Source organism: Bacteroidota bacterium, from assembly GCA_035506275.1.
GTDB lineage: Bacteria > Bacteroidota > Ignavibacteria > UBA10030 > UBA8401 > JAGVPT01.
Genome location: DATJPT010000004.1, coordinates 1 through 57,671 on the forward strand (window position 1 = coordinate 1; position 57,671 = coordinate 57,671).

The window sequence follows — 57,671 nt, forward strand, 5'->3', positions numbered from 1 at the left end:
AAGGATCCCTTCGGGGAAAATCGTAACGCGCGGATTCAATCCCAGCCGCACCCCCGCCAATTTCGGTGCGAACAAGTTTTTCGAACATCATCATATGGAATTTTTGCACCGAAATTGGAACCCTTCGATTGAATCCTTCCCCCCGCGCGCACCCGACGATTTCGAAACGCAATCAAAAAGCTGGTGAAATTTCAAGCGAGGAATCGGCGGGTATGTGCGTTGGGCGCGATGCGCGCGTTAAGAAAACGGCAAGCTGTGAGTTGGCATGAGGGGCCGTTTTCTTGGGCATGTGCGAAGGAAAGCATCGCGAGGGTTCCGATTCCGAGAGGCTCTTCCCGCTTTCCAAAATTATGAAAGGCGGGATCCCGTAAAGTGGGACTTTGCTTCTTTCTCTGGCTACAGAGAAAGAAGACGGGTCTGGCAAAATTCAAACTGAGACACTACAGAGTCCTGAGCGCTGATACGGTTCCACATTTGAAGCGTTTGGGTAAGGGTTCTCTCGTTCCAAATCTCCGATTGGGAGCGAAGTGAAAATCTTCCCGAAAGACAAGTTACCGAAGCCGCTCCCAAACTGAGTTTGGGAGCGAGAGGCAAACCGCAACACTGCCCGGTCCTGCAAAAACCTCATACCCGGAGAAACCATTTCCGTTTCCACAGGATCCACGCGAGGGAAAAAATGAACAGCAGGTAACAGATCGCGAACAGCAGCGATGCGTTCACCGGACTTGCCAGCGGAACGAAAATGGAGTTGAAAATAAATTCCTGAAGCGAAATTTCCGACCCGTCGGGCCGCTTCCAGACGATGACCGAATCGTACAGTTTTCCGAACCACTCCGAAAAAACGTACACCGCGATCGCATTCATTCCGAATACGATGAACGGCTTCGCCCACCGCGAATATCCTTTGACGTCGATGAGCCAGTAAAATGTCGCAAAGCAACTCAGCGCCATCCCCGCCATAAAGATACTGTATGAGGAGGTCCAGATGCTCTTGTTGATGGGAAGCCACATGTCGAGGATCGCGCCGGCAAGAAGAAGAAAATTTCCCGCGACAAACATCCATGCCGCTTTCTCTTCTTTGGAATGTTCCGAGCGGAGCAATCGTCCGGTCAGCACTCCGAAGACCGCCGTTGCGATCGCGGGGAGTGTGCTCACGATGCCCTCAGGGTCCCATGATTTTGTCTGCCCCCACATGTGCCCCGAAAGGACCAGAGAATCAACATAGGCCGATAGGTTTCGCCCCCGCTCTAAAACGCCGGCGCCGATTCCCGGAACAGGAATAAGCTTCATCATCAGCCAGTACGAGACAAGCAATCCGATCAACCAGTAGAGCTGGACGCGGACGCTTTTTGCATAGAGGACAAGGAGCGAGGCTGCGAAATAACAGATGGCTATGCGCGGAAGGACGCCTAAAATTCTGATCGTGGAAAGATCAAAATAAGGAAAACCGGCGAGGAACAAGCCGAGGCCCCAGATGATGAGCGCGCGGCGCGTGACCTGGAGGAGGAGCGATTTTTTCGAATCTCCCCTTTCCTGCCGGCGGCCGAGCGATAGCGTTATTGCAACGCCAACGATCCATAAAAAGAAGGGGAAGATCATATCGGTGAACGTCCATCCGTTCCACGCCGAATGTTCGAGCTGCGGATAGATGGCGCCCCACGTTCCGGGGTTGTTGACGAGGATCATTCCGGCGATCGTTGCCCCGCGAAAAGCGTCGAGAGAGACAAGCCGGTTCTGCTGTGGTACGGTTGTCGTCATAGCGATAGAGGAAAATTCTTATTCGATGCGAAAAACGCGAAAACCCGTTGCGGGAATTTTGACAGGAATTTCTTTGGATGAAGGGACGGCAGACGTTGTCGCCTGTTTGGTGAAGATGTCGGTCAAGGTGATGCTGCTGCCCGAAACCGGAACGACCGAAGAAAGATCGAGCGTGCCGGTAAATTCGCTTGCGCCGGCGTTGAAAGCAACGAGCAATCTGCTCGCTCCGGCGATGCGCGTGAATGCATAGACGCGCTTTGTCTCGGAAGAAGGAATTCTTGCCATTGCTCCCTCCGTCAACGCAGGTTCTTTCTTCCTGAGGTCGAAAAGCGTCGTGTAAAGTTCCCTGAACTCTTCGCCGTCCTTCCAGTCGATCGGGATTTTTTCAAACAGCTTCAGCCGCGTCGGGCTGCCGACCTCCTGGCCGTTATACAAAAGCGGAATTCCCGGGAGCGTGTTGACGAGCACCGCCGCCAGCTTGGCTCCGCTGACCCCGTATTTGACGACATCGGGAGCGTCCCATGCGTTCTCATCATGGTTCGAGCTGAATCGCATGCGGAGGGAGCCTCGCGGAAAGCACCGCCGCTCTGTATTGAGCACCGTGTCGAGGGAGAGCACCGATATTTTTCCGCTGATGAGAGGGCCGAGCAGGCCGTGCGTATTCCATCCGTACGAAGCGTCGAATGCCTTCAGATGATGTTTGGGATACGTTCCCTCGGCGAGCATCATGATCGGTTTGATGCTGTCGAGTGCGGCGCGCGCGGATTCCCAAAAATCCGTCGGGACCATTTCGGCGACGTCGCAACGGAACCCATCGACGCCGATATCGCGTACCCAATACTTCATCATGTCGGTCATGTATGTGCGGAGGCCCGGCTGCGAATAGTCGAGGTCGGCAACGTCCGTCCAGTCGGGATTCGGCGGCACGATCTTCCCGGCGCTGTCTTTTGTGAACCATTCAGGATGTTGTTTGATGAGCTTGCTGTCCCACGCGGTGTGGTTTGCAACCAGGTCGATGATAAGATGGAAACCAAGCTTGTGTGCGGCGGCGACGAGGCTTTTAAAATCGTCCAGCGTCCCGAATTCCGGGTTGATGCCGTAATAATCCTGCACCGAATACTGGCTGCCGAGAGGTCCCTTGCGGTTCAGCACGCCGACCGGATGGATCGGCATGATCCACAAAATTGTTACGCCGAGTCTTTTTAGCCCGGGGAGCCCCTTTTCGATGCCGGCGAAAGTTCCTTCCGGAGAGAACGAGCGGGTATTGATCTCATAAATGATCCCGCTGCGCACCCAGTCTTCGGAGTGCCGGGCTTGCTCGTCGCCGAGCACCTGGCTTCGCGCCGGGTCGGATGTCTGCGAGTAGGTCAATGAAGGAATTCCAAAAAGAATCAGGAGGATGAAGAAACGTTTATTCATAGTGCCGAAACGGAAGATGGTTGCAGTTGCCCTACGCCGTGCGGGAGGCAAAGTAGTGAAACTCAAAGTAGGATGCAAACAAAATGAAGCGCCGTTCGGGAGCATCCGAACTTGAGAGGGAGAGTTCTAAATGACTTCGGCGGCCATGTTGGGCAAGCCCTTTTTTCTCTCATTCCCATCGGAGATCCGGAACGAGAGTGGAAATTCTCGGACCGTAACACCGCCGACCGATTCAATTCCTTGAAACTCTGTCGCGAAATTTTTATTTTGGCATAGACAAACAATAACGCACGAACTTCGCCGCATCTTGTGACCCGGTTTTCATCTTTAGTCCGTTTGATCCTCCTTTGTCTAATGACGTTTTCCTGCAGCTCGCGCCGGGGCTCCCAGGACAGACCGATCGAGCCAAAGCTCTCTTCCATCCAAAAAGAAATATTTGATGAGAGCTGCAACGCTCCGTCGTGTCACGGCAGCGGAAAAAAGGGAAACCTGAGCCTGGTCAAAGGGAATTCATTTACGCAGCTCGTCGGCGTTGGAAGCACGATGGATAAGAAAAATCTCCCGCAATTTCTCAGGGTGAAACCGGGAAATCCCGATTCAAGCTTCCTGGTTGTAAAGCTCATCGCCCCGGATAGCAGTCAGGGGGAGATCATGCCGAAGGGAGCCGACAAGCTGACGCAGAACGAAATAGATGCCATCCGCCGATGGATTCTCAGCGGCGCTCCGGATAATTGAGGGGAATTTTCTGAGTTTGGGAGCGGGAGGTGAAATTCTCAAACAGCAATGCTCCCCGCCGCCTTGGATTCAAGGAAAATTTTCGCTATATTAATCAAGAATTAAACGCTTCGAACACTTGCAGGGGCGACACATTGTCGCCCCTACGGTTTTTAATCAGGGCTTGACCCTATGGCGCAACGAGAAGACATACGCAACATCGCGATCATCGCCCACGTGGACCATGGAAAAACCACGCTCGTTGACCAGCTGCTTCGCCAGACCGGAACGTTCCGCGAGAACCAGGTCGTGGCGACGCGCGTTATGGATTCGAACGACCTTGAGAAAGAGCGGGGCATCACCATCCTGGCGAAGAATACGTCGGTCTTCTACAAGCCGAAAACTTCCAAGTCGAAGGTAAAGATCAACATCGTCGATACGCCGGGACACTCCGACTTCAGCGGCGAGGTTGAACGCACCTTGAAAATGGTGGACGGCGTACTGCTCCTCGTCGACGCCGCAGAGGGACCGCTTCCCGGTACAAAATTCGTCCTGAAAAAATCACTCGACCTACACCTTCAACCGATCGTCGTTATTAATAAGATCGACCGGAAGGACGCGCGGCCGCATGAAGTGCTGGACGAGGTCTTCGAACTTTTCCTTTCGCTCGGCGCCACCGACAAGCAATTGGATTTCCCGACGATCTATTCCATATCGAAACAAGGGATCGCGAAAACGGAGCTCGATCAGGAGAGCAACAGCCTCGAGCCGTTGTTCGAAGCGATCATCCAGAAAGTCCCGGCGCCGGAGGGGGACACCGGCGGCCCATTCCAGATGCTCGTCACCACCATCGACTACAATGATTATCTCGGCCGGCTCGGCATCGGAAAAATTTCGCGGGGAACCATCAGTTTCGGTTCGCCGATGAAGATCATCCATCGCGACGGCGCGGCGGAAAATGCGCGCGTCACGAAGATCTATACGTTCGAAGGGTTGAAGCGCGTTGAAACGCAGCAGGCAAGCGCCGGCGACATCATCGCGATCGCGGGGATGGAGGATGTCGACATCGGTGAAACGATCGCCGATGCGGCCGACCCGACGCCGCTTCCGTTCGTCGCGATTGAAGAACCGACGATCTCCATGAATTTTGTCGTGAACAATTCCCCCTTTGCCGGACAGGAAGGGAAGTACGTCACGACGAGAAATCTGGGCGAGCGTCTGGCGCGCGAGCTCCGCTCGAACGTGAGTCTTCGCGTTGAGCTGACCGATTCTCCCGATGTCTTCCGCGTCAGCGGCCGGGGAGAGCTCCATCTTTCCGTATTGATCGAGAATATGAGGCGCGAGGGATACGAGATGCAGGTCTCACGTCCCGAGGTCATCTACAAGAATATCGCCGACGTTCTCTGCGAGCCGATGGAACATGTGATCATCGACGTGCCGGACGAATTCGTCGGCACGGTGATCGAGAATCTCGGCCGCCGCAAGGGAGAGATGAAGAATATGATCTCCTCGAACGGCAACACGAGGCTGGAATTCTTCGTCCCCTCGCGCGGGCTGATCGGTTTCCGGAACGAGTTCATGACGCAGACGAAAGGCACGGGAATTCTTCACCATCTCTTCCACGGCTACGAGCCGTTCAAGGGGGAATTAGAACACCGGACCAAAGGAGCGCTCATCGCGATGGAATCGGGCGAAGCGGTCGCGTACGGAATGTGGAAACTGCAGGAGCGTTCGACCTTCTTCATCGAGCCGGGGACCCGCGTCTATACCGGAATGGTCGTCGGCGAAAATTCGCGGGAGCACGACATGACGGTCAATGTCTGCAAATCGAAACAGCTGACCAATATGCGCGCCTCCGGTTCCGACGAAGCTGTCCGGCTCGAGCCGCCGCACATCATGACGCTGGAGCAGGCGATCGAATGGATCGGCGACGACGAGTATGTTGAAGTAACGCCGAAGTCTATTCGCCTCCGAAAAAAGATCCTCGATGCCAACGAGCGCAACCGCGCCTCGAAGAAGAAGGTTGAAACGGAGGAGTAGGCAAACCGATTTCCCGGTGTCACCCCCTGAGCGGAGACAATTCCGGGGGTTAAAAATCACGAAATACCTCCCAGCTGTTTGCGATTCGTTCCCCATTCCCCTATATTGCCGCAACAGAATGAGCTCTTCTTCCGTATCTCAACAACGTTAAACGGGTGAAGCCATGCCGCACAGACCGTCTCCCAGAAATTTTTGGAAAACAATGGAACAAAAAGACCTCCGGCGTCTCGCCATCGCCGTCTTCTTTTTGTTCGGTACGATCGGCCCCCTCAGCATGCTGATGGACCCCGGGGTTCTACCGGGATCGTGGTTCATGCTTGCCTACCTTACCGTGATGTCGGGGGCCCTCTCCGCGTGCATCATTTTATTTATCAGGAAGCCCGTGCTCTTTGTCATCACCCTTGTTCTCATCACCGGGGCAATGAGCACCGAGCACCAAGTCGAGCAACTTCTTTTTGGGAGGCTCGAGGAAGCGAGGATCCTGACCGCAAACCATCTTTTCACGTTCACGCAGCAGGAGATCGACCGCATCGAATTTCGCCGCCCGGTGTACGGCATCATCGCGATCTTTCTCCTCTCGATTGGCTACAGCTTTTTTATAAGCGCGATCGGCGGGGAGATCATGAAACGGACTCGCCTGGAAACGGAAGTCTCCGTTGCGCGCTCCATCCAAAAATCTCTGCAGCCCGAAACGGCGTTCAAGACCGACTGGTGCGAGGCGGCGGGAGTGACGGTGCCGGCCACGGAGGTCGGCGGCGATTACTATGATATGATCAAGCTCTCCGACGACGCGGTCGTCATTGCGATCGCCGACGTCTCGGGGCACGGCGTTGGCGCGGGAATACTTTCTGCGATGACGAAGAGCGCATTCCATACCGAGCTCCGCCACACCACAGCGCCGGCGGAGTTGATGTTCAATTTGAACAACGCCGTGTATCAGGTGACCGACAAAAAGATGTTCGTTTCTTTCGCCCTTCTTGTACTCGACAGGCGGACGATGACGGCGCATGTCACGACGGCCGGACATCCGCCGGTCTTCCTCGTTCAAAAATCGGACGGCGCGATCAAAGAGCTTCGCACGCCGAATCTTGCGCTGGCGATACAGGCTTCAACGCAATTCACCGAACAAACCGTTCACTGCGGCAGCGGCGATATGTTCGTTCTCTATACCGACGGGATCACCGAAGCGGCAAACGATAAAGGGGAACAATTCGGCGCCGACAAGTTGAAAGAGTTGATCAGCAATACCGAACGCGGTTCGTCGGAGGCGCTGAGCAATTCGATCATCGCATCCGTTCGGACATTCACGGTAAAAAAAGAATTTGCAGATGACGCGACGATCGTCGTTGTCCGCGTCTGAACCGTAAGCGTTTTAACCCGCCGCTCTAGAAAAATTCTCCGGTTGTTACCCAAGTCGAGAGATTGTGCAATCATCTTCTTCTAAATCTCCTTGATTTTGCCTCCCAGTTTACAAATCTTTGAGAAGCTCTTTACTCTCGTCTATATTTTTTTCCAAGGATACTTGTATGAAACTTAAATTTACGTTTATAGGAGTCGTCGTTGCTGTCTTTGCAGTTTTCTTTTGGGGATGCAGTTCTGAATCGCAAGACCCGGTCTCAAGCGCCGGCGGCTATGGAGGAGGAAAAGAGAACGCAAAAGTTCTCTATAAAAGCATTCCTGCTCCTGCGAATGTCACCGCGGCCGTTAACGGTTCGACCGTGACAGTATCGTGGGACACTGTGACGACAGCGATGGACTATCATCTCATCGTCCTGTCGGGAACGAACACGTATGTTGATACGATCATTGCATCGCCGCAGTTTGTCTTGACGAATGTGCCATCCGGCACGTATACGGTGACCGTGGCAGCAATTCTTTCAGGGATCCCGGAGGGGACCGCATCGACGCCGATCTCGTTCACGCTGAGTTCAGTGGCTCCGCCCACCGTTACCGTCAAAGCGCTCCCCGTCCCGTTATGCACGCGAAACGGAGAATGGGTAATGGTGGTCTTTAGCGGCGTCGTCGTGAATTCACAGGGGGGCGCAAGCTACCAGCTGATCGATGAGTTCGGACAAGTTCATTACACGGGAACAGTTGCCGCCGGACCGTATGCGGTGAAGCTATCGTTGAAGGACAGAAATCCCTGGTTTGACCGCGATGTGCGGCAATATACTTTTATCATCACCGCCGCCAATTCTGCCGGAACGGCGCAGGCGTCAGTCACGGTGAAGATTCCCCTCGACAAAAATTTTCCCGACCGCCGGGATAAAGACGGCTGGGACGACCGCCGCTGATCCGCTTACGGAGTATTAAAGAAAGGCGGGATCGAAATCGGTCTCGCCTTTTTTCATCTCCCGCCTTGAATGTTAGAGCAAGAAAGCTGATATTCCCTGTCGCAATGCCGGCATACGCCGGCATTTGCTTCCCGCCGTTTGAAAAATTGTCATTGGAGGAAGGAATGAGGCGCGCAGTTGTTGCTTTTCTTACTGTTGTTTGCTTTGGCGTTGTCTTTTCTCAAACGGAGCGCGAGTGGGAGGAAAAATTCTGCGCGCTTCCGAAGCCCGAAAATATGCGGGAGTACATGAGAAAACTTTCAGCCCGCCCTCATCACGTCGGCTCCCCGTATGACAAAGAGAATGCTGAATGGATCCTCTCCAAGTTTACAGAGTGGGGGCTTGACGCACACATTGAAACGTTCGAAGTACTTTTCCCCACCCCGAAAGCGCGCGAGGTCGAGCTCGTTGCGCCGACGAAATTTTCTGCGTTACTTCGCGAACCGGCCGTCCCTGAAGATCCGACATCGAACCAAAGCGACGAACAGCTTCCGACCTACAACGCGTATTCCATAGACGGCGACGTTACGGCGCCGCTGGTGTATGTGAACTACGGCGTACCGGACGATTATGAGAAACTCGACCGGATGGGAATTTCCGTGAAGGGCTGCATTGTCATAACCCGTTACGGCGGATCGTGGAGGGGGATCAAGCCGAAGGTCGCCGCAGAGCACGGAGCGGTCGGCTGTCTTATCTACTCCGACCCCTCGGGCGACGGTTACAACAACGGCGACACATTTCCGAAAGGGGCATACCGTCCCCCCGACGGCGTTCAGCGGGGAAGCGTCATGGATATGCCGGTCTATCCCGGCGACCCGCTTACTCCCGGCATCGGCGCAACACCCGGTGCAAAACGTCTCGCGCTGAAGGATGTTCAGGTCTTGACAAAAATTCCCGTACTGCCGATTTCGTACGCCGACGCGCAGCCGCTGCTTGCAGCGCTGAACGGACCGGTGGCTCCTCCGGAATGGCGCGGCGCTCTTGCGATCACCTACCATGTCGGCCCGGGAGAGGCCAAGGTTCACCTTAAGGCGGAATTCAATTGGGATCAAAAAAAGATCTACGATGTCGTCGCAAAGATCCCGGGCGCTGAGTTTCCCGACCAGTGGATCATCAGAGGAAATCACCACGACGCCTGGGTCAACGGCGCCGACGACCCTCTCTCCGGACAAATATCGCTCCTTGAAGAAGCGCGGGCGTTGGGCGAGCTTTTGAAGGAGGGATGGAAGCCGAAACGGACCATCGTCTATTGCGCGTGGGACGGCGAGGAAGAAGGATTGCTCGGGTCGACCGAATGGGTCGAAACGCACGCCGACGAGCTTCAGCAGAAAGGGGTCGTCTACCTGAACTCCGATTCAAACGAGCGCGGCTACCTTTACGTCGGCGGATCGCATTCCCTTGAAAGATTCATCAACGGCGTCATGCGCGATATCACCGACCCGGAAAAAAATATTTCTGTCTGGAGGCGCCAGTACCTTGCGCAGATCGCTCACGCGTCTTCGCCGGACGAGCGCCGGGATATCCGTGGGCGCGCGGACCTGAAGATCAGCGCGCTCGGGTCCGGTTCCGACTACAGCGCGTTCATCGACCATATCGGCATCGCTTCGCTGAATCTTGGTTTCGGCGGGGAAGACGGCGGCGGAGTGTACCATTCGGTCTACGATGATTTCTATTATTACACGCATTTTTCCGATACGTCGTTCGTCTACGGACGAGCATTGGCACAGACGGTCGGAACGGCCGTCCTTCGATTGGCGGATACGGGCCTGCTCCCGTATGCGTTTACGAATTTTTCCGAGACAGTGAGAAAATATTTGGATGAATTGCAAAAACTCGCGAGAAGTAAACAGGAAGATATCCGCGAGCGTAACAGGGAAATTGATGAAGGAGTCTTTACGGCAACGGCGGACCCGAAGATCAAATCTGTCCCGCCCGCAAAAGAAGAACTTCCCCCGTACCTGAATTTCGCCCCCCTGCAAAACGCCGTTGACATCCTGTCGAGATCCGCGGAGCGTTACGATAAAGCGGCAGCCGGGATCAATAAAGAAAAATCGGCATCCTTCAAGACGATCAATGATAAACTGATCGTAACCGAGCGGAAGCTGACATCGGCCGACGGTCTCCCCGGACGCCCGTGGTTCAAGCACCAGATCTACGCCCCCGGACTTTACACCGGATACGGCGTAAAGACGATCCCCGCTGTACGCGAAGCCATCGAACAGCAGCAATGGAAGATGGCGGACGAGCAGATCTCAAAGGTCGCGCAGGTCATAGAAGCGGAAGCGTCGGTGATCGATTCGGCGGCGGCAGAACTTGAAAAACTTTCACAATGAAGAATATTCCTTCAAAGAGCCGCATCTGCGTTCATAAAGCGATTGCATCCATTGCGGTTCTCGCTTTTGTTTTCTCCGCGAAAACCCTCTCCCAACAGGTCACCGCCATTCGCTGCGGCAGGCTCATCGACGGCAAGTCCGATGCGCCAATTGATGGCGCAGTGATCCTTGTTGAGGGGAACAAAATCGCGAGGGTTGGGCAAAACATTTCCATCCCCGGCAATGCGGTCGTCATTGACCTTTCGGGCGCTACCGTCCTTCCCGGACTCATCGATGCGCACACACATGTGCTGTTGCAGGGGGATATTACGGAAGAAGACTATGCGGATCAGATCTTGAAGGAATCTGTTCCTTATCGGACGCTTCGGGCGACAGTTTCGTGCAGGACCGCGCTTATGCACGGATTCACGACGATCCGCGACCTTGAAAGCGAAGGAGCAATGTACGCCGACGTTGACCTAAAGAAAGCGATCAACAACGGTATTATCGACGGTCCGCGAATGTTTGTCGCCACGCGCGCTATCAACACCACCGGTCATTATCCGCTGCGCAACAGCGCGTACGCGTGGGAGCTCTCGATGCCCAAAGGAGTACAGGAGATCACCGGTGCCGATGAAGCGCGGCGTGCAGTGCGAGAACAAATTTCGTATGGCGCTGACTGGGTCAAGGTGTACGCCGACCGGGGCTATTATCGTTTGCCCGACGGAACATTTCGCGGTCTCCCCAATTTTTCTCAGGACGAGATCAACGCCATCGGCGATGAAGTGCGATTGGAACATAAAAAATTTGCGGCGCACGCCGTGACCCGCGACGGCATTATCTCTGCGGTGAATGCAGGAGCAAGCTCCATTGAGCACGGGTTTGGAATGGATGATGAATGCATAGCGCTGTTGGCGGCAAAAGGCGTGTACTGGTGTCCGACCATCTATGTCAACGTTTGGGTCGCCGAAGGAAGAGCTGCGGCTGGAAATCCGATCAACAGATCCTTCAATCAGGCGCTGCCCGTTGTTTTCGCCAAGGCATTGAAAGCCGGGGTAAAGATCGTGTTCGGCACCGATGTCGGCGGATTTGGGTGGACCGAGAACGAGGCGAAAGAATTCTCTTACATGGTAAAATTCGGGATGTCGCCGATGCAGGCCATTAAATCTGCGACAACCATGGCTGCCGACCTCCTGGACATGTCCGGCACGCTCGGCGAGATCTCTCCCGGCGCCTTCGCCGATATCGTCGCCGTGAACGGCGACCCGTTAAAGGATATTTCTCTCCTTGAAAAGGTCTCATTCGTGATGAAGGACGGAAAAGTGTACAAGAAAGGATCCTCACAATAGCGGCAAAAAAATCTCATGCGCAGTACACCCGCTGAATATTATCATGGAATTCCTTTATGACCACCCCACAGAAGAAATCATTCGTCGCCGTTGCGGGCAATATCGGCTCCGGCAAGTCGTCCCTCACCACCATGCTCGGGAAAGAGTTCGCGTGGAAGCCATACTTCGAATCTGTCGAAGATAATCCGTACCTGGCGGATTTTTACGGGGACATGAAACGGTGGTCGTTTCACCTCCAGATCTATTTTCTCTCGCACCGGTTCACCAACCACAAAGAGATCGTCGAATCGCCGGACTCGGTGATCCAGGATCGCTCGATCTACGAGGACGCCGAAATTTTCGCGCGCAATCTTCATGAGATCGGGAACATGGATAAACGCGATTACGAAAATTATGTCGCGCTCTACCATGTCATGACGGAATACCTGCGCCCCCCGGACCTGATGATCTACCTTCGTGCTTCCGTGGACACGCTGAAGCAGCAGATTCAGAAACGGGGGCGGACCTACGAGCAAAGCATCAAGCGGGAATATCTCGAACAGCTCAACCGCCATTACGAATCGTGGATCGGCAATTATAAGCTCGGCCCCCTGCTCGTCGTCGAGAGCGATGACCTTGATTTCGTTCACAATGAGAAAGACTTTCGCTACGTTAAGAAACTTGTCGGCGACAGGCTTGCAGGGTAGAATTTCCCGGCGCACACCGAATTCGAAGAGGATGGATATTCATTAAATGGAACCGATCACGGAACAGACTGCGCACATCCGTCAGGCCCTTGCGGAGGAGTTGAAAGCCCGGAGCGTGTTTCCGAAGAAGGCGGTCCTGGCGCACGGCGTTCGCATGCTGCGGCTGGAGGAGAGCGCTGTGTACCGATTCGAAGCGCCGGAAAATTTTCTCTTTGAACCGGCGCTCACCGCACAATGCACCCTCGGCACGAACCTTCAGCTCTCGTTTCCGGCGGTCATCGCGGAGGTCCATCATCAATTCGTATTTTTTCTCCTCCCTCTTGATGCGGGGGAATTGATTTCCGAAATGACGTGCGAATGGAATCCCTCCGAGGAGATCGAACTCCTTGCGAAACGGTACGAAACGATCCAGCCGAAGGAAATCGTCACGCGCCTAATTCACCGCGGGCTTGCGGACAATGTCCGGCCGACACCGAAAGAACCGATCTTCCCGTCCACCTTTTCCGAGTCCCAGCGAAACGCCGTAAAAAAATCGCTTGCCCGGAAAATCTCGTTCGTCATCGGCGAGCGGAAGCGGGGGAAAACCGGGGTTGCCTCTTCATTAATGCTCAACGCTCTCCGGGAAGGCAGAAGAGTTTTGTATCTCACCCCTTCATCGGGCGGGCTGCATGACTCCATGGAAGAACTTGTTGCGCTGAATGCAGCTGTGGCCGAAGAATCGGTCGTTGTGATCGATTCAGGCATCCGTCTCCTTTCGGCGCTGCCGATGCCGCTGTATTCGATGAAGGGGAGCGGCTCCGGTGTGAACGGCGAAGGAGTGAGAAAGCTCGTCACGATGATCGCCGCCGAGCATGAGTACGACCGGGTTGCCTCTTTGATAAAACGGCGGGATGAAAAACAACGGCAGATAGAGGATGCGACGGCGGAAGCAGAAGAGCTGAAAATACGGCTGCAGCAGCTCCAGGGGGCATCGATGCTCGAGCGGATGAAGCAGGGGATTTCGAAGGCCGATATCGATGCGGCGCAGGGGCAGCTTCAGGACAAACTTGCGCTCGTTGTTCGTCTCAGAGAGCACGCGGCAACATTGTTGAAAGAACAGTACAAGAAGGAAATGCAGCTCCCCGTTTCGCTGAAAGAAAAAAAAGAGGTCGAAAAACTCGCAGCGACAAAACTTTCGCTGCAGCAGACATACCCCCCGGACAGTGCATCGGCCCGGTGCCTCGCAACGACGCTTCACGAAGCGCTGAAATTGGAGCGGGGACAGCTCGGGGCGTTCGACGTGGTCTGTATCGACGACGCGCATGCGCTGAACCTTGCCGAATTTTTTTGGGCCGCCTCGCTTGCGGAAGGGCAATGCTTCATCCTCGCCGACATTACCGAGCAGCCGCCCCAGTCGGTCTGCCAGCTCGGGCCGGCGAAAAAATGGCTTCAAAAAAATTATTTTACGTTCTACCAGCAGGAAGAGAGCGAACACAAACGGTTCACCCTCCAGTCACTGCCGGAAAATACGGCCTGTGAATTGAACGATCCGGCCTATCCGGCGTCGGCGTTTGAAGCATGTCTCGTTTCGGCGCTGAACGGAACGCCGGTCCCGCAGGGAATGAAAGGGAGAATTTTTTTCATCGGCACCGACGATCAACGCGGCACGTCGCTTCAATACCTGGGGAAAAAGAAAATACTTCCGTACAACGACGCCAGCGCAAAGCGCGTCGTCGAATGCATCAAACACGCCCTTGTGAACGGCACGACAACACAGTCGGATATTCTGATCGTCGCGCCCGCCAGCGGACAGGTGACCTATTTGCGCGAGGTCCTGAGGGCCAATCAAATGAACGACGTCGAAATTGCGGCGCTCGGGTCCATTCGGCTCTGCACGAAGCGCACCGTTATATTCGATACCACCGTAGCCGGCCTTGATTTTACCCTCCGTTCACTCGACGACAAAAAATCAGGGATCGTCCGCGTAGCGGACACATTCAACACGCTTCTCTCAACCGTCGGCGAGGACCTTTACGTGATCGCCGACCTTCAGCACTTCAGCGCGTTGTATAAGGACCGGTTCATCACAACGCTGCTCGGGATTTTCAAGGCACGGTCAGAGCCGATCGGCAACATCCTCAACGGCGCGCGCCGCTACGATGAGTTTCCCCCTGAGATCCGAAAAGCAGTGCTGGAGGCGAAGGCGGAGGAAAAGCAATCGGCGGACTATAAGACGAAGCTTGAGCGGGCAAAGCAGTCGGCCCAGGCCGGAACGCAGCAGTCGATCGCCGTTGCGGAGAGGAAGCTCAAGAATGATGTCCGCTCGGTCACCCTGCGCGTGCTCGCGAAGCGCGAGGTGATCAATGTTGTCGCGCAGTACCTGGAAGGGTTCCCTCTTTACAAGACAACGGCCGAGACCGCAAAGTGCTCCGCCCTTTTGCCGGAGGTGGAATGCCAGAATGAGAACGATTTCAAGAGCGTCATGGATATGTGGAATCTTTTGATTTACGAGTCATCCAGCGCACAGAAGGTGGATCATCCGCTGGCGTCGAAAGCCAAGGTCGACGCAAAGATCTCCAACGACATCCAGGATATTTACATGTACTACCATTCTGACGTTGAATTTGTCGTCGAGGTGGGAAAACACAAACTCGCGCAGAGCATCCAGAAGATCTTCAACGATTGCATCGGGAAAAAACCGGTCACGCCGACCGACTGGATGAACGCCTACCTTGTCTTTTTGGGGAGGATGGAAAAATACCTCGAGACAGTCAACAACCAAATCAGGGCGTAAGAGACGCCGGCCTCTTAACGGTGTTTTTTTTCAGGGGCAAGGAGCGCGACGTATACTTTTTTTGAAGCGAGCAGCTTTGCCGCCGCCTGCACCTGGACGTCCGATTCAAGCGATGCCTTGATCCTTCCTTTATCGCCGGCATACCGGCCGACAATTTCCTCGCGGAGTTCTTCGCGGAGTTCGTCCGCATGCCGCGCGAATGCACTCGCGCGTTCTTTCTGAAGCTGCTCTCCGACGGCGTCGAGCGAAGGGGTCAGCGCATCCCCGTAATTTTCTTTCGCGACCGCATCCTTCAGCTCCGAAAACTTCTCTTCGGCATCGTCCTTGAAGTCGAACTTCTTTTCTTTGACATACGACTCGAATTGCCTCAGCAGAGCGTCGTCAACGGTGAAATCTCCGCTGCCGTCGGGATGCTGGGAGACATAGTGCGTTGCGAACATGAAGAACATCGCCCGCTGGATCAGCTCTTGCGCGAGCGCGCTGTGTTCCGCATCGGGGATCGTCGAGTCGGGGGTGATGCCGCCGGCGTCGAGAAATTGCCTGCCGTGTTTTGTGGCGAACTCATGGCGCAGGCTGTCGGGCGTCACAAGAAAGACTCCGTCGCTGTTCTTATGCCGGTAGTCGATCTCCTGGATGCTTCGTCCGCTCGGCGTGTAATAGCGTGCCGTCGTGATCTTCAGCGACGTGTTGTAGCCGAGCTGCGTCACGGTCTGCACCAGCCCCTTGCCAAACGACCGTGTGCCGATCAGAATGCCGCGGTCGAGGTCCTGGATCGCTCCGGCGACGATCTCGCTGGCGCTTGCGCTGTTCTTGTTGATGAGGACGGCAAGCGGAATATCGCCGGCGATCGGATCGTCGGGGACGACGTACGTTTTTTCATCGTCGCTTCTCCGTCCCTTCGTCGTGACGATCGTGCTTCCTTTCGGGTTGAACTGGCTGACGATGTCGACGGCGGCTTCGAGCAATCCTCCCGGGTTGTTGCGCAGGTCGAGGATCACGCCGCGGAGGTCCCCCTTCGCCTTCAATTCCCGCAATGCTTGATGGACTTCGTCGCCGGCGCGGCGCGAGAACCGTTCGAGACGGATGTACCCGATGCCGTTGCCGATGTACCCGGAATAGGTCACGTTGTTGACCTGGATCTCTTCGCGCACAAGGACGAAGTCAAGCGGCTCCTTTTCTCCCTCGCGTTCGACCTTCATCTTTACCTCGGTCCCGGGCTCACCGCGCACCATGCTCCGCACGGAATCGGGGTTCGTGTTGAAGATTTTCTGCCCGTCGATCTCAATGATCCGGTCGCCGGCGCGGATCCCCTGCTTCTGCGCGGAATAACCGTCCATGGGAGCGATGACGATGATGTAGCCGTCGCGCGTGCCGATGGAAATGCCAACGCCCCCGTACTCCCCGTGGGTGATGAGATCGATCTCTTCCCCCTCTTTGTCTCCGTAGAAAACGGTGTACGGGTCGAGCGTTTCTAGCATGCCGTCGATCCCGGCGTGCATGAATTTTTCGGGGTCTATTTCGTCGACATAGTTCATGGTGATTTCTTTGTAGACCTGGGCGAACTCATCCATGTTCTTGTTGATCTTGAGGTAGATGTTGTCGTTGACGAAGAACCCAAGTCCGAGCCCGGCAATGATGCCGACGAGCATCCACAGCCCAACGTTCTTTTTCATGCAGCGATCCTTTTGTGGTACGTAATTCTGTTGACGGTAAACGGCGCCCCTGGTATGAAGTATAACACACGACCGGTCGATAAAGTTTTGACCGCTCTCAATAAAGAGACAAAGCAATATACGAAAAGTTTATTCAATGCCGCCGTTTTCCAGCGAAAGCCGGCGTCATTTGATTCTCGGTCGAATGATTCATACTTTCAAGCATGGTTGAGATGCTTCTATGTTCGTGTGCACTTGCCGGCCTCGGAATCTCATCGTACTTTTCACTGGTGTATTATCGTCTGGTTGAAGCGGACAGTAAATGGATCCCCTTGTTTTGCAGAATGGAGCGGACGGCGTGTCTCCGGATTCTGGACGCGACGGAGGCGAGAGTGCTCGGCATCCCGAACAGCATCCTCGGCATGATCTACTACGGCGCGATTCTTTTCGTCCCAATCCGCGGGTTTGAGATGCCGTTCCTTATTGCGTCCCTGCTGTCCGTCGGGCTGGGACTGTATCTCGTCCTTGCGCTCGTCTACCGGCTGAAGACACACTGCCCGCTTTGTTACACGGCGCACGGAATCAATCTCGTGATCGCAAATCTCTTTATCGTACGGACAATGCAGCTCTATTCGATCCTGTAACCATCGCCGTCTTCTCATGACCGCCAGCGCTTCACGAAGAAGTTTCCTCAAAAAAACGTTGTTCGGCATCGCCGCACTTTCTGCGGCAAAATTTCTTCCTTTCGAAAACGCGTACGCCGCCGTCTCTGAAACCGGGCAGCCGCTGAAATTCTTCTCGCCGATGGAATTTCTGATCATGAAAAATGTCGCCGCCCGCATCGTCGGTGATCCGGCGGACGGGCATCCAGGCACCGACGTCATCAACGTTTCCCTCAGGGCGGACGCATTTCTTGCGGATGCCGAGCCGGAAATTCAGGATCAATTTCATCAATTATTGACGGTCTTCAACGGGGCCCTCTTCGCCTTTCTTTTCGATTTTCGCTTCTCAAGTTTCGTGGAGATGTCCCCCTCCGACCAGGATGCCTATTTGCACAGCTGGATGACAAGCACGCTCTCCTTCCGCCGCACGGCATTCCAGGCTCTCAAGCGCGTCAGCCTCAGCTTGTTCTACACCGACAGCCGCTCCTGGGATGAAGTTCACTACGACGGAATGTTCCTGCCGTGGGAAAGAGCCGGCGGCAACAAATAGCTATGGAATCTCTGCCGTGAAACGAACGATACGATGATCATCCAATCGAAAGATATTTCAAAGCCTGTCCGTGAAAGCGCCGACGTCTGCATCATCGGCTCCGGATGCGGCGGAGGCGCGAGCGCGAAAGTTCTGGCCGAAGCGGGCAAAAAAGTCATCGTTCTTGAGGAGGGGGGATACTTTACGAGCGGCGATTTCGATATGACGGAACAAACCGCCTATCAGAATCTCTACCGCGAGCGCGCGGGGCAGGCGACGGGCGACCTTGCCGTGACCGTGCTGCAGGGGAAATGCATCGGCGGAAGCTCTACGGTCAACTGGACGACGTCGCTGCGAACCCCCGATTTTGTCCTCGAGAAGTGGGCAAAGACATTTGACGTGCGCGGACTTTCGTCGAAGGACCTCGAGCCGTATTTTGAGAGGATCGAAAAATATCTCAACGTGCACGTCGAACCGGAGGAATATCACAATCCGAACAACCGCATCATTCTCGACGGCGCGCGGAAGCTCGGTTACCATGCAGAGGCATCCGGCAGGAATACGCGCGACTGTAAGAGGGCCGGAGCATGCGGGCTCGGCTGTCCGTTCGACGCGAAGCTCTCCGTGAATGTAACATACATCCCCGATGCGGTGAAAGCGGGAGCAGCGGTCTTTGCAAATTTCTGCGCCGATGAGATCGACGTCAGCGGACGCCTTAAACGGGTATTCGGCTCCGTCGTCGATCAATCCGCCCAGAAAGTAAAAACGGACTTCATTATCGAAGCGCCGGTTGTCATCGTTGCGGCAAGCGCCATCCATTCGCCGGCGCTGCTGCTCCGCTCGGGACTCGCCAACTCCAGCGGCGAGGTCGGCAACCATTTGACATTCCATCTCACCTCGGCCGTGCTTGGCGTGTATGACCGCATTATCTATCCGGCTGGCGGCATACCGCAGTCGGCGCTGTGCAGCGAGTTCCTCAACAAGAATAAGGACGGGGGCGGTTTCTGGATCGAAGCCGTTCCGGTCTACCCGACCCTTGCAAGCCTCGCAATTCCCGGATTCGGCAATGCGCACAAAGAATTGATGAGGAAATATCCGAACATAGGAGCTTCGATCGTCCTGGTGAAAGAAATAGATTCGGAGGGATCGGTGACGCTGAATAGCTACGGTCGTCCGTCTATTTCGTATGAAGCCGGCGGACGGGACCTTGGTTATCTGAAGGAAGGATTGAACGTTGCCGCGAAAATTCACTTTGCTGCGGGAGCAAAACGGGTCATGACGCTTCATTCACAAAAAATGGAATTTTCGTCCCCCGCAGAAATCGACAGCGCTCTCGCGAACGCTGAATGGGGGGCGAATGAAATCGCGCTTTACAGCGCCCATCCGCTCGGCACCTGCCGGATGGCCGAACATCCGCTCCAATCGGTGGTGGACTCTCATTGTGAAACCCACGACGTCAGGGGATTGTTTGTCATCGACGGAAGCGTAACGCCGACATCTCTTGGCGTGAACCCGCAGATGACCATCCTCGCGATCGCGGAGAAGAGTGCCGAATGGATCGCCGAGAACAGATTGAAGACGATGTAAAAAAGCCGCCAGAACCCCTCATATCAGCCAAGAACAAGTTCCTCCATGAAAAACCATACATTCGTCCGGATCGCCTTTTTGTTCCTCTCAGCTTTTTTCATTCCTCAAAGCGCAGCGTTTGCGCAGGCGACATATTTCGTCGTCCCGCTTTGGGAAAACGGAGCCCCCGGTTTCGAGTCCCGCCGCAACGAGCCGGAAATCTCGAAAGACTGGTGGGTGAAGAACATCCACAATCCATCGCTCATGGTCTATTTGCCGGAAAAGGAAAAAGCGAACGGCGCTGCGGTCGTTGTGTGTCCCGGCGGCGGACACAGCCAGCTCGTGATCAATCCCGAAGGGCGCGACCCGGCAATGTACTTGAACGGCCTTGGCGTGACGGCGATTGTGCTCAAGTACAGGCTGATTCGAGAGGAAAATTCTCCATACACAATGGATCATGTAAAGCAGGACGTGTATAGAGCGATGCGAATGGTGCGGAGCCATGCGAAGGAGTGGAACATCGACCCATCGCGCATCGGCATCCTCGGCTTCTCTGCCGGCGGAGAGGTTGCCGCGCTTGTCGCATACGCCGGCGGTTCGGGTGACCCGAACGCTCCCGATCCGGTCGATCGGTTAAATGCAAAACCGAATTTCCAGATGCTCGTCTATCCGGGGCCGAATGGGATCCCCGACGTCGTTCCGCCGGATGCTCCCCCTGCGTTCATGGTCGCCGCAAACGACGATGAGTGCTGTTCGGAACCGATCGTAAAACTGATTCAAAGATACAGAGCGGCGAGAGTACCGATGGAAGCGCATCTCTACGCGCAGGGGAAACATGCGTTCAACATGGGGGATCGTTCGCAGTTGAACTCGATCAAAACGTGGCCGCAGCGGATGGCGGACTGGCTGAGCGACAACGGCTGGCTGACGGCAAAGAAATAGATCGCATTCTTTTTGGCAGAGAGTCCATCGACGCTGTTCTTTCAATGATTTCTGCCGCTTGAATTTCCAGATGCAGCCGATATGAAGGCGCACGATCCGATCGCGCAGCGTGAAGAACAGCGGCGGATCAAACTCTTCGTTTTACCCGGCAAAAGCCCCGCTTTAACATCGTTCTCTCCTTGAATTTCGTCCGGAATCTTGGTATATTTTGAGATAGAAATTCACAACCCAGCAGTGCCTTTCACGCAAGGAGATCTCCATGAAATTTTCCGTTACCAGCAGCGAATTGCAGAAAGCGTTATCGAAGACTATCGGTGTTGTGCCCACGCGTTCGACCCTCCCCATCCTTGAAAATCTCCTGTTTGAAACTGCCAAAAATGTTCTGAAGATCACGGCGACCGACCTCGAGATCTCGATGACCGTTGCCCTGAACGTGAAAGGGACGGAAGACGGCATCATCGCTATTCCCGCAAAGAGAATCGTTGATACGATCCGCGCGCTGCCGGATGTTCAGGTGGTTTTTTCGATCGACACGGAAAACAATAAGATCAAAATGGCGACGGAGAACGGCGAATATTCGCTCACCGGCGAATCGAGCGAGGAATTTCCGACCGTGCCGCAGTTCAAAGGAGACAATGAGATCGGTATGGACGCAGAAACGCTCCGCTACCTGATCGGCAAAACATCTTTTGCCGTCAGCACGGACGAGCTGCGGCCGGCGATGATGGGTGTTCTCTTTCAGCTTAAGGAGACGGAAATTCGCGCCGTGGCGACGGACGGACACCGGCTGGTACGCACCATCAACAGAACGTTTGCCTCGCCGAAATTCAAGAAAGACATTGTCATACCGTCGAAGGCATTGGCGCTCGTGGCAAAGCTGGCGGAAGAGGGAAAAAGCAAAATTTTGGTGAACGATTCTCATATCATGTTCCAGTTCGACGGCACGACGCTGATCTCGCGCCTCATCGAGGAAAATTATCCGAATTACGAGACCGTCATTCCTCTCGACAACGACAAGACGCTCGTCGTGAGCAAGGACCAGATGCTCTCGTCCGTGCGGCGCGTGTCGCTCTACTCGAGCTCGACGACGCATCAGATCCGCATGTCGCTTGCAAAGAACGAGCTGACGATCGCGGCAGAGGATGTCGATTTCGGGAGCGAGGCGCGGGAAACGATTCCGTGCGAGTACTCGGCCGGCGAGATGGAGATCGGTTTCAACTCGAGCTACGTTGTCGACGTTCTGGCGCACCTTGAATCGGATGAAGCAGTCTTCAAATTCAGCTCCCCGACGCGGGCGGGGATCGTTTCCCCGCGGCCGCAGCGGGACAAGGAAGACGTCCTCATGCTCATCATGCCGGTGAGGTTGAACAATTAAGAGGGCCGCACATACCGTATGAAGATCGTGCGCGCACAGCTCCGCCAGTTCCGGAACCACGACTGCACAGAGCTGGACTTTGGGCTGACGACGAACGCATTCATGGGGGACAACGGTCACGGTAAAACGAATGTGCTGGAAGCCCTCTCGTTCCTTTGCCTGACAAAAAGTTTTTACGCAAGTTCCGATACCACCGCCCTGCAGCAGGGAAAAGAATTTTTCGAGATCAAGGGGACACTGCTCTCCGACGTCGGCGTTGAGCACGACGTTCGCGTTGCTTTCGACTCCCGGACGAATCAAAAGAAAGTGTTCATCGACGGAAACGAACCCGAGACGTTCTCATCTGTTATCGGGCAGTTCCCGATCGTCGTCCTTTCGCCGGAGAACAACAACATCACCTTCGGGACCCCGTCCGACCGGCGGAGGTTCATGGACCTGGTGATCTCGCAGTCGAGCAAGGTCTATGTCGAAGAGATGCTCGAGTACCGGCGGGCGCTCCGCCAGCGGAACAAGATTTTGTCGGACGTGAACCGTGGGATCGGGAGCGCCGCGTTGCTCGAGCCCTGGGACGAAACGCTGAGCGCTCACGGGGCCAAAGTTTTTTTGAAGCGGGCCTCTTTTTTTGAGGAATTTGCGCCGTTCATTACGCGCGCGTACGCGGCGGTCGCGCAGGAGACGGAGACACCGGCCGTCGAGTACGTTCCGCAGATCGCCCTGTCGGCAAATGAGTCGCACGAAGAGGTCGGCAAACGCATCCGGGCGAAGCTCGGAGAGAAACGGCGCGATGAATTGAGGATAGGCACAACGCTTGTCGGTCCGCACAGGGACGAAGCGGTGTTCTCGTTGAACGGACTGCAGCTGCGAGCCTTTGCCTCGCAGGGCCAGCACAAGACGTTTTTGATCGCGCTGAAGATCGCCGAATTCTTCTACCTCAAGGAACGATGCGCGGAAACGCCGGTGATCTTGCTGGACGATGTGTTCACGGAATTGGACGATACCCGTTCGCGAAAACTGCTCGCGCTCATCGATTCGCTCGGGCAGTCGTTCATCACGACGACGAACGAGCAGGTATTTCACGGCACGATCCGATGGGACGATGCGCGGCGGAAATTCTCGATTCTCAACGGCGCCGCGGCCTATGAGCGGCACGAGGCAGCGGCATGACACAGAGCCCCCCTGAAACGCTCGGAACCGTGATCGACGGCCTGATGCGTCAGCTCGGGCTGCAGAAGAAGCTGCAGCAATACGACATTGTACCGCTGTGGCCGTCGATCGTCGGCGAGCAGATTGCCGGACTGACCAGCGTCGATCGAATTGACAAAGATATCCTCATTGTGAAGGTATCGGCGGCGCCGTGGCGCACAGAACTGACCTTTCGTAAAAAAGAAATTTTAGACAAAGTTCATGCAGCAATGAACTCGGATTCCATCAAAGACATACGGTTTCGATAAACAATTGAACGGACCATCACGTGGCTGAAGCAACAACAAAGGCAAAGACCAAACGATCGAACGGCGAATACACCGCAGAGGACATTACCGTACTGAAGGGACTGGAAGCCGTCCGGCGCCGTCCCGCGATGTATATCGGCGACGTCAGCGCGCGCGGGCTTCATCACCTTGTGTATGAGGTCGTCGACAATTCGATCGACGAAGCGCTGGCCGGCTACTGCAAGAACATCGACGTCAAGATCAACAAGGACGGAAGCGTGACGGTGATCGACGACGGACGGGGGATTCCGACGGATATTCATGCGCAGGAAAACCGCTCGGCGCTCGAGGTCGTCATGACGGTGCTCCATGCAGGCGGGAAATTCGACAAGAATACCTACAAAGTATCCGGCGGGCTGCACGGCGTCGGCGTGTCGGTGGTGAATGCGCTGAGCGAATGGCTCGAAGTGGAAGTCTACCGCGACGGAAAGACTTTTTACCAGAAGTATAAAAAAGGGGACCCCGTCGATCCGGTGAAGGTGATCGGCAAGGCGGAAAAAGGAAAGACCGGTACAAAGACGACGTTCCTTCCCGACGGTTCGATTTTCAAGAACCGCGCCTTCAAGTTTGAAACGCTCGCCGAACGCCTCCGCGAGCTTGCATTCCTCAACAAAGAAGTGTCGCTCGAGATCACCGACCTCCGCTCGAAGCAGGAACAGACCGAACGCTTCCACTTTGAAGGGGGCATCGTCGAATTCGTGCAATACATCGACGCGACGCGCCCGTCGGTGATGAGGAAGCCCGTGTACGCAAAGGGTTCGGACAAGGACGAGAACGGGCGCATGGTCGAGGTGGAAGTGTCGTTCCAGTACAACGACCAGTATTCCGAAAATGTTTTTTCGTACGTCAACAACATCAACACGCATGAAGGGGGGACGCATCTCGTCGGATTCCGCACGGCGCTCACCCGCACGCTCAACAATTACGGCTACAAGAATAACCTCGTCAAAGAGGACAAGATCACGCTGACCGGCGACGATTTCCGCGAAGGGCTCACGGCGGTCGTCAGCGTGAAGGTCCCGGAGCCGCAGTTCGAGGGGCAGACGAAAACGAAATTAGGCAACAGCGAGGTCAAGAGCATCGTCGAGTCCGTTGTGGGGCAGGAACTCGGGAACTGGCTCGAACAAAATCCGGGAGATGCGAAAAGGATCATCGAGAAGAGCCTCCGCGCCGCCGAGGCGCGCGAAGCCGCGCGAAAAGCGCGCGACCTCACCCGCCGGAAAAATGCGCTCGACGGCGGCGGCCTTCCGGGAAAACTGGCCGACTGTTCCATCAACGACCCCGAGCATTGTGAGCTCTATCTTGTCGAAGGGGATTCGGCGGGCGGCAGCGCGAAGCAGGGGCGCGACAGGCGCTTTCAGGCCATCCTCCCGCTGAAGGGAAAAATCTTGAACGTCGAAAAGGCCCGCCTCCACAAGATCCTTGAGAATGAAGAGATCCGAAACATCTTCACCGCGATCGGCGCAGGCGTCGGCGACGATTTTGACCCGGCAAAGATCCGCTACAATAAGATCATCCTCATGTGCGACGCGGACGTCGACGGCTCGCACATCCGCACCCTTCTGCTGACCCTCTTTTTCCGGTACATGAAGCAGCTCCTCGACCTCGGCCATGTCTACATCGCTCAGCCGCCGCTCTACAAGGTCAAGAAGGGCAAGCAGGAATTTTACGCCTACGACGAAGAAGAACGGGATGAGATCCTGAAGCGTCTCAAGAGCGAAAAGCCCGACAAGAAAAAAGCGGCCGAGGAAGAGGAAGAGATCGTTGAAGTCGCCGAAGAGGGAGCGGTATCGAAGAACGGTTCGGTCATTTCCCGCTTCAAGGGCCTCGGAGAAATGAACCCCGAACAGCTCTGGTCGACGACGATGAACCCGGAGACCCGCACGATTCTGCAAGTAAGCATTGAAAACGCCGCCGATGCAGACCGGACCTTCTCTATTTTGATGGGGGATGAGGTCGAGCCGCGGCGCGAGTTCATCGAAAAGAATTCAAAGTATGTCCGCAACCTGGATGTGTAAATTTAACCACTGAGATCATAAAGGCATGGCAACAGCGAACGAGAAGATCGTCCCCGTAGATATCGAAGATGAAATGCGCGGCTCGTACATCGATTATTCGATGTCCGTCATCGTTGCGCGCGCGCTCCCCGACGTGCGCGACGGATTGAAACCGGTGCACCGCCGCGTGCTGTACGGGATGAACGAGCTCGGACTCGCTTCGAACCGGGCCTACAAAAAAAGCGCCCGCGTCGTCGGAGAAGTGCTCGGCAAGTATCATCCGCACGGCGATTCGGCGGTCTACGACACCATCGTCCGCATGGCGCAGGATTTTTCGATGCGCTACATGCTGGTCGACGGACAGGGAAATTTCGGCTCGGTCGACGGCGATTCTCCCGCGGCGATGCGGTATACCGAGGTCCGCCTTTCGCGCATCTCCGAAGAGATGCTGCGCGACCTGGAAAAAAACACGGTCGCGTTCACTCCGAACTTTGACGACACGCTCCAGGAACCGTCGGTTCTCCCCGCGCAGATCCCCAACCTTCTCGTCAACGGCGCCAGCGGCATCGCCGTTGGCATGGCAACGAACATTCCGCCGCACAACCTCGGCGAGGTGATCGACGGATGCATCGCGTACATCAAGGACACCGCGATCGACAACGAGAAATTGATGAAGATCGTCAAAGCTCCCGACTTCCCGACGGGCGGGATCATCTACGGGTATGAGGGAGTCAAGGAGGCCTACACCACCGGCCGCGGAAGGATCATCGTCCGTGCAAAGGCGAACATCGAAACCGGCAAGAACGACCGTCAGAGCATCATCATCTCCGAAATTCCGTACCAGGTCAACAAAGCAAGCCTGATCGAAAAGATCGCCGAGCTGATGCGCGAGAAGAAGCTCGAGGACATTTCGGATATCCGCGACGAATCGGACCGCGACGGCCTGCGGATCGTGGTGGACCTGAAGCGCGACGCCAACGCCGCGGTCATCCTCAACAATCTCTACAAGCATACGCAGATGCAGACCACCTTCGGCGTCATCATGCTTGCGCTGGTCGACGGCCGGCCGCGCATCCTGACGCTGCGGGAGATGATCCAGAAATACATCGAACACCGGAACGAGGTCATTGTCCGCCGAACGAAATTCGACCTCGACGCGGCCGAAGCCCGGGCGCACATCCTCGAAGGCTACATCATCGCGCTGGACAACATCGATGCCATCATCAAGCTGATCAAGGCATCGAAGGATGTCGAGACGGCGAAGACCGGGTTGATGAAGAAGTTCAAACTGTCGGAGATCCAGGCTAAAGCGATCCTCGACATGCGCCTGCAGAAACTGACCGGCCTGGAGCGGAAGAAAGTTGAAGACGAGTACCGAGAGACGATCAAGCTGATCACGAAACTCAAGGCGATCCTCGCCAGCAAACAGCTCCAGCTCCAGATCATCAGAGAGGAACTGCTTGCCATGCGGGAAAAATACGCCGACCCGCGCCGGACGGAAATTGTCTACGACTTCGAAGAATTCCGCATCGAAGACATGATCGCGCAGGAAGAAGTCGTCATTACGATCAGCCATGGCGGCTTCATCAAACGCTTTCCGGTGAGCGGCTACCGGCGGCAATCGCGCGGAGGAAAAGGGGTCACCGGCGCCGCTTCCCGCGAAGATGATTTCATCGAACATATGTTCATCGCGAGCACGCATAATTATATCCTCTTCTTTACGGATCAGGGGCAATGTTACTGGCTGAAAGTTTTTGAGATCCCCGAGGGAGGCCGCGTCGCGAAAGGAAAATCGATCGTCAACCTGATCTCCAAAGACCCGGCGGAAAACATCACGGCGTTCGTCAGCGTCAAAGATTTCAGCGAGAAAAATTTTGTTCTGATGGTGACGGAACAGGGGCTCGTGAAGAAGACCTCGCTCGCCGAGTTCAGCAATCCCCGCAAGAACGGCATCGCAGCGATCTCGCTGAGGAAAAAGGATCTGCTGAAGGACGTCAAGCTGACGGACGGAACGAGCGACATCATCATTGGAACGCATGAAGGACTTGCGATCCGGTTCCACGAAGGGGAGGTCCGCGAAATGGGACGGACGGCTGCCGGCGTCCGTGCTATCCGCCTCGAAAAAGGAGATTTTGTCATCGGCGCTGTTGCGCTGAAACGGGCAAGCACGACGATTCTTATTGCAACGGAAAACGGCTACGGCAAGCGCTCGGAAGTATCGGGATACCGCGTGAGCCATCGCGGCGGCAAGGGGATCTACACGGTGAACGCCACCGACAAGACGGGAAAAATGATCGCTATCAAAGAAGTTCTTGAGACCGACGACATCGTTGTCGTGACCTCCGGCGGGATGGTGATCCGCCAGGATGCGACAGAGATCCGGCTGAGCGGACGGAACACGCAGGGAGTCCGCCTGATCCGATTGGACGGCGGCGACCGCATCGCCGACGTTGCCGTGGTCACGCCCGAGGATGAAGAACAGAGCGATGCGCCGGAAAAAGAGGAAAAGCCCGCTTCGCCCGACGCCAACGGCAAGGGAGGATCTTCCCCCGAAAAAGCTTCGGCGGACAAGAAAAAGAAGGGGGCGAAAACGAGTCCGCCCAAAGCAAAGTCCAAACCGGCAAAAAGGAAAAAATGAGTTCCGGTTGCCGCGAACCACAGCCGCCGGCAGTCGTTTCCTCGTTCCCGATCTCTGATCGGGAACGGAGTTTCAGCGAGAGAGGAAGCCGGCCCATAACCAAACCGGCAAAGAAGAAAAAGTAGGATTCCTTTGCCGCGAATCACAGCAGTGGACCGTTCACCTTGCATCTCAGGGCACGCTTCACTACATTGGTGGGAATTTATTCATCACCCCTTCGCCAAACTTCATTACCATCTATCAATCAGTAAGGAGCCAGCATGAAACCTCTTTTCGTTTTGTCTTGCTTTATCCTTTGCTTCGCGGCGTTCGGCTGCTCGTCGCTGACGCTGGCGCCGGTGCATTACCAATGGCCGGTCGAGAGCGTTCTTTCCGTTGACGGAAAAGGGAACGTCGAAGAAGCCCGTTATTTCATATCGTTCAACGTCAAACCGCTGTTGTTCGAAGAGACCAAGGACTCGGTGCACGTGGAGGGTGTTGAGCTCCGCATGATCCGGGATATGGACGGCTACTACTTCATGACGGCGGCGAAATTCAAGAACGTGTATGTCTTTGCGCCGGATGAGGGAAAACTGAAGCTGGAAAAGAAAATACCGGTCTCCGAAACGGGGCTGACGTCGCCGGCCTTTAACGCCGCTTCGAAAGGCGGAGCCGCCATCCATCTCCTCAACGGCAAGGACAAACCGATACTTCTGACAAAGAGCGGCATCGAGCAAGGAGGTCAAAAATGAAAACGAAACGACTGAGCGTCATTCTGGCGTTGACCGTGGCGATGGCCTGCGCGCTCTCGTTCGCGCAGGAACAATCCGATTATGAGATATCTCAAACGTTCAACAAGAAGTACAAAGAGCTGACAAAGGCCATTGAAACGGCCCAGACCGTTCAGGAGTGCGCGGAAATCAGCGTGAACATCGACGCGCTCGAAAAAGAATACGAGCCGTACAAAGCCCTCCTCGATAAAACGCTGTACCCGGACGATTTCCAGAAGAAGGTCGAAATGGTGCACGGCCAGCTGGCGTATGCGCAGAATAAACTCGGCATTATCCAGGAAGCCGTCTCGAAGATCGCCGCGCTGGAGACTCAGGTGAAAGAGCTTTCCGCTGAAGTGGAAAAGCTGAGCAACGAGAACGGCTCGCTGCTGAAAGAGATCCAGGAACTGAGAGCGTCGAAAGTGCAGGATCAAAAAACGGTCGACTCGCTCAACGCCCTCGTGACGAAGCTTCGGTCCAACATTGCCGACAGGGACAAGATGATCTTTGCCATGGTCGACAGCATCTTCATGCAGTACGACAAAAATGTTGACGCGCTGAAGGACGTCGAAAAGCAGAAAGTGGCTTCGCACATCGAGCGCAATAGCGTGATCGGCAATATCAAGAAATCGATCGTCGACAACGTTGCATTCCTGGAGTCGACGGCGTTGACGGGTAAAGACCTCGCGACGATCGTCGGCGAGCAGAAGAAATTTGCGGCGGAATGGAAAGGCCTCGGTCCAAAGCTTGCTGCAATTTATGTCGCGCAAAAAGACCGCGCGAAGGAGATCAATACGATCGACACCATGCTCGCCGCGTGGGGTTCCAAGGTCGATGCGACGCTGTGGAAGTCACTCAACGGGATCTTTACGAAGCATAACCTGACCGTGAAGCCGTTCAACAACGGCAACGAGTTCGTCGCGAACGTCATCGGGTTTATCGACGACGAGATCCAGAACAACAATCAGCGGACGGAAGCGACGCGCCACGACATCTACTCGGTATTTGTGGACAGCGTCTGGAACGGCGAGCTGATGCCGACGTGGGCGCCGCTCCTCCAGAATAATTCCATCGTGACCGACGCGCAGTTCGGCCAGATCAAAGCCAAGGTCGACGTGTGGCGTTCATCCGTCGAACCCGGACATACGCTGTTGTATATCATCATCGCGCTCGTCGTCCTCGTCGTTCTCCTGCTGTTGTACCGGAGAATGAAACAGACGCCGAAACCGCCGGTACCATGATGAACGTAAAACCGCGGCGGATATCATGATAACAGAAAGCAGACATACACATTCAGCGGTGGAAGCGCCGACACCGGGGAAGAAATACGAGTGCATCCTGGACGGCACCCCGCTGTACGAAGCGCGCGTGCATAACGTTATGGGATGCTGGGCGACGGTCGAGGTACTCCGGCCGCTCCCCGGACCGCACGAACACCATTATCGTCCCGGACAAACATTCGATATCCGCGTGAGCTCGTACACGTTCGAGAAAGAGCAATAAGGCATCGTCAAAACGAAAGAACCGAAGCGGTGATTGTTCGAAACAATCGCCGCTTCGTTGTTTCTGCCCTTCTCCTTGATTTTCACGGGGCATTTTTCAATATTTACCGCAGCATCAAAGACCTTCCACACTGAGAGTGTCATTTTCGACAGCCGCGCACATGGCGGAAATAGATCCCGGAATTGTTGATGACCGCCGCTTTACATTCTTTGCGTTCATAGGGGAACATAGCAGCAAATTTTTCGGGCACCTCGGCAAGTATTGTGCCCTGATGTGGTGGACGCTTCGCAACATTCACAACGCAAAAGAATACTCCAGGAACATCTACCAGCAAATGGTGAGCATCGGAAACGACTCCATCCCGATCGTCGTCTTTGTCAGCGCGTTCGTCGGGATGGTCACCGCCGTCCAGTCCGCCTACCAGTTATATGACTGGATCCCGCGCGCCGTGGTCGGCAGCCTCGTCGTGAAATCGGTCCTCCTCGAGCTGACGCCGCTCATGACCGCTCTCGTTCTCGCAGGAAAGGTCGGCGCGACGATCACCGCCGAGCTCGGCACGATGCGCGTGACAGAACAGGTCGATGCGCTGGAAGCGCTGGCGTTCGATTCAATTTCATACCTCGTTACGCCGCGCGTGATCGCCGGCATGATGATGTTTCCCATTCTGATCATCTTTGGCGATCTTGTTGCGATTCTCGGCGGGTTGATCGGGTCCGTCGCCGTAGCGAACATCCCCGCGGAGGCGTTCATCAAAGGGATGAAAAATTCTTTTGAAACCTGGGATGCCGTCTTCGGCATTATCAAAGCGAATTTCTTCGGCTTCACCATCACCTCGGTCGCATGCTATCAGGGATATTTTGTTGAAGGAGGGTCTGAAGGGGTCGGCAAGGCGACGATGCGGACCGTCGTGCTGACGTGCCTTGCCGTGGTGGTCATGGATTTCATTCTTGCGTCAGTACTGCTGTGAAACTGAGGCAGGCAATGAGAGAGGCACCGATGATTTTTCATTCACACGTTCTTCCCCCGTTCGCCGGATGATCCGCATCAAAAATATCTGGAAGAAGTTCGGGGAGAAACAGGTGCTGCGCGGGGTGACGTTCGATGTGTCGAACAAGGAAACGACCGTGGTGCTGGGACGCAGCGGCGGAGGGAAAAGCGTCCTGCTGAAAATGATCATCGGCCTCATCAAGCCCGATGCGGGATCGATCGAGGTTGACGGCAAAGATGTAACGACGATGACCTACAAAGAACTGAGGGCGCTGAGGTTCAAGTTCGGGTTTCTGTTCCAAGGAGCCGCGCTGTTCGACTCGATGACCGTCGGCGAGAATATCGCACTCTCGCTTCGCCGTCACACCGGATGGACGGACAAGGAAATCAAGGAAAGCCTCCAGTACGCCCTGCATGTCGTCGGGCTCGATAACGTGGAGCACGTGATGCCGTCATCGTTGAGCGGGGGGATGAAGAAGCGCGTCGGCCTGGCAAGGGCGATCGCATTGACGCCGCGGTACGTCCTGTACGACGAACCGACCACCGGCCTCGACATGGAAACTGCCGACGGGATCAACCTTCTCATCAAAGACATGAGAATGAAGCTCGGGATCACATCGGTCGTAGTGACGCACGACATTCACAGCGCGTTTGTCGTGGGGGACCGGTTCGCCGTGCTCGAAAACGGCGCGACACTCATGACCGGTACCCGCGACGACATTCAGAACAGCGGGGACGAAGAAGTCCGAAAATACATCAACAGTTCTTTGCCAATGGCAGAAGGACATCGCTCATGAAGCTCAGCAACGAAATTAAACTCGGCATGGTGATTTTCGCAGCGGTGGTGGTCTTTGTGGGAGGAGTGATCTATCTTCGCGGCGTCGATTTCCAAAAACGCGAATACACGCTCACGATTTTTTACAACAACGTCAACGGCCTTCAGGAAGGGGATCCGATAACGATCGCCGGCCTTTCGGTCGGCAAAGTCGAGGAAATGAAGCTCGTCGGGAATGCCATCGCGGTGAAAGTACAGATCCAGAACAAAGTGCAGTTTCCCGTCGATTCGAAGGCGTATATCAAGAGCTCCAGCCTGATGGGGGGAAAACTGATCGCGATCACGCCAGGGTTGGAGCCGGCGGTGCTTCACAGCGGCGACACGCTGACCGGATCGTACGAAGCCGACCTGACCGAGCTGACTTCAACACTTGCGCCGATCTCGTCAAACGTGCTCGGCATCCTCGAACGGGTCAATACGACATTCGACGAGAAAACACGCGGGAACATCCAGGGCATTCTTGCGGACGTCAATCGTTCATCCGCCGAGCTTGAGCGGATCATTCACGATGAAGGGCAGCGCCTGGATTTCGCGATCGGAAATTTTGGCGTGTTCTCCGCGAATCTATCCCGATTTGCGGTGAGCCTCGATACCATCGCGCTTGCCCAGCGGAATAATGTCGATACAAGCATGGCGGCGATCCGCGAGGTGACGAATAACCTCCAGCAAGCGTCGGAAAATCTTAAATCGACGACACAATCGCTCGACGTTGTCCTTCGTAAAATCGAACGAGGGCAGGGAACGATCGGCAAGCTTGTGCAGGAAGAAAAATTGTATAACGACATCGACAGCCTCGCGTCGAACCTTAATCTGCTTGTGAAGGATTTGCGTGAAAATCCATCCAAGTATGTCAAAGTGAGCGTGTTCTGAGGAGTGTAATTCAAGCGCTGGATCCCTATCAACAATCATCAAGGAGAATACTGTGAATATTTTTGTTGGAAACCTGTCTCGCGATGCGAGCGAAGACGATGTACGTCAGGCATTTCAGGCGTTCGGTCAAGTTGAGTCGGTCCATGTTATCATGGACAGGATGACCCGTCAGCCCAAGGGCTTCTGCTTTGTCGAGATGCCGGCGAAAGCTGAAGCTGATGCGGCCATTGCAGGACTGAACGGCAAGGAACTGAAAGGAAGAAAACTGACGGTGAATGAAGCTCGGCCCAGAGAAGAGCGGGGCGGATCCAGGGGCGGCTATCGTTAATTATTGCGCCGATCAGGAACGACGAACCCCCGCAATGAGGCGAGCGCCGCCATGGAAGGAGACTGCGGGGGGAATTTTCTCCCATGCGTCGACGTATCGTCGATGACCGTTCTCCGGAAAAACTTCTTCTGTCTACGGCGGCAGCTCCCCTTTCTAAAACCGCACCGCAGAGGTACTAAGAGATTCTTAAAGCCAGAACAATAATGCAGCGAACGATCCCGCGCCTTTTCGAGACAAGCGTCGAAAAATTTCGCACGAACATTCTCTTATGGGAGAAGAAGGACGATGTCTATAAGGGGATGACATACCTTCAAACGCGCAGCCATGTCCATGACTTCGCCGCCGGCTTATTGAGCTTCGGCGTTAAAAAGGGGGACAGGATCGCACTGATCGCCGAGGGAAGAAACGATTGGGTGATCAGCGAACTCGGCATTCTCTATACCGGCGCGGTGAATGTGCCGCTGTCGGTGAAACTGAACGAGCAGCCGGAGCTGAAATTTCGGCTCGCCCATTCCGGCTGCCGGATGGCGATCGTATCGGCAACCCAGGCGTGCAAGATCAAACAGCTCAAAAGCGATTTGCCGGACCTTGAGAAAATAATCCTCCTCGATCAGGCAGAAAAGTACGACGACGATGAGATACCCCTTGAAGAATTGTACGAAACGGGACAACGGTATCTCGATGGGGATGCCGATTCCTTCCGGATTGCATGGGAGTCGCTTCTTGAGGGCGATCCCGCAAATATTTGCTACACCTCCGGAACCACCGCCGACCCCAAGGGAATCATCCTCACCCACCGCAATTACACATCCAACGTTGAGCAAGCTTCCGGGCTCCTGAAGATTCCCCAGCACTATTGTTCGCTTTTGATCCTTCCGTGGGACCATTGTTTTGCCCATACTGCAGGGATTTATACGCTGATGAAAAACGGGGCGAGCATGGCCTCGGTGCAGACAGGCAAGACGGCGATGGAGTCGCTGAAAAATATTCCGACCAACATCAAAGAATCGAAACCAACGTTCCTTCTGAGCGTGCCGACGCTGGCGAAAAATTTCCGGAAAAATATTGAGAACGGCATCAAAGAAAAGGGGCCGAAGGTTGAAAAACTCTTTAAGAAAGCGCTGGAGGTCGCGTACGACTATAACGGCAACGGCTGGAACAGGGGAAAAGGTCTGCGCATTTTGAAGAAGCCGCTGTACATGATCTTCGATAAGATCCTTTTCAGCAGAATACGGGAAAATTTCGGCGGCAGGCTGGAGTTCTTCATCGGAGGGGGAGCGCTTCTCGACATCGAGCTGCAGCGATTTTTTTACGCGATCGGAATACCGATGTACCAGGGGTACGGACTATCAGAGTCCTCCCCGGTTATTTCCGCGAATGTCCCTCAAAAACACAAACTCGGCTCTTCCGGAAGCGTTGTTCCGAACCTCGAATTGAAAATTTGCGACGACAAGGGAAATGCGCTTCCCGTCGGGCAGCGCGGCGAAATCGTCGTCAAAGGGGAAAACGTCATGGCCGGATACTGGAAGAATGAAAAGGCAACGCGAGAAACGATCCGCGAGGGCTGGCTGTACACCGGCGACCTTGGCTACCTTGATGAAGACGGTTTCTTGTACGTCCTGGGGCGAAATAAAAGTTTGTTGATCGCGAACGACGGAGAGAAATACAGTCCGGAAGGAATAGAAGAAACGGTTGCCGGTTATTCGCGCTTCATAGAACAAATCCTTCTTTATAATAACCAATCCCCCTATACCGTCGGACTTGTCGTGCCGAACCGCGACAATTGCCTGCAGTGGTTGAAGGAGAAACAACTTTCCTGTCGTAGCACTGAAGGACAAGAGGCGGTCCTGCACATGCTTGAATCCGAAATCGATGCGTACCGTGACGGCGGCGGGCATGCCGGAATGTTTCCGTCGAGGTGGCTTCCGTCGGCGGTCGCAGTGCTGGGGGAGGGGTTCACCGAGCAGAACGGTTTCATGAACAGCACCATGAAAATGGTCCGCGGACGGATCACCGAGTTTTACAAAAACAGGCTGGATTTTCTCTTCACCCCCGAAGGGCAGACAATCTGCAATCATCAGAATATGACGATCGTCAAGAGATGGGAAGAGTAGGGGGGCGTAAAATGGAAGAGGCAACATGGAATATGGACAATCGAACGAAAAGGCCCGTTGTTCATTCCTGGTTATTCAAGATCGTTTGATAACAAAGTCGATCTCGTAGAGGCCGTAATTCGCTTTCTTCATTCCAAGGCGTTCGTAGGCTTGCATCGCGCGGTTGTTGTTGTGCTCGACGTAGAGCCGTATTCCGCAGACGGACTTCTTTTTCCGCGCGGCATTTTCAATATACTGAAAAAGCCGGGTGAAGACTCCGGCGCTGCGAAATTCGGGAGCAACATAGACACTCTGCACCCACCAGAATGTCGCCGCGCGCCAATCGCTCCATTCAAAGGTGATCATAAGCTGCCCGGCGATCGCACCGTCAACCTCGGCGAGGATGTAGTACCCCTTTGAAGGGTCGTTCAACAGTGAGAGAACACCGCGCAGCAGCCGCTTGTGCTCCAGTTCCAGATGCTCAGTTTCCAACGCCAGTGCGGAATTGAACCCCGCGATGGCTTTTGCATCCGCAGCAGTGGCTCGGCGAATTTTAAGGGGCATACATTGTCCTTTCCTGTCGGTCGATACGGTCGTTGAATAAATGCTGGACGATGAAGATTTCCAGCGGGAGAATTTATCACGGTCACACTACCATTCGACCGTAAAATCTTTTATATTCAACACAGGGAAACTCATCGTACCAATCAACACGTTTCTAGAGTGAATTCTACGCAACCGCAGATTCTTCTTGGCGCTCATATGTCGATCAGCGGCGGAGTGCATACTGCCGTTGACCGGGCGACGTCGATCGGATGCACCGCGCTCCAGGTGTTCACAAAGAACAACAACCAGTGGAACGCAAAACCGCTGACGGACGTCGAGGTGGAAAACTACAAAAGGAAAATTGCGGAAGCAACCATCGCGCCGGTCGTGGCGCATGATTCATACCTCATCAACCTCTGCGCCGTCAACAGCGACACTCTCGCGAGGTCGCGCGCGGCCTTTGTCGACGAATTGACACGGTGCGAGCAGCTTGGTATCCAGCTTTTGAATTTTCACCCTGGGGCTCATGGCGGTGCGGGGGAAGAAGACGGGCTCAAAAGGATCATCGAAAGTCTTAACATTGCACACGAAAAAACAAAAGGCTTCAGGGTGTTAAGCGTCGTCGAGACAAGCGCCGGACAGGGGACGGCAGTCGGGTATAAGTTTGAGCATCTTGAAAAGATCATCAACGGTGTCGATGAGCCGCAACGAATGGCGGCATGCATCGATACGTGCCATATTTTTGCCGCCGGGTATGATATCCGTACGGAACATGGGTATGCAAAAACGATGAAAGAGTTCGACGAGACCGTCGGTTTGAAGCGGCTGGCCGCCTTCCATTGCAATGATTCAAAGAAAGAATTCGGATCTCACGGCGACAGACATGAGCACATCGGCAAAGGGAAGATCGGGCTGGCGGGCTTTTCTTTTTTGATGAACGATGAGCGGTTTCAGCATATCCCCAAGATCCTCGAAACGCCGAAATCGAAAGACCTTCACGAAGACGTGGAAAATATCGCGACGCTTAAAAGATTGACCGGAAAATAGCTCGAACGTCTACCGGGGTTCCAAGGCTTCGGCGACGATGATTCCAGTCTGTTTCGGATGATGGTTCAGGTACTCATGGAGGGGCGATTCCGTGATCTGAACCTGAAATCCGACATCGGGGGCGTGCATAAGATGAAGCTCCCCGTTCTCCATCCTCACCGCAATCCCAGTGTGTGAAATGTCGAGCCCCGGCGTTGTCGTTGTCATGCCTATCAACGACCCGGTTTTAATCCTCTCCTCACTTATCCGTACATATTCCTTGGGAATGTAAAACGCTTCACGTTTTCCGATCTCTTCTTCGAGACGCACCATCTCCTTAAAAAAGGAGTCGTTCGAAAGCTGTCGATACAGTTTTCGGTGAGAGGTCATAAAATTGACCGGTGTCGGAATCGGGCGTAGGCTTTTTTTGTCTGCCAATTCCTCCGTCACAACCTTTAGAACGCCTTTCTTTTCGTTATCGAACCAATAGTCGACGGTATAGTGAAGCCGGCTCGGGTATCCGTTGATGATGCCGCCGCGGTACCTGATGAACTGAAGCTGAGCCTTATAGTCCTCGAAGGAAAATTTTTTCAGCTTGATGCAGCGGGCGAGGGCCAGGGAATTTTCGTAGAAAGAAACACAGTCAAGGACGCGCATATTGATGACGAGATGTTCTGCCCCTTCCTCTTCGAGCGAATGCGCAGCATAGTCCGTCCCGATGAACGACCTTCCGATCGCCACGATCACTTCATTGATCGGCTTTTCCACGAGTTCTTCGGAGAGCGCAAGGTCGAATTTTGATTTACAGATGGATTCGTCGGTCTCTTCGAACATCGACAAGAGCGAGGGGGCGTCCGCCTTGCCGGAATTTGACGGAAGAAGGGGAAGAAGAGCTGAAAGGGCTGTGCGGCTTATGAATTCGCGGCGGTTCACAAAATTCGGGGAGGCGGGTTAAAACGGAGTGTCGCCGGACGGAGCCGGTGCATAGTCATCGAACGTCGTCAGCGCCAGATTTTCAAAACGGGCGTATTGTTTGATGAACGAGAGCTGAACATCGCCGGTCGGGCCGTTGCGCTGCTTTCCGATGAGAATGTCCGCAATGTTTTCGACGGATTTGTCCCCCTCGAGCTTGATGCCGTACATTTCCGGCCGATGCACGAAAAGCACGACGTCGGCGTCCTGTTCGATGGCCCCCGATTCACGGAGGTCGGCGAGGACGGGACGCTTATCGCTCCGGGCTTCCACGGCGCGGTTCAGCTGCGAAAGCGCAAGAACGGGGATGTTAAGCTCTTTTGCGAGCGCCTTGAGCGAGCGGGAGATCATGGATATTTCCTGCTCGCGGCTCTGGGCGGATTTCGGTCCCTGCATCAGCTGAAGATAATCGACGATGACCATGCCGATGTTGTGTTCGACTTTCAGCCGGCGCGCTTTTGCGCGAAGCTCAAGAATTCCGAGCGCAGGCGTGTCGTCGATAAAGATTTTCGCCGCGTGAAGCTTGCCGATCTGCGTGCTGAGTTTTCGCCACTGGTCGTCGGGCAGTCTTCCGGTCCGCACGCTGTGAGCATCGACCCGCGCCTCGGCGCAGATCAACCGGAGCACGAGCTGCTGGGAAGACATTTCGAGGCTGAAGAAGCCGACCGGGATGTTGTGGTCGATGGCCGCATTACGCGCGACGGAAAGAACGAACGCCGTCTTCCCCATGCTGGGCCTGCCTGCGACGATAACGAGGTCGGACGGCTGGAACCCTCCGGTAAGATTGTCGAGCAAAGAAAACCCCGACGGCGCCCCTGTGACGCCGCTGTGCTTCCCGTGGATGCTTTCCAGCATCTCCATGGTATTGTAGACCGCGTCCCGCATGGAGAGAAAACTTTTCTTCATCCTCTTTTCGGAGATCTGAAAGATCTTCTGCTCGGCTTCGTCGAGCAGATCGAGCGCGTCCTCCGTTTCGTTGAACGCGCGGCTGGTGACCTCGGAGCTCGCTGAAATGAGGTTGCGAAGGAGGGCCTTTTCAAGGACAATTTTTGCGTGATACTCGACGTTCGCGGCGGAGGTGACCCGCATGGTAAGCTCGGAAATGTAAACGGGGCCGCCGATCTCATCGAGTTGTCCGCGGCGGCGCAATTCTTCGACGATCGTAATCGAGTCAACCGCCTCATTCTTCTCGAAAAGCGCGATCATCGCCTTGAAGATGCTTTGATGGACCGGCTTGTAGAATGCCGTCTCGTCGAGTATTTCGACCGTCTTCGAGATCGCCTCTTTCTCCAGAAGCATCGCTCCCAATACCGCCATCTCGATATCCATCGCTTGGGGCGGAACCCTTCCTTCCGAAGTGGTCTCGGTCGGAGAAGGAGTATGTCGGAGAATTTCAGCCATGGAAAAGATTAAGAATGAAAAGGGAACAATGAAAAGATAAAATCAAAAAACTCTACGGAGCGCTTGCAAAACTTCATCTCGTAAATCAAAAGTCTACAACGCCTGATTATTTTTTCAGTTCATCATACATTTTTCGCAACCGCTGCACGTCTTCCCACGTCGGTCGCTTCCAGTTGGGATTGCGGAGCAATGCGGCCGGATGGTACGTTACCATCAACGGAATACCACGGTAGTCGTGCACGTTCGCCCGGAGCGAGGTCAGCGAATCGGTCGTCTTCAGCAGCACCTGCGCGGAGATGCGTCCCAGGCACAGGATGATCTTCGGCTTAATGATCTCGAGCTGTTTCCAGAGATACGGTTCGCATTCGCGGACCTCTTCCGGCAGCGGATCGCGGTTGTTCGGCGGACGGCACTTGAGGATATTGCAGATGTAGACGTCCTCGCGCTTGAAGTGGACCGCTTCGAGGATCTTGTTCAGCAGCTGGCCTGCGCGCCCGACAAACGGTTCTCCCTTTGCGTCTTCATCGGCTCCCGGCGCCTCGCCGATCAAAACAAGTTCTGCGTTTGGATTGCCGACGCCAAAGACGAACTTGGTCCGTGTGGCGCCGAGAGGGCATTTTTGGCATTCGCAGATCATCGAGTTCAAATCGTTCAGCGACGATGCGTTCGCCCATGGTTCGGCAGGATAACCGCCGAGCGACCTCTCCTTCCCCTCCTTGGAGTGAGCTCCCTGCTCAGCCGACGGATATATGGTATTTCCGAAGAGGTCCTGCTCTTGCATAAGGAAGTTTCGAATGCCGGAAATAAGCCGGGAAATTTCTTGAGCTACAGGCTCATCCCCTTGCCGGGGAGATGAGGGATGAAGATCGGACATGACAGGATTCGATTGAAAGGGACGCTTACCAACAGAAGCATCCCCCTTTTTTGAAAAATTCGTTAGAACAATGCTGCTACCCGGTTGAGAATTTCAACCGCAACATCAAACTTCGCCATCTTGGGAAGCTTCTGCGTCCTGCCGTCTTTGCCGATGATGGTGACGACATTTGTATCCGCACCGAACGCCGAACCCTCGTCCCGCGTGCTGTTGAGAACGATGAGGTCGAGGTTTTTCTTTCGGAGTTTTTCCGTGGCGTTTTTGACCTCATTCTCTGTTTCCAGCGCGAACCCGACCAGCACCGCGCCGTTCTTTTTTGCCCCCAGTGTTTGAAGAATATCGGCGTTTTGCCGCAGTTCAAGCGTCAAGCCCCCCGCAGCATCGCTCTTTTTGATTTTGTTCGCGGCCGGATTTTTTGGAGCATAATCTGCAACGGCGGCGGACATGATGACCGCGTCCGATTTTTTTGCAAGTTTCGTGACCGCCTCGAGCATTTGTGAAGCAGTTTCTACGTCAATGCGGGAAACATTTTTCGGCGTGCCGAGCGATACCGGTCCGCTGATAAGCGTGACCTCGGCTCCCCGCTGCGCAGCCGCGTTGGCGATCGCGAACCCCATTTTGCCGGAGGACCGGTTGCCGATGAAGCGAACCGGGTCGATCGGTTCATGGGTCGGCCCCGCGGTGACGAGGATTCTTTTCTTTTTAAGGTCGAGCGGAGTTTTCTCGATGACCGACTCGACAAACGCCATGATCGCCTCGGGCTCCGGCAATCGTCCGGGCCCGACGAGTCCGCTTGCCAGCTCTCCTTCAACCGGGTTCAGAATATGATGTCCCCGCTCGCGAAGCGTCGTTAAATTTTTCTGTGTTGCCTCGTTGAGGTACATGTCGACGTCCATTGCCGGTGCAATGAGCAGCGGCGAGCGGAGAGCGAGCACGGTCGACGAGACGACATCGTCGGCGATGCCGTGGGCGATTTTAGCGACGATGTTTGCCGTCGCCGGGGCGATGAGCATCGCATCGGCCCACAGGCCGAGGTTGATGTGCTCGACGCCGGCATGCGTTGACGCGCCGGTGCTTTCCGGCCATAACGAGGTGATCACCTCTTCCTGCGACAGTGTTGAAAAGGTCAGCGGAGCGACGAACTGCGTTGCCGACCGCGTCATCAGCACACGGACGCCGGCGCCGGCTCTTTTCATGAGGCGGACAACGGTGCACATCTTGTACGCCGAAATCCCCCCCGTCACGCCGAGCAGTATTTTTTTATTTTTGAGCACGGGGTCCTGCGCCTGCTTAGGCTGCCGGTTCTTTCTTTTCCTCTTCCTCTTTATACCTGAACTCCAGCTTGTCCGACAACAACTCGCCGATCGCCTGCTCCGTCGGTTTCGCACGTTTCTCGAACTCGAGGCTGATTTTCAGCTGGTCCGGATTTGCATCCATCTCTTCTTCGTCGCCGTTGGTCGTCGTCGGGATAGCGGCGATCGTTTCAATGCGTTGATTGAACTCGAGCTTCGTCTCTTCGTTGATCTGGCGCGCACGCTTCGAGAGGACGACGATCGCCTCGTAGACGTTCGCCGCTTTCGACTCAAGCGTGTGTATTTCCAGCGGTTTGATTGCCATGAAATCCTCTTATGGTGATTGTGTAAGTTGCTTTAGAATAATTTCTTCGACCTCGCCGATCGCCCTCGGGAGTTCGTCGTTGACGACCCTGTAGTCAAATTGTTTGCCGATCTCCAGCTCCGTTGCGACGCGGGCCATCCGCTTTTGGAACGCTCGTTCGTCTTCGGTCTTTCTGTCCCGCAGCCGCTGTTCGAGGACGGCGATGCTCGGCGGCTCGATAAAGATCAGCGCCGACTCCGGGCCGTATAATCTTTTTATCGACAGCCCTCCTTTGACATCCACATCGAAAACCATGCAACGGCCGTTTGTGAGCGCACGGTCGACCTCGCTCTTCAGCGTGCCGTAGTAATTGCCGTAGATCTGCTCGTGTTCGACAAGCGCGCCCTTCTGGATCAATCGTTCAAATTCTTCCTTGCGAAGGAAGAAATAGTCTTTGCCGTGCTCCTCGTTTGCGCGCTTCGGCCTTGTCGTTGCCGAGACCGAGAACTCGAACTCGGGATGGTGCTCCAGAATCGCTTTGACGATCGTTGTCTTGCCGCCGCCGCTCGGGGCCGAGACGACAAAAAGTTTCGGATTTTTCATTCAACAATGATGCGGCAGGCGAACATTATTCGATATTCTGCAGCTGCTCCCGGATCTTTTCCAGCTCTTCCTTGATCGCGACGATATGATGCGCGATGCCGGTGTCGTTCGATTTTGATCCGATCGTGTTGGCTTCCCGGTTCATTTCCTGGATCAAAAAATTAAGCTTGCGGCCGGCCGCCTCGTCGTTTCGGAGGGCGTCGAGAAAAAATTTATTGTGCGAACGGAAGCGGACGCATTCCTCCGTCACATCGAGCTTGTCTGCCAGGAGCGCTATTTCAAGCTCAAGGCGCTGGGAATCGACAATATTTTTGTCTCCCAGCAATTGCGCAATGCGTTCGTGCAGGCGCGTACGCTCCTCGGGTATCCTTTCCCTGGAACTTGCTTCAATGCTCTCCAGCCGCTGCTGGATCTGCCCGACGCGGGCGATCATGTCTTTGGAGATTTCTTCCCCCTCGTTGACCCGCATCGTTTGGAGCTCTTTGAGGGCGCGCTGCAGCGCGTCCTGGAATGCTTCCCATTCGAAGCTCGCCGCCTCTTCATCGACCCCTCCTTCAAAGATCTCCGAGAATTTCAGGATGTGGTCGAGGCCGACTTTTTCTTTGAGCTTGAGCGATTTGCGAAGCTGGCTCAGCAGTTTATAGTACGATCTCGCCGCGGCGACATTGACGGTGAGCGGGAACTTGCCGTTCGCATCGTTCTGAAGCGTTGCTGTGAGCGAAATTTTTCCACGCACCACTTTTGCCCGGACGACCTCCTTGATCTCGCTTTCCCGCAGCGAAAGCGAACGGGGGAGACGAGCATTCAATTCAAAAAAACGGCTGTTGACGCTTCTCAGTTCTACCAGCGCGGATACGCCATTGAGAGAACACTCCCCCCTGCCGTATCCTGTCATACTTTGGATCATCTGCGTCCGGGCGATAAATTTGTGGTTTCACACTCAAAGTACGAAAAATCGCTCTGGCAGGCAAGGAAAAGTTCTCGACAGATTAAGCACGTACTTATCCACAAGTTATTCAGCACAATTTTGCTTTTGCAGCGTTTTTTGATATATTTTTGCACAACATGTGGATAACCGGAAATGCTCAGTAATTACTTTACCCTTCTCAATGTATCTCGGTTGATCCACCAGCAAAGTGTCGGCCGCCGCATCTCCGAAATTTACTCACAGCACAAACAACAACTGTGCATTGCCGTTGACGTACCGACGGTCACGACGATCATCGTCTCATGCGTGCCGTCCGAAAATTATCTCTCTGCTCGTGAAGGAAATTTCCGAGCGCGAAAAAACTCGATCGATCTATTTCCGGATGCGTCGGGAAAAAAAATACTCGACGTCGCATGCGATCATGACGATAGAATTATTTTCATCGTTCTTGAAGGAGGCCTGAGCTTGATGTGCGAGATGTTCGGCTCCCGTGCCAACGTCCTTTTGTTGAAGGAAGAGAAGGCATCATCCGCCGCATCCGAAATCGTCATCGATGCGTTCTTGAAAAAAAAAGAGCTGGCGGGGAACCGGATCAACCGCCGGGAAGCGCATGGAACGCCGGAATATCAGCGGTTCATGAAAGACGAGAATACCTTTGTCGAAGCTCTCCGCACGGCGAACGGAGAGAGCATTTTCCAATCCTTGAAAAGAGGGGTGCCGGTACTCGGTTCGACGCTGGCAAAAGAAATCCTGTTCAGGGCGAACGTTGCCCCCTCCGCATCCTTGTCTCTGGTCACAGACCGTGAACTGAAAAAAGTGTTTAGTGAATCATCCAGGATCATTGAAGATGCCGCCGCACCAACGGCAAGCGGACAGGCGCGAATCTATTACGAACATGAAGCTCCGGTCTGCTTTTCGCTGATCCCCTTGCGGAGCTATGAAGAGCACGAATATGAATCGTTTCCGACCGTCACGGCGGCCATTCAGCGGTTTGTAGGCACGGTGAGGGCCTCATCGGCGTTCATCAAAGAGAAGGAGGAGATCTCCTCCTGGCTCGAAAAGGAAGAGAAAAAAGCGGCGCAAACGCAGGCAAAAATCACCATCGATCTTGCGGAACAGGACCGGAGAAAAGAGTACGAATTGTTCGGGAAGCTGATCACGGCACATCTGCACGAGCTCCGCAAAGGGATGAAAACTGCGGCGCTGGAGGATACGGTATCATTCGACTCGTCTTCCTCAAAAATTTCCGTTCCGCTGGACCCGTCGTTAAGTCCCGCAGGAAATGCCGAACGGTATTTTGAGAAAGCGAAGAAAGCAAAAGAAGCGCATCTGGAATCTCTCACCCGGTCGAAAAGTCTTGAGGGACGCTTGTCAAGCCTGCGGATGTTGATTGCCGAGGTGTCGGAGATTTCCTCGGGCGAATCGCTGAAGGAATTTCATCAGACGTACAAAACGTATCTTCAACGGCTTGGCTATGCGACAGCAAAAGAAAAAGAGAACCTTCCCCCGTTTCGCATTTTCACGGTCGAAGGGGGGTTTCAGGTGCTTGCGGGAAAAAGCAGCGAGAACAACGATATGCTGACGACGAAGTATGCAAAGCCCGACGACCTCTGGTTCCATTGCCGCGGCTCCAGCGGTTCTCATGTCGTGTTAAAGGTGCACAGCGCGCACGGCGAGCCGTCTAAAACGGCTATCCATCAGGCGGCGTCGATCGCGGCATACTACAGCAAAATGAAAAATGCCTCCTCGGTTCCGGTTGCCATGGCGGAAAAGAAATTCGTCCGGAAACCGAAAGGGGCGCCGGCCGGGACGGTAATTCTCGAAAGAGAAAAAGTCATTTTCGTCGAGCCGAAACTTCCGTTTGCGGTGTAGGGAGCGAAAACGACTATGGCCGAAAAGATCCTCATCGTTGACGACGACCGGTACATCCGGCTGATCCTTCAGAAAAAATTTTCATCGCAGGGCTACACCGTTTTTGTCGCCGACGACGGTGAGAGCGGCCTCGAGCTGGCAAAAAGGGAAGCTCCGGACCTGATCATCTCCGACTGGATGATGCCGAAAATGGACGGCCTGGAATTCTGCAAGCTTGCCAAGCAGGATGATAAACTGCGCTTTACCTATTTCATCATCCTCACGGCGCGCGATACGCAGGACGATAAAATCGAAGGCATCGAGACCGGCGCGGACGATTTCGTCACCAAACCCTTCAACGACCGGGAGCTGCTTACCCGCGTAAAGGCGGGATTGCGCATCAACGCTCTTCAAAAAGAGATCGTCGAACTCCAGCATCAAAAGGCGATTACGGAACTTGCGCTGACGCTCGGCCACGAGATCAACAATCCGCTCGGCATCATGATGCTGGTCCTGCAGGTGCTTCAGAAGAAGGACGACAACGATACGATCGCCGGCATCCGTAAAGAGCTGAGAACCGTAACGGAAAATGGAAACAGAATTGCGGAGATCGTCAAGAAACTGTCAAGCCTCGACAACCCGCAGCTGAAGCCGTATCTGAAGGATTCCGACACCAACATGGTGGACCTGTCGGGAACCCCCCAGGGATAAACCAGGCTTCCATTATCTCATTCGTAAAGGAGCACTATGCCAGACCCGCGTTATCCGATCGGAAAGCTGCAAGCGATAGAGCACCCCGACGACAGCATGCGGAAGGAATTCATTCAGCGCATTGCCGACACGCCGGCGGCGTTGGCCGCGGCGGTGAAAGGGTTGTCCGAGCAGCAATTAGATACGCCGTACCGCGACGGCGGCTGGACCGTCCGCCAGGTTGTCCACCACATGCCCGACAGCCACATGAACTCATACATCCGGCTGCGGCTGGCGCTCACGGAAAACGAACCGACGATCAAACCGTACGAAGAGGACCTGTGGGCCGAGCTTGTCGATGCGCGGACCGCCCCCATCACAGTGTCGCTGACCATGCTCGAAGCGCTTCATCAGCGGTGGGTGATGCTTCTTCGTTCGCTGAAGCCTGCCGATTTTTCGCGCACGTTCCGCCATCCGGAAAACGGCGTCCGCACCATCGATTGGCTCCTTCAACTGTATGCATGGCACGGACGTCATCATGTCGCGCATATCACGTCCCTCAGGGAAAGAATGAAATGGTAGCTGTTGACCCATAACCCTTAATTGACAACGACAATGTACTCCTTGAAAAGTAAGATCGTTTTTATTACCGGCGCCAGCAGCGGCATCGGAAGTTCGTGCGCGGATCGTTTCGCACATGAAGGGGCGAAGCTGCTCCTTGCCGCCCGCCGAAAGGACCGGCTTGACGCAATAGCCGAAAAACTCCAAAAAAAATATTCAGTTGAGATCCGCCCATTCCAGCTTGACGTGAGAAATAGAGGAGAGGTTGAATCGGCGCTGAACGCTCTGCCGGAGCAATGGAAAAATATCTCGGTGCTCGTCAACAACGCCGGACTCGCCAGCGGATTGTCGGCCATTCAGGACGGGGATGTCGAGGACTGGGAGAAGATGATCGACACGAACATCAAAGGGCTGCTCTATGTCACCCGCGCTCTCGCCAAGGGAATGATCGAACGGAGGGAGGGGCATATCATCAACATCGGCTCGATCGCGGGCTTTGAATTTTATCCGAACGGAAATGTTTACTGCGCGACGAAAGCGGCGGTGAATGCGCTGACGAACACCATGCGCATGGATTTTCACGGAGCCGGCGTTCGCGTCAGCACAGTCGACCCGGGATTGGTCGAAACGGAATTCAGCGTCGTTCGCTTTCACGGCGACAGTTCGCGGGCAGGCAAAACGTACGAGGGGATGACCCCGCTTACCCCGGACGACGTTGCCGATGCCGTCCTCTATTGCGCCACGCGCCCGCCCCATGTCAACATCCAGCAAGTCGTTCTTACGCCCACCGACCAGGCATCAACAACGATGGTCAATAGAAGAAAAGAGCTGCGAAAATAAAAAGGACGAAGCACGCTTCGTCCTTCTGTTTTTCAGCGGCAGTTGTTGAGGAAATCAATGCACTCCTGTTGCCAGGTCGGAAACGAATTTTGTTCCTTCGATGGAAAATGTCGCATTGCCTCCGCCGAGCTCGATAGAAAACGATTCGTTGACCTGGTACGGCGCCTTGCCCGGGACAAGAACGGTCGCAGTATAGACGACATCAATGGTACCGCTTGTTTCAGCCGAACGGGCAACGCGAGGTCCGCGGGGACCTTTCACGTTGCTGAATGTCAGCGCGATCGTGCGGTTCAGGACTCTCCCGGCACGGCCGGTCGTCTTAATGGTGTCGATACCAGACCATGTGTAGGTGCCGTTAATTGTCACGGTATCGGTGTTGGTCCCGGAGGCGATCCAATCGCTGCTGATACCCGCAAGGTGATGAACAAGACGCGGCGTCCAGAAGTGGCCGCTGCCGCCAAGGGTCTGATGATGGATCGTATCGGCGGCAACGTTGTTCGTTTTCCTGAATTCCTGCGGTGCGCCGTTCGCTCGGAATTGGAGCCAGTAGATACGCGTCCAGTAACCGTAGTACGCAGGATACAACAGAGAATCGCCTTTGACGACCGTTTTCTCCCACGACATCGTGGTCGAATTGTACACTGCTCCGTTGATCGTCGTATCGGCGTCAGTTTTTCCTAACACGCCTCCGCCGACCGCCACTTCGTCGGCAATTTCAAAAACGTCGTTGACCTGGTCCATAGCGCCGCCGTTGTTGCTCGCGAGGGCGTCGGAGACGGCGTCTGCCGCGTCCGAAACGTCTGCCGAAGGTGCAGCCGTTGAACCGGTTCCCAGCGGGCCGTTGTCATTCTTCTTGCAGCCGGAGACAAGCGCTGCCGCCAGGGCGACCATACCAAAAATAACGACGGCGGAGAATTTGTTTTTCACAAGATCACGGAGCCCCATCTTTCCGATCCTCATTTAATGAATGATAATTTGATTTTCACTTCTGAACTTTCGCGTGATCAAGCCGGACAACCGGCTGCTCGGGATTGACAGTACGACAACGATAAGCCTCATTGGTTTAAGGCTTGGTAAAAATACCCGAGCACGGTGCCGCGTTTGGTGATATGGATCATATGTTGTATCTTTAAGCCACCACCGAGAAATGCCAAATCATGATTGTGCGATGAACCAGCGTTCCCCCCTTACCATTGCATTTATTCAAGAGAAGCTGGCGGGCTACCGCCGCCGGGCGATCGAAAAGAGTCCGTTTACCAGATCGGCGGTGCTGATGCCGATCGTGCAAAGAGACAACGGCCTCGATCTCCTCTTTACCAAGCGGAGCGACGCAGTCGAGCACCATAAAGGGCAGATCTCTTTTCCAGGCGGAGCCGCCGACCCGGCAGACACATCCGCGTCCGATACCGCATTGCGCGAATCGTTCGAGGAAATAGGTTTGCCTCCGTCGGCGGTCAAGATCATCGGAACGGTGGATGACCTGCAAACGCCGAGCAGGTTCGTCGTAACGCCGATCGTCGGCGCCGTAGAATATCTTCCCCCTCTTCACATTAACAGGGACGAAGTGGCGCAAGTTATTTTGATCCCCCTCGAAAAATTTTTTGATGAATCGCTCCGGCGCTCGGAATTCCGGGAACGGGATGGTGTGAAGGTGGAAGTCTTTTCGTATGATGTTTGGGAAGAGCCGGTATGGGGAGCGACGGCCTTCTTTGTGAAACAGCTCGTCGGCCTCCTGAAAGGAGGCTAGACCTCCGCAAGAAACCCGATTTCCATCCAAACTTGCGGGATCCAGTCTGATAAATCCATTGATTGTAAGAGGATTTATCGCTATTTTCTAAGGTTACCACCGAATTTTTTCACCAATGCTCGTCATTAGAGGAGTCTCTACCAATGCGTTATCGTTTTCAGCCGTATTTATTTGCAGCGGGATTCGCGCTTGCAGCGATTTTAGGAGGATGCGCCTCACAGCAGAACGTTGTCGTTGCCACGGTCGGCGGGGACAATATCATGCTTGATGAATTCAACACGATGTTTGCAAAAAGCAACGGCGGAAAGGACAGCAGCCAAAAAGCGACCGCCGACGACCGGGAGAAATTCCTGGATCTGTATGTGAAATTCAAACTCAAAGTCAAGGACGCATACGCCAAAGGGTACCAAAATTCTCCGGACGTACAGAGCGAGCTTCAGGATTACAAGAAAAATTTGGCGGTGACAATGTTGATCGAGAACAAGATCACACAGCCCGCGATCCGCCGCATGTATGACCGCCGGCTCTATGAAGTACGCTCCAGCCACATTCTTCTGCAGATGGCGCCGAAGGCGACCCCGGCGGACACGCTCAAACTCTACGAGAAGGCGATGAAAATCATCGACTCGTTGAAGGCCGGGGTTCCGTTCGAGACGCTCGCGCTGAACAACTCCCAGGATCCGGCCGTTGCGATCAATAAAGGAGACCTGAACTTTACGGTGGCCGGACGGATGGTGCCGGAATTTGAAGATGCAATTTTTAACGCGCCGGCCGGCACGGTCATCCCATATCCTATCCGCACGCAATTCGGCTACCATATCATCAAGGTCACGGACCGGCAGCCCAACCCGGGCTCGGTTCATGTCAGCCATATTTTTAAGCGGCTGACGCCGAAATCGACGCCGCAGGACTCCGCAAAAGCAATGAAGGATATGGAAACTGTCGTCGATTCGTTGAAGCATGGCGGGAAGTTTGCCGACCTGGCCCGGGCTTTTTCAGAGGACAGGGCGAAAGACCGCGGCGGCGATATCGGGTTCATTGATCGGGGAAGGACGGTCAAGGAATTTGACGATGCGGCGTTCAAACTGAAGCCGGGAGAAGTATCTCCCATCGTGAAATCCCAGTTCGGCCTCCACCTGATCTATGTCACGGAGGTGAAGCCGGTTCCGTCGTTCGAAAACAGCGAGAAGGACCTCAGAAATACGTTTCAGCAGCGTTTCTTCCAGCCTGAGTATAATGCGTATGTCGAGAAGCTGAAGAAAGAATATAATTTTGCCGAACTGGTCGCAGGGAATGATGCTTGGACGTCGTCGCTCGATTCAACGAAGACCACAATGAGCGACACGTGGGACAGCTCGTTCAGCGCATCTGCCAGGGGAAAGGTCTGGTTCACTTTTGCGGGGCAGAAAATAACCGTCGATTCGGTCATCCATCTTGTCAAAGAAGACAAGACGCTGCAGGGACTCTCGCTTGGCGTTCATGCCACCACCACGCGAATCATCGACAAGATATCGAGCGACCTCCTCATTGCGTACAAGGCCGAGAGCCTGGAACCGGAATATCCGGAATTCGAAAAAACGATCAAAGAGTACGAGGAAGGAAGCGTTCTTTTTAAGGCGGAGCAGAACGAAGTGTGGAACAAGATCACACTCGGCGATTCGGCCCTGCACGTATTTTTCAACAACAATCGCTCCATGTTCACATGGCCGGACAGAGTGAGCTTCCAGGAGATTTTTGTTCCCACGGACAGCGTTTCAAAGGTTGTCTCCTTCCTGCTGAAGAAGGAAAAGCTCCCCTTCGACTCCGTTGCCGCGAACTTCAACGCACGGCAGGCGACCAAACAAAAGAACGGTGTCTGGGGATTGACGGCGGTAACGACGAACGCTCTTTCGCAAAAAGCCTGGACCATGAACGTCGGCGAAATGTCGGAGTTCTTCCCGTACGAGAACGGCTTCTCGATCGTGAAGGTCCTGGAGAAGGTCCCGGCGGGGGAGAAGACGTTCAGCGAGGCAGGGTCAGAGCTCGCGAGCGCTTACCAAGATTCCGAATCGAAACGCCTGGAAAATGAATGGTACGAGTCGCTGCTCAAGAAATATCCGGTGGTGGTTCATAAAGAACTTGTGAATCCGGAGCAATCGCCCAAAAAATAAATGCAATGCCGAATCGAATCGGTTTCGCGGCTGCGGCCGTCGTTTCATTGATATTTGCGTCGTGTTCACGCCCGGCGGAGAACGCGCAGGAAGTGGCCCGGGTAGATGATCAGGCGCTGACGACAGAGATGATCCGCCGGCAGCTTGATACGGCCGGCGGCGTATCCGAGATGCAGATACGGATGTTCGCCCGCCAATGGGTGAATGAGGAACTCCTCTACCAAGAAGCGCAGCGGCAAGGACTCGACCGTTCCGACGAGGTACTGAGAAGCCTGGAAAGCGCAAAGCGGGAGCTCACGATCAACGCGCTGCTCGAGAAGAATGTTTATAACGAAACGCCCCAATCCGTGTCAAAAGAGGAGATCGCGGAGTACTTTAAAACCCACAGCGAAGAATTCGTTCTGCGCGACGACCTCGTTGAGATCTCAATGGCCGTGTTTTCCGACCGTGAACCTGCGGCCGCATTTCGTGAGACCGCGCTGGAGGGCGGGGGATGGGAAGCTGCGATGGCCGAGGCAAAATCCGGACATTCTCCGCTTGTCACAAGAACCGATTCCGCTTTCTACAGTCAATCGACCTTGATTCCCGCAAAGCTCTGGAAGGTCGCGTCGGCGCTCGGTCCGGGAGAAGTTTCGTTCCCCGTGAAGACGACGGCGGGATATTTTGTCATCCTCTCGATCGGAACCTATCAGCGCGGAGCGACCCCTCCGGTCGACTATGTCGAGGATGCCATCCGCGGAAGGGTTCTTATGCAGCATCGCCAGGAACGATTCACGCAATACCTGGAAGGGATGAGAAAGAAACATTCGGTGCAGGTCAATTTGCCGGGGCTTCCGGCCGACCACGACAGCACTCAGCATACCGGCGAGTAAAAAAATGAAGATGAGGATGACGAACAAACGAAACACCGCTGCGCTCATCATGGCGATGGCGATGCTCTTCTGCAGCTTTGCCCCGGGCCAGACGGTGATCGACAAGATCGTTGCCATTGTCGGAAAAGAGATCATTACGCAGTCCGATTTGAATTTGACGATTCAGTCGATGGCAATGCAGAATAAACTCGACCCCGATTCTCCCGAGTTGCGAAACCGGGTGCTCGACGGATTGATCAATGAAAAGCTGATCCTTGCGCAAGCGATCGAAGACAGTGTGGTTGTGACGAACGACGAAGTGACGGACAGGCTTGATCGGCAGATCAAGATGCTTGCGCAGCAAGCGGGTTCGGAACAGCGCCTGGAAGAGATCTACAACATGCCGATCAGCAGGATGAAACGAGATTTCCGCGACCTGATCCGCAACCAGCTGATGGTGGAGAAGGTCCGCCAAACGCGCCAGGCGTCCATTACCGTGACGCGCCGTGAGGTGGAACAGTTTTTTGAAGCGCATAAAGACAGTCTTCCGACCATCCCGAAGGAGTACGAGCTCAGCCACATTTTCATCAAACCGAAACCCGATACGTCCGTTGTCGAAGCTGTCTACACCAAAGCGTTGAAGGTGATGGATAGCCTCAAGGCCGGCGGAGACTTTGCCGATTTTGCAAAACGCTACTCTTCCGACCCGGGTTCGGCGCGCGGCGGCGGCGACCTCGGCTGGTTCCGGCGCGGCGTCTTCGAGAAAGGGTTTGAGGAGTCTGCGTTCTCGCTGAAGGACAGCGAAATTTCGAAACCGGTGAGAACGTCGTACGGCTACCATATCATTCAGCTTATCGAGCGCCGCGGCGAGTCGGTCCATACCCGCCATATTCTTTTCTCGATCCAACAGTCTTCCGCTGACGACGATTCAACCATCGCGCTGCTCAACCGCCTTCGCGACAGCGCTTTGGCCGGGGCGAATTTTGCCGCGCTGGCCGGAAAATATTCGGAAGACCCGGATTCGAAAGATGTCGGCGGCGACCTTGGGAAGATCGGGATCGATCAGATTGAACCGTCATTTTTGGATATTCTCAAGAACATGAAGGCGGGAGAAATCAGCACCCCCGTGAAAGTGCCGCTCGGAACGTCGTACGGGTATCACATTATCTGGGTCCGTTCGATCACGCCGGAACATAAGCTCAACCTCGACCAGGATTATCACAGGATAGAGCGGCTTACGCTGCAGTTCAAGACCGAGGAAGATTTTCAGCGCTGGGTGGATGATATGAGGAAAAATATTTACTGGGAGAAGAAATTATAGCCGCGAAGAGTGTCTTGCGGCTGAAGTGCAATTTGCGTATATTGAGAAAAATAAAAACCGAGGACAACAAAGGAAGACAATGGCACAGCACAAATCGGCAATCAAACGGATTCGTTCCTCAGAGCGCAGAAAAGTACACAATACCGCCCAAGAATCCGCGATGAAAACAGTGATCAAGAAGGTCCGGCAGGAGAAAGACAAGAAAAAAGCTGAGGCCGCACTGAAAGAAGCCGTTTCTCTTCTCGACAAATTTGCCCAGAAGAGGATCATCCATCCGAACAAAGCATCGAATCAAAAATCCAAACTGACCAGGCTGGTCAACGCGCTGAAGTAACGTTTCTCTACAGCCCCTCGTTCATCTTTGCCTGCAATTCACTGATCCGCTTTTCAAACCGTTCGCGCTCGTTAGGCTTCGAGTAGATCAGGATCTCGTACGCCTGGATCGCCGCGCCGTATTCCCCCTGCGAAACGTAAATTTCCGCAAGCGTCGGAGTGATGACGACCGAATCCATCGGTGCGCTCTCCTCCTGGGCCGGCTCGGGTTCAGGCTCCGGCTGTTCCGGAACGATCCGCCCCGCATTTTCAAGCTTTGTCGCCAGAGAATCGAGTTCTGCCGTCTCCGGGGCGGGGGGTTCAGCCTGTCCGGCTAAATACTCATCGAGCGTTACGGCCTTTTCGTTTCCCGTTTGCGCACTCTGCTGCTGGATGTAGTCGTCTACTCCGGGAAGTTCTCCGGGTTCGGCGGCGGGCGGCGGGGGAATTTCCGGCTCCGGCTGCTGTGCAAATTCCTGAACGGGTTCTTCCGCCGGCAGGGAGAGCGGTTCGGGGCTCATGCTGGCAGGCGGTTCTTCTATTACCGGAGACGGCTCTTCCTGAATAGCGGGTTCGACGGCAACGGGTTCCGGCTCGGCGAGAGGCGTTTCTTGCACTGGCACCGGCTCTTCAGCGCTGAAGGGGGTTTCGTCAAGCAGTTTGCGCGCGAGCTGGTTGAACGGGGCGAAATGGAGGGCCTGGGCAAACGCAAGACGCGCTTTGGAGTTTTCATTCAACGCCGTGTAACATTTCCCCAGAATGACATATCCGGTGGAGTACGAGGGGTAGGTCTGCACCCCTGCCTCGCAAAGCTTCAGCGCTTCCGCCGGCTGATTTTTTGAGAGGTAAAGATCGGCGAGGCGGGCAAAGAGAGGGGACTGCGGATTGTCCGATAATTTTTGAGAGAGAAAATCGATGTCGAATTCTGAGAGATCCATTGCACCGAGATAATAAAAAAAGCCGGCTGAGATGCCGGCTTTATTATAAGAGAAGAACGGGTTAAAATCAAGCCTGCGACGCGTGGGCCCGCATCTTCAAACGCCTGGCCTGGAGAGCCTGCTGAATGGAAAGATACGAAACAAACCCGAAGCCGATCAGGAAGAGGAGCTGAAAAGGAACCGCCGCAATTTCCAGATAATAGAGGGATGAGGCAACGCCGAAGAGACAGTACAGGGCGAGCGCAATTTCGACCATGACCGTCCAGTTGAACTTGACCGGGACGTACTTTTTATCCAGCCACGAATCGCCCTTCTCTTTGATGCTGTATTTTGGCGTTCGGACAAAATCGCTTTTGCGTTTGAATAGTCCTTCGATCACCGCCTTGCTGTTGTTCACCGCAAAGCCCATGCTTCCCGCCATAAAAAGCGGAAAGAGGAAAAGCCGCCGCCGCCAGTCGGCATAGACGTCCTTTTGCGAGTACATGTAAAACAAAAACGAACTGATGAACGCAAAGACAAAGACCGACATGATTTCAAAGTAGGTTTCGTATCCGCCTTCATGTTTGATGTACATCAGCGGTATGTTGAGAATGCCGGCGATGAGGATGAACGGGAAGACGATGTTGTTCGTCAAATGGAATGTTGAATGCCATTTGATCTTAAACGGGAGGTCGGACTTCCACACCGCGGGAAGCATTTTCCGCGCCGTTTCGATCGCCCCTTTTGTCCACCGGAATTGCTGTGTTTTCAGGGCGTTGATCTCCGACGGCAGCTCTGCCGGCGACGTCACGTTCTTGAGGAACTTAAACTTCCATCCCCGCAATTGCGCCCGGTAGCTGAGGTCGAGGTCCTCGGTCAACGTATCCGAATGCCAGTTGCCCGCGTCTTCGATGCAAGCTTTTCTCCACACGCCCCCCGTGCCGTTGAAGTTGATGAAGAACCCTGCCTTGTTGCGGATCGCCTGCTCGATGACGAAGTGTCCGTCGAGCGCCATTGCCTGCGTCCGGGTGAGCAGCGAGTATTCGCTGTTCAGATGTTCCCAGCGGGTCTGCACCATGCCGATCTTCTTGTCGGCGTAAAAATACGGCAGGGTTTTCATGAGGAATTCTTCCCGCGGAATGAAGTCTGCGTCGAAGATCGCGATGAACTCTCCAGCCGCCCGTTCAAGGCCCTCTTTCAACGCGCCGGCCTTGAAGCCGCTGCGCGTACTCCTCCGCACGTGGTGGATATTGTGTCCGTGCCGTTTCATTTCGCCGACGATCGTTTCGACGAGGTTCACAGTCTCATCGGTCGAGTCGTCGAGGACTTGGATCTCCAGCTTGTCCGCCGGATACTTGATGGCGCAGGATGCTTCGATCAACCGCCGCACGACGTACAGCTCATTGTATATCGGGAGCTGGATGGTGACCATCGGATATTCGGTGAGCGGCTGCGTGTCCGCCTCTTCCTGATCGCGGTGTTTGAAATAATGGAAAATCATCACGAACCCGTGCGACCCAAACGCGAAGAGGATGAGAAGCGAGATGAAATAGATTGCTAAAATGATATCATTCATTGTTGTTGTTTTTCAACCTCGTAGAATTGAGTTGTTCAATGTTCTTTTACCATCCCGAAACAGTTTCGATCAGGATATCCTGCGTGACTTTGCTGACAGCGTCGGTGAGCGCTGTCGCGCGCGTGTCGCCGCTCGTGTTATATTCTCCCCAGTTTGAAAAATTTTTGTCCCACATCTTCTTCCGCAGCTTGAGGTCCTGGAACGTGACATGAACGGTGATCGTCACCCGGCGCACGCTCACTTGCCCTCCCCCCCCGGGTGAAATGACCGACGGAGCATCCTGGACCGATACAATCGAGCCCTCAAGGATCGAATCCGCCGTATTTCGTTCTGCAACCTCCAGACTGTTGTCGTTGATGAACAGATTGATCAGGCTTGTCGTAAAATTCTCTTTCAAATTCGGCTCGCCGAATCCGCTCTGGTCTTCGAACAGCGGGATGGCGATCGTCTTCAGGTGTTTCGGAACCGAAGAGCCGGAAAACGAATAGACACATCCGGCAAGAAACAGTACGAATGAAACATTAAGAGTGAAAAGTAACGCGCAAACGGCGGCACTGCGGAAGCGGCTCTTTCCCTGAACGGTTTCCATCGCTACTGCAGTCCGTACTCTTTTATTTTTCTGTACAAGGTCCGCTCGCTGATCTTCAGCGCTTGCGCGGCAAGCCTGCGGTTGCCTTCGTATTTCTGCAGCGAGCCGACGATCATTCTCCGTTCCATTTCCTCCAGTGAGACGTTCTCCTCCGCGGATGCGCGGGGATGAACGATCGCATTGTCGTGGACCTCGGTGCCGGCCACAGCATCGGCGTCGCGCCGCACCAGGGCTGAAGAGCCGGAGGCGTTCATCAGCAGATTTTTCATGTCGAGGATGTCGGTTTTGAGGTCGACGAGGGCGCGGTAAATGAGTTCGCGTTCGGCGAACTCCGCCGTCTTCGGGATGTACACCGGCAAATTCCGTTCTTCGCCGTTGGTATGAGAACCCTTCAGATATTTCCGGACATCCTCGTCGGTGATCCGTTTTCCGTTTTCAATGACGAGCATGCTCTCGACCACGTTGCGGAGCTCGCGGACGTTCCCGGGCCAATAGTACTGTGTCAGGACCTCCATTGCATCGTCATTGATGCCGAGGAAGGTGATATTGTTCTTCTCGGAAAATTCTTTCGCGAACCTGGCGAAGAATTCGGGAATATCTTCTCTCCGGTCTCTCAGCGGCGGGATGCGGATGTTCACCGACCGCAGCCGGTAAAAGAGGTCCGGACGAAAATGCTTGCTGCTCACCTCGCGCTCGAGGTCTTTGTTGGTCGCCGCAATG

Annotated in this window: 51 protein-coding genes (1 of these 51 running past the window's edge); 35 read left to right on the forward strand and 16 right to left on the reverse strand. The window is 54.7% G+C overall.

All coding sequences use genetic code 11. The features are described from left to right. Positions 1 to 624: 624 nt before the first annotated feature. Positions 625 to 1,758: a DUF5009 domain-containing protein gene (locus VMF88_02410; protein ID HTY09902.1), complete on the reverse strand. Its 1,134-nt coding sequence runs from the start codon at positions 1,756 to 1,758 to the stop codon at positions 625 to 627. An 18-nt stretch (positions 1,759 to 1,776) separates the two neighbouring features. After that, positions 1,777 to 3,177, reverse strand: coding sequence for an alpha-amylase family glycosyl hydrolase (locus VMF88_02415; protein ID HTY09903.1), 1,401 nt, complete (start codon positions 3,175 to 3,177; stop codon positions 1,777 to 1,779). A gap of 354 nt (positions 3,178 to 3,531) precedes the next feature. On the opposite strand from VMF88_02415, the gene VMF88_02420 reads away from it, so the two are divergent. From VMF88_02420 to VMF88_02455, 8 genes are all read left to right on the forward strand, one after another. Beyond that, positions 3,532 to 3,912, forward strand: coding sequence for a cytochrome c (locus VMF88_02420; protein HTY09904.1), 381 nt, complete (start codon positions 3,532 to 3,534; stop codon positions 3,910 to 3,912). 171 nt (positions 3,913 to 4,083) lie between these two features. Further along, a complete protein-coding gene (gene typA / locus VMF88_02425) occupies positions 4,084 to 5,931 on the forward strand; it encodes a translational GTPase TypA (GenBank protein ID HTY09905.1) in 1,848 nt (615 codons plus the stop codon). Between the two features lie 202 nt (positions 5,932 to 6,133). Further along, complete coding sequence (locus tag VMF88_02430; protein HTY09906.1) at positions 6,134 to 7,291, forward strand: PP2C family protein-serine/threonine phosphatase; 1,158 nt, start codon at positions 6,134 to 6,136, stop codon at positions 7,289 to 7,291. 166 nt (positions 7,292 to 7,457) lie between these two features. Next, a complete protein-coding gene (locus VMF88_02435; protein ID HTY09907.1) occupies positions 7,458 to 8,225 on the forward strand; it encodes a hypothetical protein in 768 nt (255 codons plus the stop codon). 164 nt (positions 8,226 to 8,389) lie between these two features. Beyond that, a complete protein-coding gene (locus VMF88_02440; GenBank protein ID HTY09908.1) occupies positions 8,390 to 10,597 on the forward strand; it encodes a transferrin receptor-like dimerization domain-containing protein in 2,208 nt (735 codons plus the stop codon). Next, complete coding sequence (locus VMF88_02445) at positions 10,594 to 11,925, forward strand: amidohydrolase family protein (GenBank protein HTY09909.1); 1,332 nt, start codon at positions 10,594 to 10,596, stop codon at positions 11,923 to 11,925. Before VMF88_02440 ends, VMF88_02445 begins: the two co-directional genes overlap by 4 nt. Positions 11,926 to 11,981: 56 nt before the next feature. Continuing rightward, on the forward strand, positions 11,982 to 12,611 hold the full coding sequence (locus VMF88_02450; protein ID HTY09910.1) for a deoxynucleoside kinase: 630 nt from the start codon (positions 11,982 to 11,984) through the stop codon (positions 12,609 to 12,611). Between the two features lie 46 nt (positions 12,612 to 12,657). Beyond that, positions 12,658 to 15,384, forward strand: a complete 2,727-nt coding sequence (locus VMF88_02455) for a hypothetical protein (GenBank protein HTY09911.1) — start codon at positions 12,658 to 12,660, stop codon at positions 15,382 to 15,384. Between the two features lie 14 nt (positions 15,385 to 15,398). On the opposite strand, the gene VMF88_02460 is transcribed toward VMF88_02455, so the two are convergent. Then, positions 15,399 to 17,057, reverse strand: a complete 1,659-nt coding sequence (locus VMF88_02460; GenBank protein ID HTY09912.1) for a S41 family peptidase — start codon at positions 17,055 to 17,057, stop codon at positions 15,399 to 15,401. 203 nt (positions 17,058 to 17,260) lie between these two features. Here VMF88_02460 and VMF88_02465 point away from each other — a divergent pair, with 203 nt between their 5' ends. The 17 genes from VMF88_02465 to VMF88_02545 all read left to right on the forward strand — a co-directional run bounded on the left by VMF88_02465 (position 17,261) and on the right by VMF88_02545 (position 35,621). Beyond that, positions 17,261 to 17,680: a vitamin K epoxide reductase family protein gene (locus VMF88_02465; protein HTY09913.1), complete on the forward strand. Its 420-nt coding sequence runs from the start codon at positions 17,261 to 17,263 to the stop codon at positions 17,678 to 17,680. Positions 17,681 to 17,696: 16 nt separating this feature from the next. Beyond that, positions 17,697 to 18,248 (forward strand): hypothetical protein, encoded by a 552-nt coding sequence (locus tag VMF88_02470; GenBank protein ID HTY09914.1) that lies wholly within the window; start codon positions 17,697 to 17,699, stop codon positions 18,246 to 18,248. Positions 18,249 to 18,281: 33 nt separating this feature from the next. Next, complete coding sequence (locus VMF88_02475; GenBank protein HTY09915.1) at positions 18,282 to 19,814, forward strand: GMC family oxidoreductase; 1,533 nt, start codon at positions 18,282 to 18,284, stop codon at positions 19,812 to 19,814. A gap of 45 nt (positions 19,815 to 19,859) precedes the next feature. Next, positions 19,860 to 20,735 carry an alpha/beta hydrolase gene (locus VMF88_02480; protein HTY09916.1) on the forward strand — a complete coding sequence of 292 codons (876 nt, stop codon included), beginning with the start codon at positions 19,860 to 19,862 and terminating at the stop codon, positions 20,733 to 20,735. 259 nt (positions 20,736 to 20,994) lie between these two features. After that, entirely contained in the window at positions 20,995 to 22,110 is a 1,116-nt protein-coding gene (dnaN, locus tag VMF88_02485) for a DNA polymerase III subunit beta (protein HTY09917.1), read from the forward strand. Between the two features lie 18 nt (positions 22,111 to 22,128). After that, positions 22,129 to 23,274 (forward strand): DNA replication/repair protein RecF, encoded by a 1,146-nt coding sequence (locus VMF88_02490; GenBank protein ID HTY09918.1) that lies wholly within the window; start codon positions 22,129 to 22,131, stop codon positions 23,272 to 23,274. Further along, positions 23,271 to 23,561, forward strand: a complete 291-nt coding sequence (locus tag VMF88_02495) for a DUF721 domain-containing protein (protein ID HTY09919.1) — start codon at positions 23,271 to 23,273, stop codon at positions 23,559 to 23,561. Before VMF88_02490 ends, VMF88_02495 begins: the two co-directional genes overlap by 4 nt. Positions 23,562 to 23,581: 20 nt before the next feature. Continuing rightward, positions 23,582 to 25,618 (forward strand): DNA topoisomerase (ATP-hydrolyzing) subunit B, encoded by a 2,037-nt coding sequence (gene gyrB / locus VMF88_02500; GenBank protein ID HTY09920.1) that lies wholly within the window; start codon positions 23,582 to 23,584, stop codon positions 25,616 to 25,618. A gap of 25 nt (positions 25,619 to 25,643) precedes the next feature. Further along, positions 25,644 to 28,235 carry a DNA gyrase subunit A gene (gene gyrA, locus VMF88_02505; protein HTY09921.1) on the forward strand — a complete coding sequence of 864 codons (2,592 nt, stop codon included), beginning with the start codon at positions 25,644 to 25,646 and terminating at the stop codon, positions 28,233 to 28,235. A gap of 260 nt (positions 28,236 to 28,495) precedes the next feature. After that, positions 28,496 to 28,966: a hypothetical protein gene (locus tag VMF88_02510; GenBank protein ID HTY09922.1), complete on the forward strand. Its 471-nt coding sequence runs from the start codon at positions 28,496 to 28,498 to the stop codon at positions 28,964 to 28,966. After that, the gene (locus tag VMF88_02515) at positions 28,963 to 30,225 is read left to right on the forward strand and encodes a hypothetical protein (protein HTY09923.1); all 1,263 of its coding nucleotides are present in this window, start codon (positions 28,963 to 28,965) and stop codon (positions 30,223 to 30,225) included. The genes VMF88_02510 and VMF88_02515 overlap by 4 nt, the downstream gene beginning before the upstream one ends. A 25-nt stretch (positions 30,226 to 30,250) precedes the next feature. Next, positions 30,251 to 30,487: a hypothetical protein gene (locus tag VMF88_02520; protein ID HTY09924.1), complete on the forward strand. Its 237-nt coding sequence runs from the start codon at positions 30,251 to 30,253 to the stop codon at positions 30,485 to 30,487. A gap of 160 nt (positions 30,488 to 30,647) precedes the next feature. Further along, on the forward strand, positions 30,648 to 31,454 hold the full coding sequence (locus VMF88_02525; GenBank protein ID HTY09925.1) for an ABC transporter permease: 807 nt from the start codon (positions 30,648 to 30,650) through the stop codon (positions 31,452 to 31,454). 67 nt (positions 31,455 to 31,521) lie between these two features. Continuing rightward, positions 31,522 to 32,271: an ATP-binding cassette domain-containing protein gene (locus VMF88_02530; protein HTY09926.1), complete on the forward strand. Its 750-nt coding sequence runs from the start codon at positions 31,522 to 31,524 to the stop codon at positions 32,269 to 32,271. After that, entirely contained in the window at positions 32,268 to 33,179 is a 912-nt protein-coding gene (locus VMF88_02535; protein ID HTY09927.1) for an MlaD family protein, read from the forward strand. Before VMF88_02530 ends, VMF88_02535 begins: the two co-directional genes overlap by 4 nt. A gap of 52 nt (positions 33,180 to 33,231) precedes the next feature. Continuing rightward, positions 33,232 to 33,507: an RNA-binding protein gene (locus VMF88_02540; GenBank protein HTY09928.1), complete on the forward strand. Its 276-nt coding sequence runs from the start codon at positions 33,232 to 33,234 to the stop codon at positions 33,505 to 33,507. A 203-nt stretch (positions 33,508 to 33,710) separates the two neighbouring features. Further along, positions 33,711 to 35,621: an AMP-binding protein gene (locus tag VMF88_02545; GenBank protein HTY09929.1), complete on the forward strand. Its 1,911-nt coding sequence runs from the start codon at positions 33,711 to 33,713 to the stop codon at positions 35,619 to 35,621. A 75-nt stretch (positions 35,622 to 35,696) separates the two neighbouring features. Here VMF88_02545 and VMF88_02550 read toward each other — a convergent pair whose 3' ends face one another. Next, a complete protein-coding gene (locus VMF88_02550; GenBank protein ID HTY09930.1) occupies positions 35,697 to 36,164 on the reverse strand; it encodes a GNAT family N-acetyltransferase in 468 nt (155 codons plus the stop codon). A gap of 159 nt (positions 36,165 to 36,323) precedes the next feature. Here VMF88_02550 and nfo point away from each other — a divergent pair, with 159 nt between their 5' ends. Continuing rightward, positions 36,324 to 37,193: a deoxyribonuclease IV gene (gene nfo / locus VMF88_02555; protein ID HTY09931.1), complete on the forward strand. Its 870-nt coding sequence runs from the start codon at positions 36,324 to 36,326 to the stop codon at positions 37,191 to 37,193. A 9-nt stretch (positions 37,194 to 37,202) separates the two neighbouring features. Here the strand turns inward: nfo and VMF88_02560 are convergent, their stop codons facing one another. The 7 genes from VMF88_02560 to VMF88_02590 form a co-directional block, all read right to left on the reverse strand. After that, positions 37,203 to 38,105: an N-acetylmuramoyl-L-alanine amidase-like domain-containing protein gene (locus VMF88_02560; GenBank protein HTY09932.1), complete on the reverse strand. Its 903-nt coding sequence runs from the start codon at positions 38,103 to 38,105 to the stop codon at positions 37,203 to 37,205. 18 nt (positions 38,106 to 38,123) lie between these two features. Then, complete coding sequence (gene dnaB, locus VMF88_02565; GenBank protein HTY09933.1) at positions 38,124 to 39,545, reverse strand: replicative DNA helicase; 1,422 nt, start codon at positions 39,543 to 39,545, stop codon at positions 38,124 to 38,126. A 106-nt stretch (positions 39,546 to 39,651) separates the two neighbouring features. Then, complete coding sequence (locus tag VMF88_02570; GenBank protein ID HTY09934.1) at positions 39,652 to 40,419, reverse strand: uracil-DNA glycosylase; 768 nt, start codon at positions 40,417 to 40,419, stop codon at positions 39,652 to 39,654. A gap of 62 nt (positions 40,420 to 40,481) precedes the next feature. Beyond that, entirely contained in the window at positions 40,482 to 41,693 is a 1,212-nt protein-coding gene (gene coaBC / locus VMF88_02575; protein ID HTY09935.1) for a bifunctional phosphopantothenoylcysteine decarboxylase/phosphopantothenate--cysteine ligase CoaBC, read from the reverse strand. 16 nt (positions 41,694 to 41,709) lie between these two features. Then, a complete protein-coding gene (locus VMF88_02580) occupies positions 41,710 to 42,036 on the reverse strand; it encodes a DNA-directed RNA polymerase subunit omega (GenBank protein ID HTY09936.1) in 327 nt (108 codons plus the stop codon). 9 nt (positions 42,037 to 42,045) lie between these two features. Then, positions 42,046 to 42,618 carry a guanylate kinase gene (gene gmk / locus VMF88_02585; GenBank protein HTY09937.1) on the reverse strand — a complete coding sequence of 191 codons (573 nt, stop codon included), beginning with the start codon at positions 42,616 to 42,618 and terminating at the stop codon, positions 42,046 to 42,048. Positions 42,619 to 42,643: 25 nt separating this feature from the next. Then, on the reverse strand, positions 42,644 to 43,525 hold the full coding sequence (locus tag VMF88_02590; protein ID HTY09938.1) for a YicC/YloC family endoribonuclease: 882 nt from the start codon (positions 43,523 to 43,525) through the stop codon (positions 42,644 to 42,646). A 174-nt stretch (positions 43,526 to 43,699) separates the two neighbouring features. Here VMF88_02590 and VMF88_02595 point away from each other — a divergent pair, with 174 nt between their 5' ends. The 4 genes from VMF88_02595 to VMF88_02610 are packed head-to-tail and all read left to right on the forward strand — an operon-like array spanning position 43,700 to position 47,488. Further along, complete coding sequence (locus tag VMF88_02595; protein HTY09939.1) at positions 43,700 to 45,418, forward strand: NFACT RNA binding domain-containing protein; 1,719 nt, start codon at positions 43,700 to 43,702, stop codon at positions 45,416 to 45,418. 15 nt (positions 45,419 to 45,433) lie between these two features. Continuing rightward, positions 45,434 to 46,108, forward strand: coding sequence for a response regulator (locus VMF88_02600; GenBank protein HTY09940.1), 675 nt, complete (start codon positions 45,434 to 45,436; stop codon positions 46,106 to 46,108). Positions 46,109 to 46,144: 36 nt separating this feature from the next. Next, complete coding sequence (gene bstA, locus VMF88_02605; GenBank protein ID HTY09941.1) at positions 46,145 to 46,669, forward strand: bacillithiol transferase BstA; 525 nt, start codon at positions 46,145 to 46,147, stop codon at positions 46,667 to 46,669. A gap of 33 nt (positions 46,670 to 46,702) precedes the next feature. Next, positions 46,703 to 47,488, forward strand: a complete 786-nt coding sequence (locus tag VMF88_02610; GenBank protein HTY09942.1) for an SDR family oxidoreductase — start codon at positions 46,703 to 46,705, stop codon at positions 47,486 to 47,488. 54 nt (positions 47,489 to 47,542) lie between these two features. Here the strand turns inward: VMF88_02610 and VMF88_02615 are convergent, their stop codons facing one another. Continuing rightward, a complete protein-coding gene (locus VMF88_02615; protein HTY09943.1) occupies positions 47,543 to 48,415 on the reverse strand; it encodes a hypothetical protein in 873 nt (290 codons plus the stop codon). Positions 48,416 to 48,656: 241 nt separating this feature from the next. Between VMF88_02615 and VMF88_02620 the strand changes: the two genes are divergently transcribed. The 5 genes from VMF88_02620 (at position 48,657) to rpsT (ending at position 53,891) form a co-directional block, all read left to right on the forward strand. Next, on the forward strand, positions 48,657 to 49,235 hold the full coding sequence (locus VMF88_02620; GenBank protein ID HTY09944.1) for a CoA pyrophosphatase: 579 nt from the start codon (positions 48,657 to 48,659) through the stop codon (positions 49,233 to 49,235). A 143-nt stretch (positions 49,236 to 49,378) separates the two neighbouring features. Further along, the gene (locus VMF88_02625) at positions 49,379 to 51,385 is read left to right on the forward strand and encodes a peptidylprolyl isomerase (protein ID HTY09945.1); all 2,007 of its coding nucleotides are present in this window, start codon (positions 49,379 to 49,381) and stop codon (positions 51,383 to 51,385) included. Between the two features lie 5 nt (positions 51,386 to 51,390). After that, positions 51,391 to 52,257 carry a peptidyl-prolyl cis-trans isomerase gene (locus VMF88_02630; GenBank protein HTY09946.1) on the forward strand — a complete coding sequence of 289 codons (867 nt, stop codon included), beginning with the start codon at positions 51,391 to 51,393 and terminating at the stop codon, positions 52,255 to 52,257. A gap of 16 nt (positions 52,258 to 52,273) precedes the next feature. After that, on the forward strand, positions 52,274 to 53,557 hold the full coding sequence (locus VMF88_02635) for a peptidylprolyl isomerase (GenBank protein ID HTY09947.1): 1,284 nt from the start codon (positions 52,274 to 52,276) through the stop codon (positions 53,555 to 53,557). 79 nt (positions 53,558 to 53,636) lie between these two features. After that, positions 53,637 to 53,891, forward strand: a complete 255-nt coding sequence (gene rpsT, locus VMF88_02640) for a 30S ribosomal protein S20 (protein HTY09948.1) — start codon at positions 53,637 to 53,639, stop codon at positions 53,889 to 53,891. Positions 53,892 to 53,898: 7 nt separating this feature from the next. Here the strand turns inward: rpsT and VMF88_02645 are convergent, their stop codons facing one another. The 4 genes from VMF88_02645 to VMF88_02660 all read right to left on the reverse strand — a co-directional run. Continuing rightward, complete coding sequence (locus VMF88_02645; protein ID HTY09949.1) at positions 53,899 to 54,807, reverse strand: hypothetical protein; 909 nt, start codon at positions 54,805 to 54,807, stop codon at positions 53,899 to 53,901. Between the two features lie 67 nt (positions 54,808 to 54,874). After that, the gene (locus VMF88_02650; GenBank protein HTY09950.1) at positions 54,875 to 56,362 is read right to left on the reverse strand and encodes a cellulose synthase family protein; all 1,488 of its coding nucleotides are present in this window, start codon (positions 56,360 to 56,362) and stop codon (positions 54,875 to 54,877) included. Between the two features lie 46 nt (positions 56,363 to 56,408). Beyond that, entirely contained in the window at positions 56,409 to 56,951 is a 543-nt protein-coding gene (locus VMF88_02655; GenBank protein ID HTY09951.1) for an LptE family protein, read from the reverse strand. A gap of 2 nt (positions 56,952 to 56,953) precedes the next feature. Then, positions 56,954 to 57,671, reverse strand: the 3' portion of a protein-coding gene (locus VMF88_02660; protein HTY09952.1) for a sigma-54 dependent transcriptional regulator. The gene runs 497 nt beyond the window's last position; the window shows 718 of its 1,215 coding nt (coding positions 498–1,215); its start codon lies off the right edge, out of view; it ends in the stop codon at positions 56,954 to 56,956.

Coding starts and splice junctions, on each gene's coding strand:
- VMF88_02410 (HTY09902.1), bottom strand. CDS start 1,758: ATGACGACAACCGTACCACAGCAGAACCGGCTTGTCTCTCTCGACGCT.
- VMF88_02415 (HTY09903.1), bottom strand. CDS start 3,177: ATGAATAAACGTTTCTTCATCCTCCTGATTCTTTTTGGAATTCCTTCA.
- VMF88_02420 (HTY09904.1), top strand. CDS start 3,532: ATGACGTTTTCCTGCAGCTCGCGCCGGGGCTCCCAGGACAGACCGATC.
- typA (HTY09905.1), top strand. CDS start 4,084: ATGGCGCAACGAGAAGACATACGCAACATCGCGATCATCGCCCACGTG.
- VMF88_02430 (HTY09906.1), top strand. CDS start 6,134: ATGGAACAAAAAGACCTCCGGCGTCTCGCCATCGCCGTCTTCTTTTTG.
- VMF88_02435 (HTY09907.1), top strand. CDS start 7,458: ATGAAACTTAAATTTACGTTTATAGGAGTCGTCGTTGCTGTCTTTGCA.
- VMF88_02440 (HTY09908.1), top strand. CDS start 8,390: ATGAGGCGCGCAGTTGTTGCTTTTCTTACTGTTGTTTGCTTTGGCGTT.
- VMF88_02445 (HTY09909.1), top strand. CDS start 10,594: ATGAAGAATATTCCTTCAAAGAGCCGCATCTGCGTTCATAAAGCGATT.
- VMF88_02450 (HTY09910.1), top strand. CDS start 11,982: ATGACCACCCCACAGAAGAAATCATTCGTCGCCGTTGCGGGCAATATC.
- VMF88_02455 (HTY09911.1), top strand. CDS start 12,658: ATGGAACCGATCACGGAACAGACTGCGCACATCCGTCAGGCCCTTGCG.
- VMF88_02460 (HTY09912.1), bottom strand. CDS start 17,057: ATGAAAAAGAACGTTGGGCTGTGGATGCTCGTCGGCATCATTGCCGGG.
- VMF88_02465 (HTY09913.1), top strand. CDS start 17,261: ATGGTTGAGATGCTTCTATGTTCGTGTGCACTTGCCGGCCTCGGAATC.
- VMF88_02470 (HTY09914.1), top strand. CDS start 17,697: ATGACCGCCAGCGCTTCACGAAGAAGTTTCCTCAAAAAAACGTTGTTC.
- VMF88_02475 (HTY09915.1), top strand. CDS start 18,282: ATGATCATCCAATCGAAAGATATTTCAAAGCCTGTCCGTGAAAGCGCC.
- VMF88_02480 (HTY09916.1), top strand. CDS start 19,860: ATGAAAAACCATACATTCGTCCGGATCGCCTTTTTGTTCCTCTCAGCT.
- dnaN (HTY09917.1), top strand. CDS start 20,995: ATGAAATTTTCCGTTACCAGCAGCGAATTGCAGAAAGCGTTATCGAAG.
- VMF88_02490 (HTY09918.1), top strand. CDS start 22,129: ATGAAGATCGTGCGCGCACAGCTCCGCCAGTTCCGGAACCACGACTGC.
- VMF88_02495 (HTY09919.1), top strand. CDS start 23,271: ATGACACAGAGCCCCCCTGAAACGCTCGGAACCGTGATCGACGGCCTG.
- gyrA (HTY09921.1), top strand. CDS start 25,644: ATGGCAACAGCGAACGAGAAGATCGTCCCCGTAGATATCGAAGATGAA.
- VMF88_02510 (HTY09922.1), top strand. CDS start 28,496: ATGAAACCTCTTTTCGTTTTGTCTTGCTTTATCCTTTGCTTCGCGGCG.
- VMF88_02515 (HTY09923.1), top strand. CDS start 28,963: ATGAAAACGAAACGACTGAGCGTCATTCTGGCGTTGACCGTGGCGATG.
- VMF88_02520 (HTY09924.1), top strand. CDS start 30,251: ATGATAACAGAAAGCAGACATACACATTCAGCGGTGGAAGCGCCGACA.
- VMF88_02525 (HTY09925.1), top strand. CDS start 30,648: ATGGCGGAAATAGATCCCGGAATTGTTGATGACCGCCGCTTTACATTC.
- VMF88_02530 (HTY09926.1), top strand. CDS start 31,522: ATGATCCGCATCAAAAATATCTGGAAGAAGTTCGGGGAGAAACAGGTG.
- VMF88_02535 (HTY09927.1), top strand. CDS start 32,268: ATGAAGCTCAGCAACGAAATTAAACTCGGCATGGTGATTTTCGCAGCG.
- VMF88_02545 (HTY09929.1), top strand. CDS start 33,711: ATGCAGCGAACGATCCCGCGCCTTTTCGAGACAAGCGTCGAAAAATTT.
- VMF88_02550 (HTY09930.1), bottom strand. CDS start 36,164: ATGCCCCTTAAAATTCGCCGAGCCACTGCTGCGGATGCAAAAGCCATC.
- dnaB (HTY09933.1), bottom strand. CDS start 39,545: ATGGCTGAAATTCTCCGACATACTCCTTCTCCGACCGAGACCACTTCG.
- VMF88_02570 (HTY09934.1), bottom strand. CDS start 40,419: ATGTCCGATCTTCATCCCTCATCTCCCCGGCAAGGGGATGAGCCTGTA.
- VMF88_02580 (HTY09936.1), bottom strand. CDS start 42,036: ATGGCAATCAAACCGCTGGAAATACACACGCTTGAGTCGAAAGCGGCG.
- gmk (HTY09937.1), bottom strand. CDS start 42,618: ATGAAAAATCCGAAACTTTTTGTCGTCTCGGCCCCGAGCGGCGGCGGC.
- VMF88_02590 (HTY09938.1), bottom strand. CDS start 43,525: ATGATCCAAAGTATGACAGGATACGGCAGGGGGGAGTGTTCTCTCAAT.
- VMF88_02595 (HTY09939.1), top strand. CDS start 43,700: ATGCTCAGTAATTACTTTACCCTTCTCAATGTATCTCGGTTGATCCAC.
- VMF88_02600 (HTY09940.1), top strand. CDS start 45,434: ATGGCCGAAAAGATCCTCATCGTTGACGACGACCGGTACATCCGGCTG.
- bstA (HTY09941.1), top strand. CDS start 46,145: ATGCCAGACCCGCGTTATCCGATCGGAAAGCTGCAAGCGATAGAGCAC.
- VMF88_02610 (HTY09942.1), top strand. CDS start 46,703: ATGTACTCCTTGAAAAGTAAGATCGTTTTTATTACCGGCGCCAGCAGC.
- VMF88_02620 (HTY09944.1), top strand. CDS start 48,657: ATGAACCAGCGTTCCCCCCTTACCATTGCATTTATTCAAGAGAAGCTG.
- VMF88_02625 (HTY09945.1), top strand. CDS start 49,379: ATGCGTTATCGTTTTCAGCCGTATTTATTTGCAGCGGGATTCGCGCTT.
- VMF88_02630 (HTY09946.1), top strand. CDS start 51,391: ATGCCGAATCGAATCGGTTTCGCGGCTGCGGCCGTCGTTTCATTGATA.
- VMF88_02635 (HTY09947.1), top strand. CDS start 52,274: ATGACGAACAAACGAAACACCGCTGCGCTCATCATGGCGATGGCGATG.
- rpsT (HTY09948.1), top strand. CDS start 53,637: ATGGCACAGCACAAATCGGCAATCAAACGGATTCGTTCCTCAGAGCGC.
- VMF88_02645 (HTY09949.1), bottom strand. CDS start 54,807: ATGGATCTCTCAGAATTCGACATCGATTTTCTCTCTCAAAAATTATCG.
- VMF88_02650 (HTY09950.1), bottom strand. CDS start 56,362: ATGAATGATATCATTTTAGCAATCTATTTCATCTCGCTTCTCATCCTC.
- VMF88_02655 (HTY09951.1), bottom strand. CDS start 56,951: ATGGAAACCGTTCAGGGAAAGAGCCGCTTCCGCAGTGCCGCCGTTTGC.